At 70.9% G+C, this 42,673-nt stretch carries 41 protein-coding genes and 2 pseudogenes; 31 read left to right on the forward strand and 12 right to left on the reverse strand.

The annotated features are described in order from the left end of the window. Positions 1-357: 357 nt before the first annotated feature. Positions 358-897 carry a GNAT family N-acetyltransferase gene (locus AOQ53_RS11920; RefSeq protein ID WP_059416991.1) on the forward strand — a complete coding sequence of 180 codons (540 nt, stop codon included), beginning with the start codon at positions 358-360 and terminating at the stop codon, positions 895-897. Between the two features lie 27 nt (positions 898-924). Here the strand turns inward: AOQ53_RS11920 and AOQ53_RS11925 are convergent, their stop codons facing one another. Further along, positions 925-1,608, reverse strand: coding sequence for a glycerophosphodiester phosphodiesterase (locus tag AOQ53_RS11925; protein WP_059416992.1), 684 nt, complete (start codon positions 1,606-1,608; stop codon positions 925-927). A gap of 249 nt (positions 1,609-1,857) precedes the next feature. Between AOQ53_RS11925 and AOQ53_RS11930 the strand changes: the two genes are divergently transcribed. From AOQ53_RS11930 to AOQ53_RS11940, 3 genes are read left to right on the forward strand one after another with little or no spacing between them, the layout of a single operon-like run. After that, positions 1,858-3,255 (forward strand): DUF6421 family protein, encoded by a 1,398-nt coding sequence (locus AOQ53_RS11930; RefSeq protein ID WP_059416993.1) that lies wholly within the window; start codon positions 1,858-1,860, stop codon positions 3,253-3,255. A 41-nt stretch (positions 3,256-3,296) separates the two neighbouring features. After that, complete coding sequence (locus AOQ53_RS11935) at positions 3,297-4,046, forward strand: SDR family oxidoreductase (RefSeq protein WP_059416994.1); 750 nt, start codon at positions 3,297-3,299, stop codon at positions 4,044-4,046. Further along, a complete protein-coding gene (locus AOQ53_RS11940) occupies positions 4,043-5,113 on the forward strand; it encodes a threonine aldolase family protein (protein ID WP_059416995.1) in 1,071 nt (356 codons plus the stop codon). Before AOQ53_RS11935 ends, AOQ53_RS11940 begins: the two co-directional genes overlap by 4 nt. Before the next feature lie 22 nt (positions 5,114-5,135). Here AOQ53_RS11940 and AOQ53_RS11945 read toward each other — a convergent pair whose 3' ends face one another. Then, entirely contained in the window at positions 5,136-6,506 is a 1,371-nt protein-coding gene (locus AOQ53_RS11945; RefSeq protein ID WP_059416996.1) for a hypothetical protein, read from the reverse strand. Positions 6,507-6,678: 172 nt separating this feature from the next. On the opposite strand from AOQ53_RS11945, the pseudogene AOQ53_RS11950 reads away from it, so the two are divergent. Beyond that, positions 6,679-7,252: pseudogene (locus AOQ53_RS11950) on the forward strand (transglutaminase domain-containing protein). Between the two features lie 35 nt (positions 7,253-7,287). On the opposite strand, the gene AOQ53_RS11955 reads toward AOQ53_RS11950, so the two are convergent. Together AOQ53_RS11955 and AOQ53_RS11960 are read right to left on the reverse strand one after the other, a co-directional pair. Further along, positions 7,288-8,016: a lysophospholipid acyltransferase family protein gene (locus AOQ53_RS11955; RefSeq protein WP_059416997.1), complete on the reverse strand. Its 729-nt coding sequence runs from the start codon at positions 8,014-8,016 to the stop codon at positions 7,288-7,290. Positions 8,017-8,201: 185 nt separating this feature from the next. Then, positions 8,202-8,618, reverse strand: coding sequence for a DUF4395 domain-containing protein (locus AOQ53_RS11960; RefSeq protein WP_059416998.1), 417 nt, complete (start codon positions 8,616-8,618; stop codon positions 8,202-8,204). A 78-nt stretch (positions 8,619-8,696) separates the two neighbouring features. Between AOQ53_RS11960 and AOQ53_RS11965 the strand changes: the two genes are divergently transcribed. The 4 genes from AOQ53_RS11965 to AOQ53_RS11980 all read left to right on the forward strand — a co-directional run bounded on the left by AOQ53_RS11965 (position 8,697) and on the right by AOQ53_RS11980 (position 11,711). Continuing rightward, the gene (locus tag AOQ53_RS11965) at positions 8,697-9,110 is read left to right on the forward strand and encodes a thioredoxin family protein (protein WP_059416999.1); all 414 of its coding nucleotides are present in this window, start codon (positions 8,697-8,699) and stop codon (positions 9,108-9,110) included. Positions 9,111-9,193: 83 nt separating this feature from the next. Further along, complete coding sequence (locus AOQ53_RS11970) at positions 9,194-9,685, forward strand: flavin reductase family protein (RefSeq protein WP_059417000.1); 492 nt, start codon at positions 9,194-9,196, stop codon at positions 9,683-9,685. Positions 9,686-9,904: 219 nt separating this feature from the next. Then, positions 9,905-10,693, forward strand: coding sequence for an electron transfer flavoprotein subunit beta/FixA family protein (locus tag AOQ53_RS11975; protein WP_059417001.1), 789 nt, complete (start codon positions 9,905-9,907; stop codon positions 10,691-10,693). Positions 10,694-10,748: 55 nt separating this feature from the next. Next, positions 10,749-11,711: an electron transfer flavoprotein subunit alpha/FixB family protein gene (locus AOQ53_RS11980; RefSeq protein ID WP_059417002.1), complete on the forward strand. Its 963-nt coding sequence runs from the start codon at positions 10,749-10,751 to the stop codon at positions 11,709-11,711. Between the two features lie 82 nt (positions 11,712-11,793). On the opposite strand, the gene AOQ53_RS11985 is transcribed toward AOQ53_RS11980, so the two are convergent. Beyond that, on the reverse strand, positions 11,794-12,696 hold the full coding sequence (locus tag AOQ53_RS11985; protein ID WP_059417003.1) for an endonuclease/exonuclease/phosphatase family protein: 903 nt from the start codon (positions 12,694-12,696) through the stop codon (positions 11,794-11,796). A gap of 215 nt (positions 12,697-12,911) precedes the next feature. Here AOQ53_RS11985 and AOQ53_RS11990 point away from each other — a divergent pair, with 215 nt between their 5' ends. Together AOQ53_RS11990 and AOQ53_RS11995 are read left to right on the forward strand one after the other, a co-directional pair. Next, the gene (locus tag AOQ53_RS11990) at positions 12,912-14,213 is read left to right on the forward strand and encodes a DUF6986 family protein (RefSeq protein WP_059417004.1); all 1,302 of its coding nucleotides are present in this window, start codon (positions 12,912-12,914) and stop codon (positions 14,211-14,213) included. Positions 14,214-14,358: 145 nt separating this feature from the next. Beyond that, a complete protein-coding gene (locus tag AOQ53_RS11995) occupies positions 14,359-16,431 on the forward strand; it encodes a serine/threonine-protein kinase (protein ID WP_059417005.1) in 2,073 nt (690 codons plus the stop codon). Here AOQ53_RS11995 and AOQ53_RS12000 read toward each other — a convergent pair. Together AOQ53_RS12000 and AOQ53_RS12005 are read right to left on the reverse strand one after the other, a co-directional pair. Beyond that, entirely contained in the window at positions 16,377-17,192 is an 816-nt protein-coding gene (locus AOQ53_RS12000; RefSeq protein ID WP_099054584.1) for a hypothetical protein, read from the reverse strand. The two genes, AOQ53_RS11995 and AOQ53_RS12000, sit on opposite strands and share 55 nt — an antisense overlap. A 34-nt stretch (positions 17,193-17,226) precedes the next feature. Next, positions 17,227-18,291, reverse strand: a complete 1,065-nt coding sequence (locus AOQ53_RS12005) for a LacI family DNA-binding transcriptional regulator (protein WP_078945277.1) — start codon at positions 18,289-18,291, stop codon at positions 17,227-17,229. Positions 18,292-18,451: 160 nt separating this feature from the next. Between AOQ53_RS12005 and AOQ53_RS12010 the strand changes: the two genes are divergently transcribed. The 14 genes from AOQ53_RS12010 to AOQ53_RS12075 all read left to right on the forward strand — a co-directional run bounded on the left by AOQ53_RS12010 (position 18,452) and on the right by AOQ53_RS12075 (position 32,093). Then, positions 18,452-19,405 carry an ROK family protein gene (locus tag AOQ53_RS12010; RefSeq protein ID WP_059417008.1) on the forward strand — a complete coding sequence of 318 codons (954 nt, stop codon included), beginning with the start codon at positions 18,452-18,454 and terminating at the stop codon, positions 19,403-19,405. Between the two features lie 156 nt (positions 19,406-19,561). After that, positions 19,562-20,017, forward strand: a complete 456-nt coding sequence (locus AOQ53_RS12015) for a hypothetical protein (protein ID WP_059417028.1) — start codon at positions 19,562-19,564, stop codon at positions 20,015-20,017. Positions 20,018-20,082: 65 nt separating this feature from the next. Further along, complete coding sequence (locus AOQ53_RS12020; RefSeq protein ID WP_078945278.1) at positions 20,083-20,556, forward strand: helix-turn-helix transcriptional regulator; 474 nt, start codon at positions 20,083-20,085, stop codon at positions 20,554-20,556. Positions 20,557-20,566: 10 nt separating this feature from the next. After that, entirely contained in the window at positions 20,567-20,980 is a 414-nt protein-coding gene (locus AOQ53_RS12025) for a VOC family protein (protein ID WP_059417030.1), read from the forward strand. A gap of 120 nt (positions 20,981-21,100) precedes the next feature. Further along, the gene (locus AOQ53_RS12030; protein WP_059417009.1) at positions 21,101-23,494 is read left to right on the forward strand and encodes an ATP-binding cassette domain-containing protein; all 2,394 of its coding nucleotides are present in this window, start codon (positions 21,101-21,103) and stop codon (positions 23,492-23,494) included. A gap of 161 nt (positions 23,495-23,655) precedes the next feature. After that, on the forward strand, positions 23,656-23,931 hold the full coding sequence (locus AOQ53_RS12035; RefSeq protein WP_059417010.1) for a hypothetical protein: 276 nt from the start codon (positions 23,656-23,658) through the stop codon (positions 23,929-23,931). 50 nt (positions 23,932-23,981) lie between these two features. Further along, entirely contained in the window at positions 23,982-24,218 is a 237-nt protein-coding gene (locus AOQ53_RS12040) for a hypothetical protein (RefSeq protein WP_059417011.1), read from the forward strand. A gap of 67 nt (positions 24,219-24,285) precedes the next feature. Beyond that, the gene (locus AOQ53_RS12045; protein ID WP_059417012.1) at positions 24,286-24,486 is read left to right on the forward strand and encodes a hypothetical protein; all 201 of its coding nucleotides are present in this window, start codon (positions 24,286-24,288) and stop codon (positions 24,484-24,486) included. A 143-nt stretch (positions 24,487-24,629) separates the two neighbouring features. Next, positions 24,630-25,673, forward strand: a complete 1,044-nt coding sequence (locus tag AOQ53_RS12050) for an NUDIX hydrolase (protein WP_059417013.1) — start codon at positions 24,630-24,632, stop codon at positions 25,671-25,673. Between the two features lie 306 nt (positions 25,674-25,979). Then, positions 25,980-27,011, forward strand: a complete 1,032-nt coding sequence (locus AOQ53_RS12055) for an ABC transporter permease (RefSeq protein ID WP_059417014.1) — start codon at positions 25,980-25,982, stop codon at positions 27,009-27,011. Positions 27,012-27,088: 77 nt separating this feature from the next. Beyond that, positions 27,089-28,765, forward strand: a complete 1,677-nt coding sequence (locus AOQ53_RS12060) for an ABC transporter substrate-binding protein (RefSeq protein ID WP_059417015.1) — start codon at positions 27,089-27,091, stop codon at positions 28,763-28,765. 77 nt (positions 28,766-28,842) lie between these two features. Further along, positions 28,843-29,835, forward strand: coding sequence for an ABC transporter permease (locus AOQ53_RS12065; protein WP_059417016.1), 993 nt, complete (start codon positions 28,843-28,845; stop codon positions 29,833-29,835). A 27-nt stretch (positions 29,836-29,862) separates the two neighbouring features. Further along, positions 29,863-30,963 (forward strand): ABC transporter ATP-binding protein, encoded by a 1,101-nt coding sequence (locus tag AOQ53_RS12070; protein WP_059417017.1) that lies wholly within the window; start codon positions 29,863-29,865, stop codon positions 30,961-30,963. A 26-nt stretch (positions 30,964-30,989) separates the two neighbouring features. Then, positions 30,990-32,093: an ABC transporter ATP-binding protein gene (locus tag AOQ53_RS12075; RefSeq protein ID WP_059417018.1), complete on the forward strand. Its 1,104-nt coding sequence runs from the start codon at positions 30,990-30,992 to the stop codon at positions 32,091-32,093. 6 nt (positions 32,094-32,099) lie between these two features. On the opposite strand, the pseudogene AOQ53_RS12080 reads toward AOQ53_RS12075, so the two are convergent. After that, positions 32,100-32,803: pseudogene (locus AOQ53_RS12080) on the reverse strand (MBL fold metallo-hydrolase). Between the two features lie 60 nt (positions 32,804-32,863). Then, on the reverse strand, positions 32,864-34,219 hold the full coding sequence (locus AOQ53_RS12085) for a dipeptidase (protein WP_059417019.1): 1,356 nt from the start codon (positions 34,217-34,219) through the stop codon (positions 32,864-32,866). 134 nt (positions 34,220-34,353) lie between these two features. On the opposite strand from AOQ53_RS12085, the gene AOQ53_RS12090 reads away from it, so the two are divergent. Further along, a complete protein-coding gene (locus AOQ53_RS12090; protein ID WP_059417020.1) occupies positions 34,354-35,598 on the forward strand; it encodes a geranylgeranyl reductase family protein in 1,245 nt (414 codons plus the stop codon). On the opposite strand, the gene AOQ53_RS12095 is transcribed toward AOQ53_RS12090, so the two are convergent. Next, positions 35,582-36,031: a nitroreductase family deazaflavin-dependent oxidoreductase gene (locus AOQ53_RS12095; protein WP_059417021.1), complete on the reverse strand. Its 450-nt coding sequence runs from the start codon at positions 36,029-36,031 to the stop codon at positions 35,582-35,584. The two genes, AOQ53_RS12090 and AOQ53_RS12095, sit on opposite strands and share 17 nt — an antisense overlap. Positions 36,032-36,220: 189 nt before the next feature. On the opposite strand from AOQ53_RS12095, the gene AOQ53_RS12100 reads away from it, so the two are divergent. Together AOQ53_RS12100 and AOQ53_RS12105 are read left to right on the forward strand one after the other, a co-directional pair. Beyond that, entirely contained in the window at positions 36,221-36,934 is a 714-nt protein-coding gene (locus AOQ53_RS12100) for a TetR/AcrR family transcriptional regulator (protein WP_059417022.1), read from the forward strand. A 9-nt stretch (positions 36,935-36,943) separates the two neighbouring features. Next, complete coding sequence (locus AOQ53_RS12105; protein WP_408055156.1) at positions 36,944-37,156, forward strand: hypothetical protein; 213 nt, start codon at positions 36,944-36,946, stop codon at positions 37,154-37,156. A gap of 103 nt (positions 37,157-37,259) precedes the next feature. Here the strand turns inward: AOQ53_RS12105 and AOQ53_RS12110 are convergent, their stop codons facing one another. Continuing rightward, on the reverse strand, positions 37,260-38,054 hold the full coding sequence (locus AOQ53_RS12110; protein ID WP_059417023.1) for an AfsR/SARP family transcriptional regulator: 795 nt from the start codon (positions 38,052-38,054) through the stop codon (positions 37,260-37,262). A gap of 129 nt (positions 38,055-38,183) precedes the next feature. On the opposite strand from AOQ53_RS12110, the gene AOQ53_RS12115 reads away from it, so the two are divergent. The 3 genes from AOQ53_RS12115 to AOQ53_RS12125 are packed head-to-tail and all read left to right on the forward strand — an operon-like array spanning position 38,184 to position 42,306. Then, positions 38,184-40,355: an MMPL family transporter gene (locus AOQ53_RS12115; RefSeq protein WP_059417024.1), complete on the forward strand. Its 2,172-nt coding sequence runs from the start codon at positions 38,184-38,186 to the stop codon at positions 40,353-40,355. A 53-nt stretch (positions 40,356-40,408) separates the two neighbouring features. After that, a complete protein-coding gene (locus AOQ53_RS12120) occupies positions 40,409-41,644 on the forward strand; it encodes a sensor histidine kinase (protein ID WP_099054583.1) in 1,236 nt (411 codons plus the stop codon). After that, entirely contained in the window at positions 41,641-42,306 is a 666-nt protein-coding gene (locus tag AOQ53_RS12125) for a response regulator transcription factor (protein ID WP_059417026.1), read from the forward strand. The genes AOQ53_RS12120 and AOQ53_RS12125 overlap by 4 nt, the downstream gene beginning before the upstream one ends. Here the strand turns inward: AOQ53_RS12125 and AOQ53_RS12130 are convergent. Further along, positions 42,267-42,551 carry a DUF6332 family protein gene (locus tag AOQ53_RS12130; protein ID WP_059417027.1) on the reverse strand — a complete coding sequence of 95 codons (285 nt, stop codon included), beginning with the start codon at positions 42,549-42,551 and terminating at the stop codon, positions 42,267-42,269. The two genes, AOQ53_RS12125 and AOQ53_RS12130, sit on opposite strands and share 40 nt — an antisense overlap. Positions 42,552-42,673: the final 122 nt, after the last annotated feature.

Here is a 42,673-nt window from a genome sequence, read left to right on the forward strand (position 1 = left end):
CAGTTACCGACACGAGTGATCAAGTACGACGAGCCGTTCGAGGCCCGAGGTTAAAGATCAAGCTAGGGGGTGTCCGCAAAGTCCCGCCTGCCCCGCGGCGCCCGGCACGCTTCCCCAAGCTCTTCGAGAGCAGGGGGACCCCACTCGCCGCACCGGTTGAACACCCGCGTACAACCGGTACGCGGCCGTCCGCCCGGCACTCCCTCAAGCTCTTCGAGAAGGGGGGTACCCCCAGAGCACGCACCGAACGCCGCGGGGCCCGCCCTCCGGGCGGACGACGGGACTTGCGGACACCCCCCAGTGGTGGAGTTACTCTCATCCCTGCCCGAGCGCGCCACGAAAGGGAGACGTACGCCCATGGACACCGCCGCCACCGGACTGACCTTCCGCGATGCCACGGACGCCGACGTGGACGAGCTGGTCGCGCTGATCGAGTCGGCGTACCGGGGGGACGCGAGCCGGGCCGGGTGGACCACCGAGGCGGACATCCTCCAGGGGCAGCGGACCGATCCGGAGGGTGTGCTGGCCGTCATCAAGGCGCCCGACGGCCGACTGCTGACGGTGGAGCGGGAGGAGCGGATCGTCGCCTGCTGCCAGCTCGAGCACCGGGGGGAGCACGCCTACTTCGGCATGTTCGCGGTCAGCCCCCGGCTCCAGGGCGAGGGCCTCGGCAAGGTGATCATCACGGAGGCGGAGCGGCTGGCCCGTGAGACGTGGGGCGTGACGGAGATGCACATGACCGTGATCTCCGTACGCGACGACCTCATCGCCTGGTACGAGCGGCGCGGCTACCGCCGAACGGGACGGATGACCCCGTTCCCGTACGGCGACGAGCGCTTCGGGGTTCCGCAGCGCGACGACCTGCAGTTCGAGCTGCTGGTCAAGGAGCTGGCCTAGTCACCAGGGCCTGTCCCGCAACAGGCCCTACGCCGTGAAACGGCCCGTGCGCTTGATGTCCGGGTGGTCGGTGGTCGCGCCGTCCAGACCGAAGGCGCGGACGAGACGCAGGTGGTCCTGCGTGTTCACCACCCAGCCGATGATCCTCAGGTCGGCCTTGCGGGCGCGCTCCACGATCTCCAGGGTGAGCCGCCTGATGTTCAGGCAGACGGTCTCGGCACCGGCTGCGACGGCGCGGTCCACGATGTCGGTGCCGTAGCGGCTGGCGATCAGCGCGGTGCGCACACCCGGCACCAGTGGCTTGATCTCGGCGATCGCCTCGTCGTGGAACGAGGACACCTCCACCCGGCCCGCCAGCCCGCGCCGGTTCATCACCTCGGCCAGGGCCCGCGCCGCCTGGACGTCCTTGATCTCCGCCTGGAGCGGCGTCGATACGGCGTCCAGGACCTCCTCGAAGACCGGCACCCGCTCGCCCCGGCCCGCGTCCAGGGCCCGCAGCTCGGCGAGGGTCTTCTCGGCGATCGCCCCGGTGCCGTCGGTCGTGCGGTCCACGTCCGTGTCGTGCATGACGACGAGCGCGCCGTCCTTGCTCAGATGCAGATCGAGTTCGATGACGTCGAGGCCGGCCTCCTGCGCGGCGACGAAGGACCGGAGGGTGTTCTCGGGTTCCACACCCATGACTCCGCGGTGACCGATGGTGAGGAAGTTCAAGACGCGACTCTCTTCCGTCGACAGGCGGCACTGGGGGCCTGACGGCCCACCTGACCGTATCGCCTGCACCCGCCCTGTGCAGAGGGCGAGGGCATGGTCGGCGTGCGCGCGGGCAGAAGCATGGTCGACAGGAAAAAGTGCGGTGAAGGGCAGGGTAAGGCAGGATATTTTCCCGAGGTGGCCCTTGCTCGGAGGAACCTTGTGTGTATACGGTCGGTGTACGCGAGATTCTCCCGTGGAAGGTGTGACATGACGGAAATTCTTGTGCAGGTGGGTTCGGAGGAATGGGTTCCTCCCGTGACCAGGGTGGTGGAGCACCCGGCATGGCCCGTGCTCAAGGATGCCGTGGAGCGGATCCGGCCATGGCAGTCCAAGGACGGGTCGATCGACTTCGACGCCGAGGGCGCGCCCGACCCGGCCGACGCCGAGCTCGCCGTCCGCCAGGTCACGGACGCGGTCCTGGAGCTCTCCCCGCTGCTCCCGCACGACCGCGCCTACCACGAGGCCCTGGCCAAGGACCTGACCCGGTGGGCCGACGGCGGCTTCCAGGTGCCCGACTTCCTCGACTCGCTGCTGGCCTTCCAGCCCGCCGCCAACCGCGCGGACGGCCTCCAGCACCTGGTCGTCTTCCCGATGTACACGCAGAACGGCAACCCGGACCGCAACCTCGAAGCGGTCGTGCTGCGCATGGTCTGGCCGGACTGGCTGGCCGAACTGGAGCGCACCCGCTACGACAACCCGCTGTTCTGCGGCATCAAGTTCGAGGACTTCACGGCCGGCTACGACACCAACTCCGCGGTGCTCTTCCCCGAGACCATCGCCGTGCGCGAAGCCCCCGAGCGGTTCAGCTGGGGCGGCATCTTCTGCGACCGCGAGGCCGCCCGCTTCCGCCGCGTCACCGACGCCGCCGTCGACATCCTCGGCCTGGAGCTGCCCGAGGACGTCGCCGCGATGGTCCACGACCAGAAGCGCTGCGAGGAGGCGTTCGTCCTGTGGGACATGGTCCACGACCGCACCCACAGCCACGGCGACCTGCCGTTCGACCCGTTCATGATCAAGCAGCGCCAGCCGTTCTGGATGTACGGGCTGGAGGAGCTGCGCTGCGACCTCACCGCCTTCAGGGAGGCCGTGAAGCTCGCGCAGGACGGCGTACCGCAGGCGCGTGACGTGCAGGTCGCGGTGCTCTTCGACCGTATGTTCCGCTTCCCGGTCACCGGCGAGCGCGTGCGCAACTACGACGGCCTCGGCGGCCAGCTCCTCTTCGCCTACCTGCACAGGCACGACGTCGTCCGCTGGACCGACAACAAGCTCTCCATCGACTGGGAGCGGGCCCCGCAGGTCACCAACCAGCTGTGCGCCGAGATCGAGCAGCTGTACCGCGACGGCATCGACCGCCCCAAGCTCGTCCACTGGTTCGCCGGGTACGAGCTCGTCTCCACCTACCTCTCCCCGCACCCGGGATCGAAGTGGGCCAAGGGCCCGGACGCCCTGGATCTGACGCAGCCGCCGCGGAAACTCGTCGATGACGTGCTTCCGGACGAGTTTCCGCTGAGCATGTTCTATGAGGCACTGTCCAAGAAGCTGAAGAACGTGATCGCCTCCACCAAGGGCATCACCGCGGACGGCGCCGAGCGGATCGCCGCGTGAGCGATCGGCGAAGCGAGAACACTGCTCAGGAGGCGAAGACCATGGCGGGGAACGGGGCGCTCAGCGGCGCGGTGATCGCGGTGGCCGGAGCGGGAGGGCCCGCGGGCCGGGCCGCACTGCTCAGGCTGGCCGAGGCGGGGGCCACCGTCATCGGCTCGGACAACGACCCGGAGCGGCTGGCGGAGGCGGTGGACGCGGCGAGCTACGCAACCGGCGGCGCCACCGTCACCGGTGACACGGTCGACCTGCTCGACCTGCGGGCCACTCGCGACTGGGCCACCCGCATCGAGAAGGACTTCGGCCGCGTCGACGGGCTGGTCCATCTCGTCGGCGGCTGGCGCGGCAGCGAGACCTTCACCCGGACCAGCCTCGACGACTGGGACTTCCTGGAGATGCTGCTCGTTCGCACCGTGCAGCACACGTCCCTCGCCTTCCACGAGGCGCTCCAGCGCAGCGACCGCGGCCGGTACGTGCTGATCAGCGCGGCGGGCGCCAGCAAGCCCACCGCGGGCAACGCCGCGTACGCCGCAGGCAAGGCGGCGGCCGAGGCGTGGACGCTGGCCATGGCCGACTACTTCCGCAAGGCCGGGGGTCCCGAGGGCCCGACCTCGGCGGCTGCCATCCTGGTGGTGAAGGCACTGGTGCACGACGCGATGCGCGCCGAGCGACCCAACGCGAAGTTCGCGGGCTTCACGGACGTCAAGGACCTGGCCGAGGCCATCACCGGGGTCTGGGAGAAGCCCGCCGCCGAAGTGAACGGAAACCGTCTGTGGCTTACCGAGAAGCCGTGAACCCGCCGAAGACCGACGCCCGTCGCCATCACGACCCCGAGGTCCGCGGTTTCGCCAGCGACAACTACGCCGGCGTCCACCCGGAGGTCCTCGCCGCCCTGGCCCTGGCCAACGGCGGACACCAGGTCGCGTACGGCGAGGACGCGTACACCGAGAACCTCCAGAGCGTCGTCCGCAGCCACTTCGGGGCCACGGCCGAGGCCTTCCCGGTCTTCAACGGCACCGGCGCCAACGTCGTCGCCCTCCAGGCGGTCACCGACCGCTGGGGCGCGGTGATCTGCGCGGAGAGCGCGCACATCAACGTCGACGAGTGCGGGGCGCCCGAGCGGGTAGGCGGCCTGAAGCTGCTCACCGTGCCCACGCCCGACGGCAAGCTCACACCCGAGCTGATCGACCGGCAGGCGTACGGCTGGGACGACGAGCACCGCGCGATGCCGCAGGTCGTCTCCATCGCCCAGGCCACCGAGCTGGGCACGGTCTACACGCCGGACGAGATACGCGCCCTGTGCGAGCACGCCCACGCGCACGGCATGAAGGTGCACCTGGACGGCTCCCGGCTGGCCAACGCCGCCGCCACGCTGAACGTCCCGATGCGGACGCTCGCGAACGCGGCCGGCGTGGACATCCTCTCCCTGGGCGGCACGAAGAACGGCGCCCTGTTCGGCGAGGCGGTCGTGGTGATCAACCAGGACGCCGTCAGCCACATGAAGCACCTGCGCAAGCTGTCCATGCAGCTCCCCTCCAAAATGCGCTTCGTGTCGGTGCAGCTGGAGGCCCTGCTCGCCCGGGACCTATGGCTGCGCAACGCCCGCCACTCCAACGAGATGGCCCAGCGCCTCGCCGAAGGCGTACGCGCCGTGCACGGCGTGGAGATCCTCTACGCGGTGCAGGCCAACGCGGTGTTCGCCCGCCTGCCGCACGACGTGAGCGAGCGCCTCCAGAAGCGGTTCCGCTTCTACTTCTGGGATGAGGCCGCGGGCGTCGTCCGCTGGATGTGTGCCTTCGACACGACCGAGGAGGACGTGGACGCGTTCGTGGCGGCACTGAAGGAGGAGATGGCCCGCTGAGGCCATCTCCTGGTGGACGCCGTCAGTTGACGACGATCCGCGCGCTGTTGTTGCGCAGGTTCGGGTCGAACTTCCGGATGCTCAGCTCGGGATCGTCGTTGACGGTGGCGACGGTGGTGCGTGCGCCGCGCACCACACGGTCGATCCGCAAGGGGATCTCGAAGGTGTACGACGCCTTTTCATGCAGGTAGATCGGCGTCTTGCAGTAGTGGGTCGTGGGGGACGCGCCGTCCTGCGAGGTCCAGCAGTCCTCCTCCGGCAGCCTCATCACCGTGGTGCCCTCCGGCGCCTGGAACCGCACCGTCGCCACGGCGGCGCCCGCACCCAGCGACGCCACCCAGGCCGGACCGCGGTTGTGCACGGTGACCCGGGCGGTCACGGTGTCACCGGCCGCCCCGCTCACCCTGCTGCCGGTGAGCCTCAGGTCAGCGGTGTTCCGGGCGTTGAGGATGACGGTCCGATAGTTGTCCTGCGGGTCGATGTCGGGGTCCGCTGCCGCGGCCCCGGCGGCGGCCACGGGGTGCAGATCCAGCTCGGCGCCCGTGCCCCGGGTCCACGTCCAGTCGCCGCGCATCTCCTCCAGCGCCTCGTCGGAGTACGGATGGACGGAGTGGTCGAACCGCTCGTACAGCGCCTTCCGGCCCACGCCCAGACCGGTGTTCAGCGCGTACTGCTGCCCGGGTGCCACCGCCTCGTCCAGCACGCACAGGGCGGACGTACCGGTGGGGTGCTCCCGGTACTCGCAGTTGGCGTGCCGCTCCTCGAAACGCAGCCCGTACGAGGCGTTGAGCCACAGCAGTGTGCGCTCCGCGGTGCGGTTTCCGCTGTTGGACAGCGTCGTCCGCACGCTTGTCTCCGAGCCCGGCCGGAGGTCGTGCTGGTCGTCGGCCTGACTGAGGCCGAGGTCCGGCCCGTTGCCCACGCCGATCCGGGTCTCGGCCGGGTGGGCCGTCGCCTCTCCGGCGACGGCCGAGTAGCGCACGTACCCCGAGGCGCCGGCGTCCGCTCCGGGCAGCGCGCGCAGCCCGAACGTGGCGGCCGGCACGCTCTCCGTCCCGGCAGGCATCCCGGGGAAGTCGCAGACCGCCCTGACCTCCGACTCGGGCTCGCAGTTCGCGGGCCACGACACTCGCGCGAAAGAGGCGATCTCGCTGATGTCGACGGTCAGTCGCCCCGTCGGCACACTGCCGTCGGCGACATCGCGGCTGACCTGCACGGCCAGACTGCGCTCACGCGCGCCGCCGCCCGGGTCCGCGCCCGGCAGCACCGTCTCGTACGGCGCGCTGATCCACAGCTGGTTCTCCTGGGCGTGCGCGGGCCCGGCCCCGACTCCGGCCGCCGCCAGGGCGCAGCTCACGAGCGCGGCGCCGAGCAGGCGGTGTGGGTGCTTCATGTCTTCCCCCTTGTCACGGATCTGCAGGCCGAGACTGGTGGCGCGGGGGAAGGGTTGTGGCCGGGCGGGGGGTTGCGGCGGTGTCCAGCCGTTCCTCCCATCGATGCATAGATATGCGATTCGCCGAAAATAAATTGACCTGGGAGTGGTCTCGTCCCTACGCTCTGCCTGTATGCAGCTGATCCAGGAAACCCCCGACCTCTCCGCCTACTTGGTCGCTGACGAGGCGGTAGACCATCACCATCCGCTCGTTCGCGAGACAGCCGTCAAGCTGGCCAGGGGTGTGGCGAACTCGTATGAATATGCGCAGGCGGCGTTCGAGTTCGTGCGCGACACCATTCCGCACTCGCAGGATTCGGGCGATCTCCGTGTCACCTGGCGCGCCTCCGATGTCCTGGAACAGCGCACCGGCATCTGCTACGCCAAGGCCCACGCGCTCGCGGCGCTGCTGCGGGCCGAGGACATCCCGACCGCGTTGTGCTACCAGAGGCTCGACGTGGTGCACGGTCTGGTCGCCGTGCGGTTCGACGGCGCATGGCACCGGCAGGACCCCCCGGGGCAACAAGCCGGGTGTGGACGCGCAGTTCTCCCTCGACGGCGAGCGGCTCGCCTTCACGCCCGACCCGGTGTCGGGTGAGACGGACTGTCCGGTCCTGTATGCCGCGCCTCACCCGGTCGTACTCGACACCCTGAAATCAGCCGACGACCGGCCCCACTTGTGGGAGACACTCCCCACCGCACTCTGAGGCGGGACCCGAGCCCGGGCCGGCCATCCCCGGTGTCAGTGCGCCTCGGCCTCCCGCACCTGCTCCGGCGTCGGAGCAGTGCCGCCGAGGTGGGCCGGCATCCACCAGGTGTCGTCCGGGCCCTTCGGGCGTACGGGATAGGCGCGCTGGGCGGCCTCGAGGAGTTCCTGGACGCGCTCGCGCAGCTGACGGGTGATCGCGCCCGCGTACTTGTCGCGGGAGGCCTCGATCGCCTCGCCGACCCGGATCGTGATGGGGATGTGGCTGCGCTTGAAGTTGCGGGGGTGGCCCTTGGTCCACAGCCGCTGCGTGCCCCACACCGCCATCGGGATCAGCGGGACACCTGCCTCCTGGGCCATGCGCGCGGCACCCGACTTGAAGCTCTTCAGCGTGAACGACTGCGAGATGGTCGCCTCCGGGAAGACCCCGACGATCTCGCCCGACCGCAGTGAGTCCAGGGCGTGCGCGTAGGCCGCCTCGCCCTGCTTGCGGTCCACGGGGATGTGCTTCATCCCGCGCATCAGCGGGCCCGAGATCCTGTGGCGGAAGACGGACTCCTTCGCCATGAAGCGCACGAGACGTTTCTGCGGCAGTGCCGCCAGGCCGTTGAAGACGAAGTCCAGGTAGCTGATGTGGTTGCTCACCAGCACGGCGCCGCCCGAGCGCGGGATGTTCTCCGAACCCTGACAGTCGATCTTGAGGTCCCACGCCTTGAACAGCGTGCGGGCGAAACCGACGACGGGACGGTAGACGAGCTCTGCCATGGGCGGGTCGGACCCTTCCTGCTCTGCCTGGGAAGGGATTCCCAGTGGAAAGTTACGCAGCCGTAGGTTTACGGCTTGTCGAGATCGTGCCCGAAGAACGGCCGGGTAGCCAGTCCCCGTGCCCGGCCATGGAGAGATTCTCGTCACGTCGCCGCCGGACCCCACCTCGTGCTTTTACGTCCGTATTACTTCAGGCCTACCGTCATCCGCCGTACGAGCAGGTACATCTCGCACCCCAGGCAGTACCCGAACACGGCGTTCAGGAAGGCGGCCGCGAGCGCGGCGCCGGTCGCCGCGAGACCCAGCCAGCCGGGCCCCAGGGTGTAGCCGACGAGCCCCAGCCCGGCGAAAACGAGCCCCACCGCCTGGGCGAAACGTGGGGGTTCGGGCGCCTCGAACCCGGTCGGCGGCCCGAGCCGCGGCCGGACGGCCTTCCGGAACAGCAGGCCGTAGGGCGACCGGGTCATCCCACCGGCCGCGCCCAGCAGGAACGCCAGCGTCTGCCACGCCAGCAGCCACGCACTCCCCGTGACCAGAACGGCCGCCAGGACGACGGTCGTCACGGCAGCGCCGAAACGCGGCCCTCTCACATCGATGTCCATGGGAAGCAAGCATTCCGCAGCACGGGTCCGTGGCGGGGGCGGGAATCTTTGCGGTCTCGTGAACGCTTGCAGCAGGTGATGACCGGACTGGTGGTGTGCGTGCTGGTGCTCGCGCTGGCGAGCGCCTACGGAGTGCTGCAACGGCGGCGGAGCGGGAGAGTGCGGGTGCGCGGGCGGGACGACGGCAAGCGGCTGGACGCGGCCGAACTGGGTGCGGAGCTCGGTGAGCGGGCCACACTCGTGCAGTTCTCCAGCGCGTTCTGCGCGCCCTGCCGGGCGACCCGGCGGGTCCTCGGCGAGGTCGCCGGCATGGTCCCGGGCGTGACACACGTCGAGATCGACGCCGAGGCCCACCTGGACCTCGTACGACGGCTGGACATCCTCAAGACCCCGACCGTGCTGGTTCTCGACGCCGATGGCCGGGTGGTGCGGCGGGCCGCCGGCCAGCCGCGCAAGGCCGATGTGATCGCCGCGCTGGGGGAGGCGGTGTGAGGGACGCGACGCGGTCAGTGAGCCAGCTCCCACATCAGGGAACGAACTTGACTGCGCCGACCATTTATCGTCAGCCTGACCCCATGCCTGCGGACCTTCTCGCCACGCCCGACCTCCTGCGCTCGGTCTTCCGGCGGCACGCGGCGGGGGTCGCCGTGATCACCGCCCGTGGCGACGCCGGTCCGGTCGGCTTCACCGCCACCTCCCTCGCCTCCGTCTCCGCCGAGCCGCCCCTGCTCTCCTTCGGGGTCGGCGCCGGCTCCTCCAGCTGGCCCGCGATCGCGGAGGCCGGCCATGTCGGCGTTCACATCCTCGGCGAGCATCAGCAGGAGCTGGCCGCCACCTTCGCCCGCAGCGGAGCCGACCGTTTCGCGCCGCCCACCGCCTGGCATGAGGGGCCTGAGGGAGTCCCCGTGCTCGACGGCGTGCTGGCCTGGCTGGTGGGCCGGGTCGTCACGCGCGTGCCCGCCGGGGACCACCGGATCGTGATCGCGGAGGTCGTGCTCGGCGACCCCACGGGCACCGGTCGGCCGCTCCTCTACCACCAGGGACGTTTCAACCGCCTGCGCGACTGATCCACGTGTCCCCTGGGCTGCGGGACCGTCGAGTTCCGGTTACGCTGCGTTGCGAAGGTCACAGTTCAAAGCGCTTGCTTAGCGGGAACGAACTAGGTGTACTGGCGAGTAATATTTCGCTCGGAGCGTGGGTCGCCCCGACCGGGATCGGCCGCTTGAGGCGCCTATGCTGCCTGCAAGTAGGCAGCATGGAAATGACGATGCAGTAGGAGAGCCGGCGTGAGCTTGAGGATCGTTGTCACTGTGAAGTACGTGCCCGACGCCACTGGCGACCGGCACTTCGCCGATGACCTGACCGTCGACCGGGACGACGTGGACGGTCTGCTCTCCGAGCTCGACGAGTACGCGGTCGAGCAGGCGCTGCAGATCTCCGAGAACTCCGACGACGACGTGGAGATCACCGTCCTGACGGTGGGCCCCGAGGACGCCAAGGATGCCCTGCGCAAGGCGCTGTCCATGGGCGCCGACAAGGCGATCCACGTCGAGGACGACGACATCCACGGCACCGACGCCATCGGCACCTCCCTGATCCTGGCCAAGGCCGTCGAGAAGGCCGGCTACGACCTGGTGATCTCCGGCATGGCCTCCACCGACGGCACCATGGGCGTCGTCCCCGCGCTGCTCGCCGAGCGTCTGGGCGTGCCGCAGGTGACCCTGCTCTCCGAGGTGTCGGTCGAGGACGGCACGGTCACGGGCCGCCGCGACGGCGACGCCGCTTCCGAGAACCTTCAGGCCTCCCTGCCGGCGGTCGTGTCGGTCACCGACCAGTCGGGCGAGGCGCGTTACCCGTCCTTCAAGGGCATCATGGCGGCCAAGAAGAAGCCGGTTCAGTCCTGGGACCTGTCCGACCTCGACATCGAGGCCGAGGAGGTCGGCCTGGAGGGCGCCTACACCACGGTCGAGAACGTGGCCGAGCGCCCGGCCCGTACCGCGGGCACGATCGTCAAGGACGAGGGCGAGGGCGGCAAGCAGCTCGCTGAGTTCCTCGCGGGCCAGAAGTTCATCTGAGCCCGGCATTCGCTGACCGCCCCTCATCTTTCGCAAGCAGGAGAGAAGAAGTCCCATGGCTGAAGTTCTCGTCTACGTCGACCACGTGGACGGTGCCGTCCGCAAGCCCACCCTGGAGCTGCTGACCCTGGCCCGCCGCATCGGCGAGCCGGTCGCCGTCGCGCTGGGCAACGGCGCCGCCGGCACCGCCGCCGCGCTCGCCGAGCACGGCGCGGTGAAGGTCCTCACGCACGAGGCCGCCGAGTACGCCGACTACCTGGTCGTACCGAAGGTGGACGCCCTCCAGGCCGCGGTTGCCGAGGTGTCCCCGGCGGCCGTGCTGGTCCCCTCCTCCGCCGAGGGCAAGGAGATCGCCGCCCGTCTGGCGCTGCGGCTGGGCTCCGGCATCATCACCGACGCCGTCGACCTGGAGGCCGGCGACGAGGGCCCGGTGGCCACGCAGTCGGTGTTCGCCGCGTCCTTCACCACCAAGTCCCGTGTCTCCAAGGGCACCCCGGTCATCACGGTGAAGCCGAACAGCGCGGCCGTCGAGGCCGCCCCGGCCGCCGGTGCGGTCGAGGCGCTGTCCGTGACCTTCTCCGACCAGGCCACCGGCACGAAGGTCACCGGTCGCACGCCGCGTGAGTCGACGGGCCGGCCGGAGCTGACCGAGGCCGCGATCGTGGTCTCCGGTGGCCGTGGCGTCAACGGCGCGGAGAACTTCGCGATCATCGAGGCGCTCGCCGACTCGCTCGGCGCGGCCGTCGGTGCCTCGCGCGCCGCGGTGGACGCCGGCTGGTACCCGCACACCAACCAGGTCGGCCAGACCGGCAAGTCCGTCTCGCCGCAGCTGTACATCGCCTCGGGCATCTCCGGCGCGATCCAGCACCGTGCCGGTATGCAGACCTCGAAGACGATCGTGGCGATCAACAAGGACGCCGAGGCCCCGATCTTCGACCTCGTCGACTACGGTGTCGTGGGCGACCTCTTCGACGTCGTCCCGCAGCTCACCGACGAGATCAAGACCCGCAAGGGCTGATCGCCTCCCGGCCGCAGCAGGCCCCCGTGACCACGCCGGTCACGGGGGCCTCGTCGTCACCTCGGCTGTGTCACCTCGGCCGTCACATCAGCCGGAGCGAGGCCTGCACCGGCAGATGGTCGCTCGGGTACTGCCCGTTCAGCGCGAACGTGTTGATCGCCGCGCGGTGCACCGTGACGCCCGGCGTGGCCAGGATCCAGTCGATGCGGGCGCCGCCGGGCACCAGCGGCTTGTACCCGTGGAAGGTCCCGTAGAGCTCGCCGCGCTCGGCCGCCGCGTCCCAGGTGTCCACGAGCCCGGCGCCCAGCATCGTGTCGTAGACCGGATTCCCGTGCGCCGCGACGTTGAAGTCGCCCGTCACGATCACCGGGAGCGAGCGGTCCAGCCCGGTTATCCGCTGCGCCGTGAGGGACGCGGCACGCTCGCGTGCGTACTGGCTCGCGTTGTCCAGATGCGTGTCGAGGACGTAGAACTCCGGGCCGCCGTCGCGCAGATCGCGGAAGCGCACCCAGGTGACCATGCGGATCGAGGCGTTGCCCCAGGTGTTGGAGGCGATCACGTTCGGGGTGTCGGAGAGCCAGAAGTGGTCGTACTCGACCGCGGCGAGCCGGCGGGTGTCGTAGAAGATCGCCATGAACTCGTCGCGGCTGCCGCCGGCGCGTCCGGTGCCGATCCACTCGTAGTGCGCTCCGAGGTCGGCCTCGATGTCCTGTAACTGCTGGTAGAGGCCCTCCTGGGTGCCGATGACATGCGGGCGCTCGCGGCGCAGCAGGGCGCGCATCACCGGTCTGCGGGCGGCCCAGCTGTTGGGTTCGGCCGTACTGGCGAAGCGGAGGTTGAACGACATGACCTCCAGGCGGCCGTCCGCGCGCCCCTCGGCCGTGGCGGACACGGAGGAGACTGCTGTACTGGAGAGCGGCAGGGCGACCGCGCCGGCCAGCGCGGTCTTCAGGCCCAGGCGGCGCGTGACTCGGAAGTGCGGCACAGGGGCTCCTTCTGTGGCGGCTCACGGGCGAGTCGGGCGTACGGAGGTGTGGAGATGGTGCGGTTCCGAGGTAAACGGTGCCAGATGGACGTGAACATGCCGAGATGGCGGAGTGGATCGGCACGTAAGACGGTGTTGACCAGCGTGAAGGTCGGCCGATAACTTCGCTTTACGGATTGTTGATTCCGTACAGCGGAAAACAGGAGGGTCTCGGAATGGGTCAGGGGCAGCAGGAGAAGGTGGCGACGAGCCTGGCGGGCGCCGTCAGCGAGGAGATCAGCGCCTCCCTCGCCCCGGTCGACGCCGAGCTGGAGCGCCGCTACCCCGGAGACCCCGGCACCCGCCAGCCCGTCCACACCGTCTACGTCCCCGGCGACGTCTTCGCCGCCGACACGATCCGCTCCTGGGGCGACCGTGCCCTGGCCGCCCTCGACGAACACGCCCCCGACGCCGCGTCCTTCGCAGCCGTCCTCGGCCTGGCCGACGAACTCGCCGAGCCCGTGCACGCGCGCGTGCGCGCCAAGCTGGAGCGCGAGCCGATCGAGGACCTGCGTGTCGACTTCGAGGACGGCTACGGCAACCGCCCCGACGCCGAGGAGGACGAGGCCGCCGCCCGCGCCGCCCGGCTGATCGCCGAGGCGTACGAGGACGGCACCGCGGCCCCCTGCATGGGCATCCGCATGAAGTGCATGGAGGCGCCCGTACGCGCCCGGGGCATCCGCACCCTCGACATCTTCCTCACCGGCCTGATGGAGGCCGGAGGCCTGCCCGGCGGGCTGGTCCTCACCCTGCCGAAGGTGACCTACGCCGAGCAGGTCACCGCCATGGCGCGGCTGCTGGACGCCTTCGAGAAGACGCACGGGCTGGAGCCCGGCCGGATCGGCTTCGAGATACAGATCGAGACCAGCCAGTCCATCCTCGCCGCCGACGGCACCGCCACCGTCGCCCGCATGATCCAGGCCGCCGAGGGCCGCGCCACCGGCCTGCACTACGGCACCTTCGACTACAGCGCCTGCCTCGGCGTCTCCGCCGCCCACCAGGCCAGCGACCACCCGGCCGCCGACCACGCCAAGGCCGTCATGCAGGTCGCCGCGGCCGGCACCGGCGTCCGCGTCTCGGACGGCTCCACCAACGTCCTGCCCATCGGCCCGACCGAGAAGGTGCACGCCGCCTGGCGCCTGCACTACGGCCTCACCCGCCGCGCCCTGGCCCGCGCCTACTACCAGGGCTGGGACATGCACCCGGGCCACATCCCCACCCGCTACGCGGCCGTCTTCGCCTTCTACCGCGAGGGCTTCGAGCAAGCCGCCGCCCGTCTCGCCCGCTACGCGGGCCGCACCGGCGGTGACGTCATGGACGAACCCGCCACCGCCAAGGCCCTCAGCGGCTACCTGCTGCGCGGCCTGGACTGCGGCGCCCTGGACATCGGGGAGGTCGCCCGGCTGACCGGCCTGACCCGCGCCGACCTGGAGACCTTCGCGGTGCCCCGGCGGGGGGAACTGACGGCGTCCGCCTGACGGCTTCTTCCCTCGGTCCGGCCCGCACGTACCGGCACTGTCACAGCCGTCACCACCGGCTGTCGCTGTCACCGCCGCCCCGTAGTCTGTACGCCACGCACGGACGTGTCGGTGGATCCGGTGGGGTCAGAGGAACGGGGCAGCGGTGTCAACGGGGGAGTACGGGCAGGCGGAGGGGGCCGGCCGGCTGCTGGCAGGCCGTTATCGCGTCACCGCCCAGCTGGGGCGCGGCGGCATGGGCGTCGTCTGGAAGGCCGTCGACGAGGTCCTCGGCCGTGAGGTGGCCGTCAAGGAACTGCGCACCTACACCGACGCGGCCGGCCCCGAACTGGCCGGTCTGCGCGTGCGGATGCAGCGCGAGGCGCGTGCGGCGGCCCGGGTGCGCCACACCGGAGTCATCGCCGTGCACGACATCGCCGAGGTCGACGGCCGCCCCCTCATCGTCATGGAGCTGGTCGACGGGCCGTCCCTGGACGACGTACTGCGCGAGCGCGGCCCACTGGACGCGCGCGAGGCGGCCGGGATCGGCGCGAAGGTCATGGACGCCCTGGCCGCCGCCCACCGCGCGGGCGTCCTGCACCGCGACGTGAAGCCCGGCAACATCCTGCTCGACCGCTCGGGCCGGGTCGTCCTCACCGACTTCGGCATCGCCACCATGGACGACCCGGGCGACGGTTCGGCCACGCACCTCACCCGCAGCGGCGAACTCGTCGGCTCCCTCGACTACCTGGCCCCCGAGCGGGCCCAGGGCGCCGACCCGGGCCCGGCCTCCGACATCTGGGCCCTGGGCGCCACGCTGTACGCGGCCGTCGAGGGCACCTCGCCGTTCCGCCGTACGTCCACGTTCTCGACGCTCACCGCGATCGTCTCCGAGCCGCTGCCCGAGCCCCGGCGCGCCGGTCCTCTCGGCTCCATCCTCCAGCAGCTGCTGGACAAGCGCCCCGAGGGCCGTCCGGAGGCCGACCAGGCCCACGAGATGCTCCAGAGGGTGGCGGACACGGGCGGCACGGACACGCCGACGTCCGCATTGCGAGGCCCTGCGGCTTCGCCCCGGCCCCCGCGCCCGGAGACGGAACGCAGTGTCCCGTCGGTACCGCCGGGCTTCGGACCACCACAGCACATGCGGCCGGGCGCCACCGGACCCCAGGATGCCCCGGGCACACCGGGCTCCGGCACGGCTGCCGCCCTCGGAACCACCGGCACCCCAGGAGCGACGGCCTCCGACGCGGCAGGACAGCCCGGCGCGGGCTCGGGGCTCGGCTCGGATGGCTCGGCGGCCGGTTCGCAGGGCTCGGGGTCCGGCTCGGATGGCTCGGGGCACAGTCCACACGACACAGGGCCGGGCTCGCACGGCCCGAGACACGGCCGGCAGGGTTCAGGGGCCCCCTCGCACGGCTCGGGCGCTGGTCCGCACACCGCAGGGCCCGGCCCGCACGGCTTCGGGCCGGCCGGCCCGGGCAGCCCCGCCCCCGGTGCCTCCGCTGCCACAGGTCCGATGAACTCCCGCGCCACGCCTCGCCGGAAGGCCCGTGTCCTCCTCGCGGCCGCGGCCGCCACCGTCGTCCTCGCGGCGGCGGGTACCACGGTCGCCCTGCTCATCGACTCCGACGGCAAGGACACGGGCGCGCGGACCGACGCCGCCCGTGCGGATGCCGCTGCCTCGGCGGGCGGGTCCGGTCGTACCGATGACGGTTCGAACGCCCCCAGGCCCGAGGGACAGGGCGACGAGAGGGGCAAGGCCCCGTCGGAGAAGCCCGGGGACGAGAAGAAGCCGGAGCCCACCGGCCGGGCGACCACCTCGGCCCCCGCCAAGTCCTCCGGCGGCACCACCGGCGACACGACCGGAGGGACGTCGGGCGGCACCTCCGCAGGCGGCGGCACCGGCGGCGGTTCCGGCGACGGCGGTACGACAGGCGGCGGAACCACCACCGAGGCACCCGTCTGCCACGCCATCGGCGGCGGCAAGTACAACTGCACGGTCTGGAAGACCGCGGACTCCTACACCGCCTCCGGCACCAAGGCCGGCGTCCTCAAGGCCGGCACCAACTACTTCTACTGCCAGCAGAACCTGGGCCGGCGGGAGACCGACGGCCAGTGGACCAACATCTGGTGGGCCAAGACGGACGACGACAGCGGCAACACGGACGTCTGGGTCAGCGACGTCTACATCAAGGGCGGTGACAACGACGCGCCCGTACCCGGGCTCCCGGTCTGCTGAGCGCGCAGCGACACCGCCGCGTACCGCTCCAGCCCCGACGCCGTCACCAGCTTCTCCTCGACGAACAGCCGCGTGCCCCGCTCGCACAGCCGCCGGTCGGAGCGGGCCCGCGCGGAGAACTCCTCGGGCACGACGCCGAACAGCTCCCGCAAGCGCGGCAGGCCGACGAGCAGTTCGGTGAGCAGCACCCGCTGGCCCGGGTGGGTGCGCGGCACACCGGTGCCGTCGTGCAGGACGCCGTGCCGGTTGACGTACGCGTACGCACCGGCCAGGCGGGTGCCGTCCGCGAGGTCGACGCGCACGTCGGGCGAGGGCAGCCAGGCACGGTCGTAGTTGCCGGCCGGCAGCGGCACGCCCTCGCTCGCGTCGATCACGGCGAGCTGCTCGGCGTCGAGCCAGATGACGAACAACTCCCGCACGGTGTCGGGCGCGCTGACCGGCGAGGCCGACACGTACCCCATGCGGCTCACATGCGCCGACACACCCGCGTCGACGCCCGTCACCCGGGCCTTCACCATCGGGATCGGCGACATGATCCCGAACTCCGCCATCTTGTGCCGCAGTTGCCCTGGGCAGGCGTTCGAGCCGATGGCGAGAACCGGCGTGCGGTCCTCGTGCACCAGCCGGTCCAGCGGCAGGAAGCGGTCCCCGTCGAGGAGCCCGGAATCGGCGGGCCACGCGCCCGGGTAGAGCAGGGGGTGCTCGCGCGGCGCATCGGCCAGACCGAGTGCTCGCAGTGTGCGATCGGTGACGTGCTCCATGCGCTCCATGTGCTCCGTATGTTCCATGGGCCGCTCAGTCCGCCGGGGGCAGCTCGCCCGAGCCGCGGGTGATCAGCCGGGTCGGCAGCTCGATGCGTTCGGGGGTGACGAGGGTGCCGTCCAGCTGCCGGAAGAGGCGTTCCGCGGCGGTACGGCCGATGGCCGCCGCGTCCTGGGCGACGACGGTGACGCCCGGCTGGAGCAGGTCGGCGAGCTCGATGTCGTCGAAGCCGACCAGGGCGACCCGGCGGGTCTGCTCGGCGAGCACGCGGATCACGGTGACCGTCACCCGGTTGTTGGCCGCGAAGACCGCGGTGACCGGGCCCGGGCCGGACAGCATCTCCTCGGCCGCCCTGCGCACCCGCTCGGGGTCGGTGACACCGAGGGACATCCAGGAGTCCGCCACCGGTATGCCGGCGTCCTCCATCGCGGCCCGGTAGCCGCGCAGCCGCTCCGCGGCGGTGTGGATGCGGGGCATGTCGCCGATGAAGCCGATCCGGCGGTGCCCGTGCGCGATGAGGTGGGCGACGCCGTCCCGGGCACCGCCGAAGTTGTCCGACAGGACCACATCGGCGTCGATGTGCCCGGCCGGCCGGTCCACGAACACCGTGGCGACACCCGCCCTGAGCTCCGGCTCCAGATACCGGTGGTCGTCACCGGCCGGGATCACCACCAGCCCGTCCACCCGCCGCGCGCACAGGGCCAGCACCAGCTCCTGCTCGCGGTCCGGGTCCTCCGCGCTGGAGCCGTTGATCAGCAGGGCGCCGTGCGCGCGGGCCACCTCCTCGACCGACCGGCTCAGCGGCCCGTAGAACGGGTCCGCGAGGTCCTCCAGGACCAGACCGATGCTCGCCGTACGGCCCTTGCGCAGCACCCGCGCGCTGTCGTTGCGGCGGAAACCGAGCGCGTCGATCGCCTCCTGGACACGCCGCTCCGTCTCCGGGGTCACGCCCGGCTCCCCGTTCACGACGCGGGAGACCGTCTTGAGTCCGACCCCGGCCCGTGCCGCGACGTCCTTCATGGTCGGCCGGGTGCCGTAGCGCGTGGCGGATCGGAGGTTGGTCTGGGGCACGGTGCGGTGTCCTGTCCTGTCGTCCACGGGGGTGCGGCGGTCCTGGATTTGTATGAGGATGTGGCGTCGAGCATAGAGCCTGGACAACGTTGTCAGGCTCGGGGGAGACTGTCCACCGCAATCTCCGGACCGTGCTCCGCTGCTGGCCGGCCAGTCCTTTCACCGTTGACGGGGAGTTCCGACACTGATGCACACCGACCTCGTGGCCGCGCTCGACATCGGCGGTACCAAGATCGCCGGCGCTCTGGTGGACGGTCAGGGACGGATCCTGGTCCGCGCCCAGCGGCCGACGCCCGCCCGGGAGGACGGCGACACCGTGATGCGGGCCGTGGAGGAGGTGCTCGGCGAACTCACCGGGTCGCCGCTCTGGGAGCGGGCCACGGCCGTGGGGATCGGCAGCGCCGGTCCGGTGGACAGGCCGGCGGGCACGGTCAGTCCGGTGAACGTGCCCGGCTGGCGCGACTACCCGCTCGTCGGGCGCGTCCGGGCCGTGGCCGGGGGCCTCCCCGTCGAACTGATCGGCGACGGGGTGGCGATCACGGCGGCCGAACACTGGCAGGGCGCCGCCCGCGGCCACGACAACGCGCTGTGCATGGTCGTCTCCACGGGCGTCGGCGGCGGCCTGGTGCTCGGCGGCCGACTGCACCCCGGGCCCACGGGCAACGCGGGCCACATCGGCCACATCAGCGTGGACCTCGACGGCGATCTGTGCCCGTGCGGCTCGCACGGCTGTGTGGAGCGCATCGCCAGCGGCCCCAACATCGCCCGGCGCGCCCTGGAGAACGGCTGGCGGCCCGGCCCCGACGGCGACACGTCCGCCGCCGCGGTGGCCGCCGCCGCCCGGGCCGGTGACCCGGTCGCCGTCGCCTCCTTCGAGCGGGCCGCCCAGGCCCTGGCCGCCGGGATCGCGGCGACCGCGACCCTCGTGGAGATCGACATCGCCGTGATCGGCGGGGGAGTGGGCAAGGCGGGCGACGTCCTGTTCGTCCCCCTGCGCAAGGCCCTGAGCACCTACGCGACGCTGTCCTTCGTCCGGCGCCTGACCGTGGTCCCGGCCCAGATGGGCACCGACGCCGGGCTGGTGGGCGCGGCGGCGGCAGCACTGGAGAGGCGGACGGACACGGCCGCGGCGGGAGTGTGAGACGGAGCAGGAACGTTCAGGCGGGACATCTCCGGCGCGTGGTCCGTTCCTGAGCGCGGCGCGTTCCCGGCCTGCGCGTTCCTGAGCCCGGCCCGTTCGTGATGCGGAAGGAACCACTCCGACGCCGGCGCCATCTGGTCCGGCGTGGGTGTCGGGATGTTGTTCTTCGGGCTCGCCTTCATGGGCGGATGGGCGGCGGCGGCCGGCGCGCTGGTGTACGCCGTCGTCACGCTCGTCCGCATCCGGTCGGAGGACTGGATGCGGCGCCACGGACACCCCCTGGCGCGGCTGCTGGCGCCGACGCCCGCGTTCCTGCGCTTCGATGTGACCCTCGCCGTGACGGCCCTGCTGGCCGACCTGTGGCTCGTGTCGACGGCCATCGTGTTCGGGGCGGACGGCGTCTTCATCGAGGACTGGATGGGCTACCCCGGCATGATGGACCTCACCGGGCGGGGCTACCAGGCCGCAGTGGTGAGCGCGCTGCACACCACGGCGTGGTGGACCTGCGGGATCGCGGTCCTCGGCCGGTGCTGGATCACGGCCGGCGTGCAGGTGTGCCTCCTGCCGCCCGCCGCGTGGTGGATCGGAACGTTCGACACGTACTACACGTGACGGGCACCGGCACACCTGACGGACACTGGTCCGGGAAGCCGGGTCCTCCCTCGAAAAGCGCCCGAATGTCCGTGCGATGTGACACGATCGCGCATGTGAGCAGCAGACCCGCCCCGGCGCAGCGCCTGCGCGACCTCGCCCTCCTGCGCCGGGTAAAGGACCGGATCGACCGGGAGTACGCACGGCCGCTGGACGTCGAGGCGCTGGCCCGGGGGGTGCACATGTCGGCCGGGCATCTCAGCCGCGAGTTCAAGCGCGCCTACGGCGAGTCGCCGTACAGCTACCTCATGACGCGCCGCATCGAGCGCGCCATGGCGCTGCTGCGCCGGGGGGACCTCAGCGTCACCGAGGTGTGTTTCGAGGTCGGCTGCTCGTCGCTGGGCACTTTCAGCACCCGCTTCACGGAACTGGTCGGCATGCCGCCCAGCGCTTTCCGTCGCCAGGCGGTCCTCGCCACCGCGGGAATTCCGTCGTGCGTGGCGAAACAGGTGATCAGACCGGTCAGGAATCGAGAAGCGCCCGCCCCGAGCCGAAACTAGCGTGATGGCCATGGACCTCACCGTTCACGCCAGTTTCCTTCCGCACGACGACCCGGACGCCGCCCTGGCGTTCTACCGCGACACCCTCGGCTTCGAAGTCCGGGGCGACGTCGGATACGAGGGCATGCGCTGGATCACGGTCGGCCCTGTCGGCCAGCCCGGCACGAACATCGTGCTGCATCCGCCGGCCGCCGACCCCGGCGTCACCGAGGACGAGCGCAGGACCATCGCCGAGATGATGGCCAAGGGCACCTACGCCGGCATCGTCCTGGCCACCCCCGACGTCGACGCCGCCTTCGAGCGGGTGCAGGCGGGCGACGCCGAGGTGGTCCAGGAGCCCGTGGACCAGCCCTACGGCGTTCGCGACTGCGCCTTCCGCGACCCCGCGGGCAACATGGTCCGCATCCAGCAGCTCAAGCCGTGACGGCGCGGTAGCAGCCGGCCCACAGACCCACACGCAACACCCCCGCGCCGCACCTCCCGGCCGGCGCGGGGAGCACCAGATCGCCCGACCGCGGCAGCCCCGCCCGACAGATGGAGACCGATGAGCATGGCCACGAGGACGGACAGACAGTCGTCCGGGCCGCACGTTGCCGACAGCCACGATGTGATCCGCGTGCACGGCGCGCGCGAGAACAACCTCAAGGACGTCAGCATCGAGATCCCCAAGCGCCGGCTGACGGTGTTCACGGGCGTTTCCGGCTCGGGCAAGAGCTCGCTCGTGTTCGACACCATCGCCGCGGAGTCGCAGCGGCTGATCAACGAGACCTACAGCGCCTTCCTCCAGGGCTTCATGCCGAACCGGGCCCGCCCCGAGGTCGACGTGCTCGACGGGCTGACGACCGCGATCGCCGTGGACCAGCAGCGGATGGGCGGTGACCCCCGCTCCACGGTCGGCACCGCCACCGACGCCAACGCGATGCTGCGCATCCTCTTCAGCCGGCTGGGCAAGCCGCACATCGGCCCGCCCAGCGCGTACTCCTTCAACACCGCCTCGGTCCGGGCGAGCGGCGCGATCACCGTCGAGCGCGGCGCCAAGACCAAGGCCCAGAAGGCGACATTCGAGCGCACCGGCGGCATGTGCAACCGCTGCGAGGGCCGCGGCAAGGTCTCCGACATCGACCTCACCCAGCTCTACGACGACTCCAAGTCGCTGTCCGAGGGCGCGTTCACCATCCCCGGCTGGAAGTCGGACAGCCAGTGGACCGTGCAGCTGTACGCCCAGTCGGGGTTCGTCGACCCGGACAAGCCGATCCGCGAGTACTCCAAGAAGGAGATGCACGCCTTCCTCTACGGGGAACCGGTCAAGATCAAGGTCAACGGCATCAACCTCACCTACGAGGGGCTGATCCCCAAGATCCAGAAGTCGTTCCTGTCCAAGGACAAGGAGGCGATGCAGCCGCACATCCGGGCGTTCGTGGAGCGGGCGGTCACCTTCACCGTCTGTCCCGAGTGCGACGGCACGCGGCTGAGCGAGGGCGCCAGATCCTCGAAGATCGACAAGATCAGCATCGCCGACGCCTGCGCCGTGGAGATCAGGGACCTGGCCGAGTGGGTCCGGGGGCTCTCGGAACCGTCCGTCGCGCCGCTGCTCACCGCGTTGCAGGGAACGCTCGACTCGTTCGTGGAGATCGGCCTGGGCTATCTCTCGCTCGACCGGCCGGCGGGCACGCTGTCGGGCGGCGAGGCGCAGCGCGTGAAGATGATCCGCCACCTCGGCTCCTCCCTCACGGACGTCACCTACGTCTTCGACGAGCCGACCATCGGCCTGCACCCGCACGACATCCAGCGGATGAACGACCTGCTGCTGCGGCTGCGGGACAAGGGCAACACGGTGCTCGTCGTGGAGCACAAGCCGGAGATGATCGCGATCGCCGACCACGTAGTCGACCTCGGCCCCGGCGCCGGCACGGCGGGCGGCACCGTCTGCTTCGAGGGCACGGTCGAGGGGCTGCGGGCCGCGGACACCGTCACCGGCCGTCATCTCGACGACCGGGCCACCCTCAAGGAGACGGTGCGCAAGGCCACCGGCGCGCTGGAGATCCGGGGCGCGTCGGCGAACAACCTCCGAGATGTCGACGCCGACATCCCGCTCGGGGTGCTCACCGTCGTCACCGGTGTCGCCGGCTCCGGCAAGAGCTCCCTGCTGCACGGGTCGATCCCCGCCGACGCGGGGGTGGTCTCGGTGGACCAGAGCCCGATCAAGGGCTCCCGGCGCAGCAACCCCGCGACCTACACCGGGTTGCTCGACCCGATCCGCAAGGCCTTCGCGAAGGTCAACGGCGTGAAGCCGGCCTTGTTCAGCGCCAACTCCGAGGGCGCCTGCCCGACCTGCAACGGCGCCGGAGTCATCTACCTCGACCTGGGCATGATGGCCGGCGTCGACACCCCCTGCGAGGACTGCGAGGGGAAGCGGTTCCAGGCCTCGGTGCTGGAGTACCACCTCGGCGGCCGTGACATCAGCGAGGTGCTCGCGATGTCGGTGGCCGAGGCCGAGGAGTTCTTCGGCAGCGGCGAGGCCCGCACCCCGGCCGCGCACAAGATCCTGGAGCGGCTCGCCGACGTCGGGCTCGGCTACCTCACCCTCGGCCAGCCGCTCACCACCCTCTCCGGTGGCGAGCGGCAGCGCCTGAAGCTGGCCACGCACATGGCGGAAAAGGGCGGCGTCTACGTCCTGGACGAGCCGACCACCGGTCTCCACCTCGCGGACGTGGAGCAGCTGCTCGGCCTGCTCGACCGGCTCGTCGACTCCGGCAAGTCGGTCGTCGTCATCGAGCACCACCAGGCGGTCATGGCGCACGCCGACTGGATCATCGACCTCGGCCCCGGCGCGGGCCACGACGGCGGCCGGATCGTCTTCGAGGGGACACCGGCCGATCTCGTCGCGGCCCGCTCCACCCTGACCGGGGAGCACCTCGCGGCCTACGTCGGCGCCTGACGCGAGTCCTCGGGAACGGTCGTGAGGCGAGCGCGCCACGGAGTCACTCGCCTCACGATCGTCACGAACAGCCCAGTTTGCACATAAGCCTCAAATCGGGTGAATAACGGCACGCTCCGAGGGCACTCCGTCTCCGGAACCCCCACAGAACGGAGCCGCTGATGATCATCAAGAAGATGCACGAGATGGGCGTCCGCAGCGAGCACGCCTACCTGGCCGCCATGGCGTCCGTCGGCCTCAGCGTCGTCGCCTGGATGGGCTCGCTGAAGATGGAACCCGGCACCGGCCTCGCCCGTGCCGACCGCTGGGGCATCTTCGTGGGCGAATGGGCACCGACCTTCTTCGGTCTGGGCCTCGCCCTGTCCCACTACGAGCAGCACGACGGCACCCTCACCGCCGACGTCCACGAATTCCGGCAGACGCAGAAGGCGGGCTGAACGGCCTACTCCGGCGAGCGCCCGGCGCCGTCCCCACGCACCCTGGTGCCATGGCGTCCGTGAAACCCGTCGTGGTCTACCCGCCTGCCACGGACGGTGGCCGGCGGGTACGCGTGGACGACCAGTTCCTCGGGATCGCGTACGGGCTGCTGGACGTCGCCGAGTTCCTGCGGCGGGCGGGGATCGAGGACGCGGACGAGGCGTACGTGGCGGCGTCCGGGCTGATCGAGTGGCGCGGCGGCGGCCCCGGCGCCTGGGGCACGGAGCCGGACGACGACCTGGCGTGAAGCCCCTGCTTGGCCCGGTCGGGTCCGGGTGCGTGACCCCGTGGCGGGTCCGGCAGTTGAGCCGGGCATGAAGAAGCGCAGCATGCTCGCCATCGCCTCCCTCGCCACCGGCTTCGTCGTCGCGGCGGTCACCCCGTCGCACGCCCTCGGGGAGAGCCTCGGCACCCCCAACGTGGACGAGACCCTCCGCACCCTCCCCGAGACCGTCGCCCAGGACAGCCTGTCCCTGGGCAAGGAGGACGGCGCGCAGGAGAAGCAGAAGGGCTGACGGTCCGCCCGTCCCCGGCCCACGGCGCCGGCGCTCCCGATCGAGGGGCGTCGGCGCCGTCGTCATGCGCCCTCAACTGCCGCTGGTTTCCGTGGCAGGGTGGAGCGGGCAAGCCTCAGGGGGCCAACAGCAGAGGGGGACCTGTGACCGTCGTCTGGATCAACGGCGCGTTCGGTGCGGGGAAGACCACCACCGCACAGGAACTGATCGAACTGATCCCGAACAGCACGCTCTTCGACCCCGAGGTCATCGGCGGAGCACTCCGGTATCTGCTGCCGCCCAAACACCTCGCCGAGGTCGGCGACTTCCAGGACCTGCCGATCTGGCGCCGGCTCGTGATCGACACGGTGGCCGCGATGCTCGCCGAACTCGGCGGGACCCTGGTGGTCCCCATGACCCTGCTGCGCCAGGAGTACCGCGACGAGATCTTCGGCGGCCTGGCCGCCCGCAGGATTCCGGTCAGTCACATCCTGCTCGCTCCGGCCGAAACGATACTGCGTGAGCGGATAGCGGGCCGCGAGGTTCCGCGGGACCTATCCGACGGCGAGATACGAATACGCCAGTGGTCCTTCGACCACATCGAGCCGTACCGGGCCGCACTGGCCTCCTGGCTCACTGCCGACGCCCACCCGGTCGACACCAGCGACCTCACACCGCACGAGACCGCCGCCCGGATCGCCGAGGCCGTCAACAGCGGCTCCGTGCCCGTCTGCGACATCGTGCAGACGCCCGAGCCCACCGCCGAGACACTCGCCGCCGGTGTGCTCCTCTTCGACGAGCAGGACCGGGTCCTGCTCGTCGACCCCACTTACAAGGCCGGCTGGGAGTTCCCCGGCGGGGTCGTCGAACCCGGTGAGGCCCCCGCACGCGCCGGTGTGCGGGAGGTCGCCGAGGAGACCGGCATCCACCTCGACGAAATGCCGAGCCTGCTCGTCGTCGACTGGGAGCGCCCCTCGCCCCCCGGGTTCGGCGGACTGCGGCTCCTCTTCGACGGCGGCACCCTCGACTCCACGGAGGCCGGGCGGGTGCTGCTGCCCGGGCCGGAGCTGCGCGACTGGCGGTTCGTCACCGAGGAGGAGGCCGCCGGACTGCTGCCACCGGTGCGCTACGAGCGGCTGCGCTGGGCCTTGAGGGCGCGCGAACGCGGAGCGGCGTTCTATCTGGAGGCCGGAGTGCCGGTCGGCTGACGCCGAGCTCTCCGTTCCCGCCCTTTACCCGGCGCGGGGGATTCCGAGGGAAAAGCAAAAGGAAACGTCCAAGGACCCAGTGCTATGTGCTGCCCAAGGAATCTCCCGCACTCGTTCACGCAGGGGGTAATCACATTCCCTGCTCTCGTCAACACTTTTCCATGACCGCAAACAATCCCTTTTCTGGCCCCTGCTCGGCTTGACCGGACTCGCACAGCGTTGCGAAAGTCCGCAGAGTCTCACGGCGGCGCTGACGACCGCCACTCAATTTCCTTGCCTCAGGGGCAGATCCGGGATGTCCGTACGATGACCACGCAACACCAGCCGGCCGACACCGGCGGCAGCACCGCGCTGCTGACCGAGCCGCCGACGCAGGACCCCAGACCCGGCGGCACGGTCGTCGCCGGCCGCTCACCGGCACGCATGGCCTGGAAGCGGATCAGGCGGGACAAGGTCACCACGGCCGCCCTGCTGGCCACCCTCCTGTTCATCGCGATCGCACTGCTCGCGCCGGTCCTCACCGCGCTGACCAGCTGGGGACCGATCACACCCGACAACAAGGCGATCAACCCCGACACGGGTAACTTCCCCTACGGATCGCTGGGCGGCATCAGCGCCCAGCACCTCCTCGGCGTCGAACCGGGCACCGGCTACGACCTGTTCGCCCGCATCGTCTACGGCCTGCGCACCTCGCTCTACGTGGGTTTCGCCTCGGCCGTGCTGTCCACCGTGGTCGGTGTCGTGGCAGGGCTCGCGGCCGGTTACTTCGGCGGCTGGGTCGACTCCCTGCTGTCCCGGGTCATGGACGTGATGCTGGCGTTCCCGCAGCTGCTGTTCATCATCGCGCTCACCCCGGTGATCCAGAACGCGCTGCAGACCAACAGCCACGGCGGCACCGACGAGAACCTCCGGCTGCTCGTCCTGGTCCTCAACATCGCCGTCTTCGCCTGGGCGTACACCGCCCGTCTGGTGCGCGGACAGGTGCTGTCCCTGCGCGAGCGGGAGTTCGTCGACGCCGCGCGGCTGATGAGCGCCGGACGGAGGCACATCCTCTTCCGACAGCTGCTGCCCAACCTCTGGGCTCCGATCCTGATCTCCTTCGCCCTCGCCGTCCCGCAGAACATCACCACCGAGGCGGCTCTGTCGTACCTGGGCGTCGGCGTCATCCCGCCCAACCCCGACTGGGGAGCCCTGCTGTCGGACGCCTCCCAGTTCTTCCTCCAGGACCCGATGTACCTCTTCGTGCCCGGTGTCCTGCTCTTCCTGCTGGTCCTGGCGCTCAACCTCCTCGGGGACGGCGTCCGGGACGCCCTGGATCCCCGCGCCCGGCGCGGCTGACAAGCCACCCCCCGAGTGTCGGCCCGGCGGCCCCACGAACGGCCGCCGAGCCCGTAGCAAGAAACGGAGTTTCCTCAATGACGCGCAGCACGCGCAGATCGCGCACGGTCGCTCTCACGGCCTCCGCCGTGATGATCGCCATGGGGGCCACCGCATGCGGAGGTTCCTCCGGCGGCAGCGGCAGTGGCACGCCCGGCAAGGGCGGCACCTTGACCGTCCTGAACAAGGCGGACTTCGACCACCTCGACCCCCAGCGCGTGTACACGACCGAGGGCTCGAGCATGGACGAGGAAATCGTCCGGACCCTCACGGGCTGGGACGAGACGGGCTCGGCCCCGAAGCTGGTCGGCGACCTCGCCACCGACACCGGAACGCCGTCCAAGGGCGCCACCGTCTGGACCTTCCACCTGCGGCACGGGGTCAAGTACCAGGACGGCACCGAGGTCACCGCACCCGACGTCAAATACGGCGTCGAGCGGTTCTTCTCCTCCGACATCAACGGCGGCCCGCCCTACGCGTCCCAGTGGCTCGTCGGCGGCGCCGACTACAAGGGCCCCTACCAGGGCAAGGAGCTCGGTTCCGTCCAGACGCCGGACAAGTACACGATCGTCTTCCATCTGAACCAGCCGGTGGCCGACTTCAACGAGACCACCGCCATGCCCGGCTGGTCCGCCGTACCCAAGGCCCACGACACCGGCTCGACCTATGACACCAAGGTCTGGTCCGACGGCCCGTACATGATCAAGTCGTACGCCAAGAACAAGGAACTCGTCCTCACCCGGAACAAGTACTGGTCGCAGTCGACCGACCCGATCCGGCAGCAGAACGTCGACGAGATGGACGTGAAGTTCGGCCAGGACGAGGCCGCCATCGACCAGCAGATCAAGGCCGATGCCGGCACCGCTCAGACATCGATCCAGCAGTGGCCGATCGCGGGCTCCGACCTGGCGCAGCTTGCCAACGACCCGGCTCTGAAGGGTCGTTACTACAAGATCCCGGCACCCGGCATCAACTACCTGGCGATCAACACCACCCGCGTCAAGGACCTCCGGGTCCGCCAGGCGATCGAGTACGCCATCGACAAGACCACGGTTCGCGGCGCCTTCGGCGGTTCCGCGTACGGCGACTACGCCACCACCATGCTGAGCCCCGGCATCGGCGGCTACAAGAAGTTCAACCTGTACAGCGCCAACCCCTCGGGCAACCTCGCCAAGGCCAAGGCACTGATGAAGCAGGCGGGCGCCCCGAAGCCGACCATGTCGATCGCGGTGGAGAACACCCCCACTCAGGAGCACTTCGCCGACGCGGTGAAGACCGCGCTGGAACGCATCGGTATCCACGTCAACATCTCACCGATCGACGCGGCGAACTACTTCAGCACCGTCAACAACACGAAGAACCAGTACGACCTGACCTGGGGCGACTGGATCGCCGACTGGCCCAACGCCTCCACGGTGCTGCCCACCCTCTTCGACGGCCGGCTGATCAAGAAGAACCCGCAGGCCAACCAGGACCTGTCCTATCTGAACGACCCGAAGGTCAACACGCTGATCGACAAGGCCGCCACGATGACCGACGTCAAGCAGCGCAACGCGACCTACGGTCAGATGGACGAGCAGATCATGAAGGACGCCGCCGTGGTCCCGCTGACGTACATGAACTTCAGCGACATGTCCGGCTCCAAGGTCGGCGGGGTCATCCCCGACACGATCCTGGCCGAGCCGAGCCTGGTCCACGTCTACGTCAAGCACTGACGGCGGCAACCCTCTCGACCCCGCCGGCGGCCTGGGCCGCCGGCGGGCACCCCACTCACGTCAGGTCCCGGCATCCCATGTTTCGTTACCTCATCAGACGCCTGCTGGCAGCGGCCGTGATCATGCTGGTGATCACCACGATCACCTTCTTCATCTTCTTCGCGCTGCCGTCGAACCCCGCACTCCTGGCCTGCGGAAAGACCTGCTCCCCGTCCCGCCTTGCGGAGATCAAGCACTCGCTGGGCCTGGACCAGAGCTACCTGACTCAGTACTGGGAGTTCGTCAAGGGGCTGTTCGTCGGTCGTGACTTCGGCGACCAGAGCGTGCGCATCCACTGCGGCGCGCCCTGCCTCGGCATCTCCTTCCAGACCGACACCCCCGTCCTGACCACCCTGCTGTCGGACTTCCCGGCGGACCTCTCCCTCGGTCTCGGCGCCGCGGTGGCGTTCCTCGTCCTGGGCGTCGGCCTCGGCACCGTCGCCGCGGTCCGCAGGGGCAGGGCCGCCGACAAGGCGGCGGTCGGACTGGCCCTGTTCGGCGTCTCTGTGCAGATCTACTTCATCGGTCTGCTCCTGCTGTACCTCTTCGTCGACAAGTTCCAGATCCTGCCGACCTCCGGCTACACCCCGATCACAGAGGACCCGGCCGGCTGGTTCAAGGGCCTGATCCTGCCGTGGGCCACCCTGGTCATCGTCTACCTCGCGATGTACACCCGGCTCACCCGCTCCTCCATGCTGGAGGTCTTCGCCGAGGACTACATGCGCACCGCCCGCGCCAAAGGACTGCCGGCCGCCACCGTCGTCCTCAAGCACGGACTGCGCGCCGCCGTCACCCCGATCATCACCATCTTCGGCATGGACGTCGGCTCCCTGATCGGCGGCTCCGCGGTCATCACCGAGTCGGTGTTCGGCATCAACGGCATCGGCAAGCTCGCGGTCGACTCCGTCCAGAACTCCGACCTGCCCGTCATCCTCGGCACCACGCTCTTCGCCGCGACGTTCGTCGTCCTCGCCAACGTGGTCGTCGACCTGGTGTACGGCCTCGTCGACCCGCGCGTGCGCCTCGCCTGAGCCCTTCTTTCGTCCTTAGGAACACCCGTGTCCGTTCAGACCTCACCGCAGCCCGCGGACGTCACGCCCGCGCCCGCATCCTTCCTCGACGTACGCGACCTGAGGGTGCACTTCCCGACCGAGGACGGCCTCGTCAAGTCCGTCGACGGCGTCTCCTTCACCCTGGAGAAGGGCAGCACCCTCGGCATCGTCGGCGAGTCCGGCTCCGGCAAGTCGGTGACCTCGCTGGCCCTGCTCGGACTGCACAAGGGCACCCGCGCCCGGGTCTCCGGCGAGATCTGGCTGGAGGGCCGGGAACTCGTCGCCCTGCCCGAGGCCGACATGCGCGAGTTGCGCGGCCGTACGGTCTCCATGATCTTCCAGGACCCGCTCTCCGCGCTGCACCCCTTCTTCACCGTCGGCGCCCAGATCGCCGAGGCTTACCGCGTCCACCACAAGGTCTCCAAGAAGGAGGCCAGGGACCGCGCGGTCGAGATGCTCAAGCGGGTCGGCATCCCGCAGCCCGAACGCCGGGTCAGGGACTATCCACACCAGTTCTCCGGCGGCATGCGCCAGCGCGCGATGATCGCCATGTCGCTCGTCTGCGACCCCGCCCTGCTCATCGCCGACGAGCCCACCACCGCCCTCGACGTCACCGTCCAGGCGCAGATCCTGGACCTGATCCGCGATCTCCAGGAGGAGTTCGGCTCCGCCGTCGTCATCATCACCCACGACCTCGGCGTGGTCTCCGACGTCGCCGACGACATCCTGGTCATGTACGGCGGCCGCCGGATCGAGTACGGCACCACCCGCGACGTCCTCAAGCAGCCCCAGCACCCCTACACCTGGGGCCTGTTGCAGTCGATGCCGCACCTCACCGGCGACGTCGGCGAACGGCTCAACCCGATCCCCGGCACCCCGCCGAGCCTGATCAACCTGCCGGACGGCTGCTCCTTCCACCCGCGCTGTGCCTACAAGGGCTGGGTCCCTCAGGGGCGTTGCACCGTGGAACGTCCCGAGCTGCGCCTCGTCCCCGGTACCGGAGGGCACCTCGCCGCGTGCCATCTCACCGACGAGGCCAAGCACGAGATCCGCGTCGGGACCGGCCCCGACGACCGCGGTGCCGCAGCCGCACGGGCCGCGCAGTGACGGCGGCGGACGAAAGGGAGCACGACGTGAGCACCACCCAGTCCCTCACCGGGCAGACCACCGACCGCCCCACCGGCGAGAACCTCCTCGAAGTGCGCGGTCTCCAGAAGCACTTCCCCCTCCGGCAGGGCATCATCTTCCAGCGGCAGATCGGGGCCGTGCGAGCCGTCGACGGCATCGACTTCTCGGTCGGGCCCGCCGAGTCGCTGGGCCTGGTCGGCGAGTCCGGCTGTGGCAAGTCGACCACCGGCCGCCTGATCACCCGGCTGCTCGAACCCACCGGCGGCTCCGTCGTGTTCGACGGCGAGGACATCACCCACCGGCCTCCCGGACGGATGCTTCAGGCCCGCCGCAACCTCCAGATGATCTTCCAGGACCCGTACTCCTCCTTGAACCCGCGGCACACCGTCGGCACCATCATCGAGACGCCGATGCGGCTCAACGGCATCAACCCGCCCCAGGGCCACAAGCGGCGCGCCCAGGAACTCCTGGAGACGGTGGGCCTCAACCCCGAGCACTACAACCGCTACCCGAACGAGTTCTCCGGCGGCCAGCGCCAGCGCATCGGAATCGCCCGCGCCCTCGCCCTGCGGCCGAAGCTGATCGTGGCCGACGAACCCGTCTCCGCGCTGGACGTCTCCATCCAGGCGCAGGTGGTCAACCTGCTCCAGGACCTCCAGCGGGAGTTCGGCATCGCCTTCGTCTTCATCGCCCACGACCTCGCCGTCGTCCGGCACTTCTCCGAACGGGTCGCCGTGATGTACCTCGGCAAGATCGTAGAGGTCGCCGACCGGGAGTCGCTCTACACCCGGCCACGGCACCCCTACACGCACGCGCTGCTGTCCGCCGTGCCCGAGGCCGACCCGGATGCCACCGAGCGGCGCGAGCGCATCCGGCTGGCCGGGGACGTGCCCTCACCGATCGATCCGCCCTCCGGCTGCCGCTTCCGCACCCGCTGCTGGAAGGCGCAGGACAAGTGCGCCACCGAGGAACCGCAACTGGTCAGCGTCGAGGGCAGCCCCGCGGGCCATCTCACCGCCTGCCACTTCCCCGAGGAACCCACGGTCGCGGCGCGCGAGGAGGACATCGTCCTCGACCCGGCGCTCGCGGAGCTGAAGGGGACTTCCTGACGGGGCTCACGTCAAGGTCCGCAGCACCTCAGCCGCCCGCCGCGTCACCGGATCCCCGTGACCGAAACAGGCGACGTCCGGATCGAGCTCCGCCAGCCGCCGGCAGGCGGCGAGGACCTTTGCGTGTTCGAGGTTCAGGACACCCGGCATCACCGTGCCGTCCACGGGGGACGCCGCGACCGTGTCACCCGTGAACAGCACCCCGTGCTCCGGGAGATGGAGCGCGATGCTGCCGTGCGTGTGCCCAGGTACGTGGACGACGTGCGCCCCGCCGCCCCAGTCCAGGACCTCGCCCCCGGCCAGCTCCGTGACCTGCGCCGGCCGGACGAAGTCACCCTCGGGCAGGAGCTTCGCGGCCTGCTCGTACAGCGGCTGCTCCCAGTCCTCGATCACCGGTGGCGGGCCCGGGACTTCACCGCGTACGACGGGCGCGTCCAGCCGGTGGACCAGCACCTCGGCACCGCCTAACGCGGCGAACTCGCCCGCCCCGCCCACGTGGTCCTCGTGGAAGTGGGTGAGCACGATCCGCCGTACGTCCCGCGGATCCCGGCCGAGCGCGGTCACCGCCTCGGCGATCGGGGCACCGGAGCCCCCGGGCCGGCGTCGATCAGTGTCAGCTCGCCGCGGTCGTCGCCGTCGCGCCACAGGTAGGCCTGGCCGACGGGGAAGCGGAGTAAGTGGAGGCGGGGTTGGAGCTCGATGACGTCCATGGGACGACCGTAGGCAAGGCCCCCGTCCGCGGACGAGGGCCTTAGCTGTGGGCAGAGCGGTCAGCTCGCCGCGTAGTTGCGCAGGAACAGCGCCTCCGCCACCGACAGCCGCTCCAGTTCCTCGGGGGACACGCTCTCGTTCACGGCGTGGATCTGGGCCTCCGGCTCGCTCAGCCCGATGAGCAGGATCTCCGCACGCGGGTAGAGGACGGCGAGGGTGTTGCACAGCGGGATGGAGCCGCCCTGGCCGGCGTACTGCATCTCCTGTCCCGGGTACGCCACGGCCATCGCGTCCGCCATGGCCTGGTACGCGGGGCTCGTCGTGTCGGCGCGGAAGGCCTGGCCCTGGCCGATCTGCTCGGTGCTCACCCGCGCACCCCACGGCGTGTGCGCCTCCAGGTGCGCCTGGAGCAGCTTGGTCGCCTCGGCGGCGTCCACGCCCGGCGGCACCCGCAGGCTGATCAGCGCCCGGGCGCTCGCCTGCACGGACGGGGTGGCGCCGACGACGGGCGGGCAGTCGATGCCGAGGACCGTCACGGCCGGGCGCGCCCAGATGCGGTCGGCGACCGTCCCGGAGCCGATCAGCCCGACGCCGTCCAGCACCTTGGCGTCCTGCCGGAACCGCTCCTCCTCGTACTGGAGCCCCTCCCAGGCCGTGTCCCCGGTGAGCCCGTCGACGGTCGTCGAACCGTCCTCGGCGCGCAGCGAGTCCAGGACCCGGATCAGGGCGGCCAGCGCGTCGGGCGCGGCGCCGCCGAACTGGCCCGAGTGCAGGTTGCCGGCGAGCGTGTCGATCCGGACGCGGACGAGAGTCATACCGCGCAGGGTGGAGGTGACCGTCGGCAGTCCGACCCGGAAGTTGCCCGCGTCGCCGATGACGATCGTGTCGGCCTCCAGCAGGCCCGGGTGCTCCTCCGCGTACCGCTCCAGGCCACCCGTGCCCTGCTCCTCCGAGCCCTCCGCGATCACCTTCACGTGGACCGGGACGCCGCCGTTCGCCTTCAGCGCGCGCAGTGCCAGCAGGTGCATGATGACACCGCCCTTGCAGTCGGCGGCCCCGCGCCCGTACCAGCGCCCGTCCCGCTCGGTCAGTTCGAACGGCGGGGTCGTCCAGCCTGACTCGTCCAGCGGCGGCTGCACGTCGTAGTGGGCGTACAGCAGGACGGTCTTCGCGCCCTTGGGGCCGGGCAGGTAGCCGTAGACCGACTGCGTGCCGTCGGGGGTGTCGAGCAGGGCCACGTCCTGGAAACCCTCGGCGGCGAGCGCGCCCGCGACCCAGCGGGCGGCGCCCTCGCTCTCGCTCCTCGGGAACTGGTCGAAGTCCGCCACCGACCGGAAGGCCACCAGCTCGGTGAGCTCTTCCTTCGCCCTGGGCATCAGCGAGGCGACGGTCTCGGCGACCGGATTCGACGGCATGGGCACGCTCCTTGTGGGTGCGACGTTGCAGCGGTGAGTGCCGTAGATCCTCCCACAGCGGCCTTCGGCCAGGTCCGCCGTAGGATGCGGGAGACAGCAGGGGCAGGCGGCTTGATCGGGAGCAGTAGACCATCGTGAGCAGCGAGAACTCTTCGGCGGACGACGTGCAGCGGGTGTGGGACGTCGTCGTGGTGGGCGCGGGACCCGCGGGCGCTTCGGCCGCGTACGCGGCGGCGGTCGCCGGCAGACGCGTGCTGTTGCTGGAGAAGGCGGAGCTGCCGCGGTACAAGACGTGCGGCGGTGGCATCATCGGCCCCTCGCGCGACGCGCTCCCGCCCGGCTTCGAGCTGCCGCTCAGGGACCGCGTGTACGCGGTGACGTTCTCGAACAACGGGCGCTTCACGCGCACCCGCCGGTCCAAGCAGATGCTGTTCGGGCTGATCAACCGGCCAGAGTTCGACCAGCAGCTCGTCGAGCACGCGCAGAAGGCGGGCGCCGAGCTGCGTACGGGTGTCACGGTCCAGCGGGTCGAGCAGCACGGCTCGGCGGTGCCCGACCGGCGTACGGTCGCTGTGATCCTCCAGGGCGGCGAGGTCCTGCTCGCGCGGGCCGTGGTCGGCGCGGACGGCAGCGCCAGCCGCATAGGGGCGCACGTCGGGGTCAAGGTCGGCCAGGTGGACCTCGGCCTGGAGGTGGAGATCCCGGTGCCGGAGACCGTCGCCGAGGACTGGAAGGGCCGGGTGCTCCTCGACTGGGGCCCGATGCCTGGCAGTTACGGCTGGGTCTTCCCCAAGGGCGACACCCTGACGGTCGGGGTGATCTCGGCGCGGGGCGAAGGCGCCGCGACGAAGCGGTACTTGGAGGAGTTCGTCGGGCGGCTGGGTCTCGCCGGCTTCGAACCGAGCATCTCCTCCGGGCACTTGACCCGCTGCCGGGCCGACGACTCGCCGCTCTCGCGCGGGCGGGTGCTGGTGTGCGGCGACGCGGCGGGGCTGCTGGAGCCGTGGACCCGCGAGGGCATCTCCTTCGCGTTGCGGTCCGGGCGGCTCGCGGGGGAGTGGGCGGTGCGGATCGCCGAGGCGCACGACGCGGTGGACACCCGCCGGCAGGCCCTCAATTACGCCTTCGCGGTCAAGGCCGGGCTCGGTGTGGAGATGAGCGTCGGCAAGCGGCTGCTGACCGTGTTCGAGCGCCGCCCCGGCTTGTTCCACGCGGCGCTGACGAGTTTCCGCCCGGCCTGGAGGGCGTTCAAGGAGATCACGCAGGGCTCGACGTCGCTGGGCGAGATCGTCCGCACGTATCCGGTGGCACAGCGGGCCCTGACCGCGCTGGACCGCCGTCCCGCCGCGACGGGCGACGAGGTCAGCCCGTCACAGTGATCTCGAAGACCGGGTGGTCGGGGGCGATACGGCGCAGCTGGTCGTCCGGGGAGTCGGGTCCGACTCCGTTGAAGAAGACCCCGACCTCCGCCTTCCAGCGCTTGAGGTAGGCGCGCAGGACCGGGGTCTTGTCGTCGTCGGCCACCTCGGTCGCGGTGAAGCTGTCCACGCGCTCGCCGAGGTGCAGTTCGCCGCCGCCCGCCGCGCGCATGTTGTGCGTCCACTGGACGTGGCCGCGCGGTGCGACCAGGTACTGCCGGCCGTCCAGGGTCAGCACGTTGACCGGGGTGGTGCGCCACTGACCGCTCTTGCGGCCGCGGACGGCGAGGACGCGGGAGCCCCAGACGCTGATGCCGCGGCGGGTCAGCCAGGCGACGAGCCGGTTGAAGACGTTGATGGTGAGCCAGCCGGGCTTGCGGACATGCGTGGACATGAGGTTCCCCCTGTTGGATATGGAGCAGTGCTCTGATATGTGAGCACCGCTCTCGCTCGGTGCTGCCAGTCTGCCCGAGACCGGTGCTCCAAAGCAAGAGCGCTGCTCTCTCATTTGGATACCGCTCTCGCTTGTGTGCGTCGATCTCGTTTGTGTGCACTGCTCTGTTTCCATGGCACACTGCCCCGCATGAGCACCGCACACGGCGCCCGTGCCCGGGCCAGGATCGAAGTGACCGCGGCCATCAAGGACGAGGCCCGCAGACAGCTCGCCGCCGAGGGCGCCGCCAGGCTCTCGCTGCGGGCCGTCGCCCGCGAGCTCGGCATGGTCTCCTCCGCGCTGTACCGCTACTTCCCCAGCCGTGACGACCTGCTGACCGCCCTCATCATCGACGCCTACGACTCCCTCGGCGAGGCCGCCGAAACCGCCCACGACGCAGCCGCCGGCTCCGGCCCCCTGCAACGCTGGATCGCGGTGTGCGAGGCGGTGCGGCACTGGGCGCTCGACCATCCCCACGAGTACGCCCTCATCTACGGATCGCCCGTGCCGGGATACACCGCCCCCGACACCACCGTCCCGCCCGCCGCCCGCGTCGGTCTGCTGCTCTTCGGCATCGTCCGCGACGCCTACCGAGGCCTCGGCCTGGCCAAGCCCTCGCTGCCGGCCGACCTGCGCCCGGAGGCCGAGCGGATGGCCGCCGACCTCGCGCCGGACCTCCCGCCCGAGACGGTGACGGCCCTCGTCGCGGCCTGGGCTCAGCTGTTCGGCCTGGTCGGCTTCGAGCTGTTCGGGCAGTTCAACCGGGTGGTGAAGGACCGGGAGACGTTCTTCCGGCACACGGCGGGGCAACTCGCCCACGGGGTGGGGCTGGTGTATCCGCAGCAGGGGTCTGCCTCCAATTAGTCTGTGACCATGGAAAACAGGGTCGAGACCGCTCGCCGGATCTGCGGTCTGGACGATGGCGACGTGCTCTTCGATGAGCACGGCGTTCCTCAGCACGTCATCTGTGAGTGCTGCTACAACGAGTCCGGTATCGGCGACGACACCCTGACGCAAGTTCGCGAGCTTCGGGGCTACTGGGTCGGCCACGGTGCTCAGTGGCGACCCGGAGCGGAGACCAGCTGACTGGGAATTGCTGAAGCAGATCGCCAACATTCCCCCCGAGTGGCGCTGATCGCAGGACTGGCGACGGTCTTCCGGGGGCGGGCCGGAGAACCGCTCGGGCCTCTCAGGCCACAGGAACCGGAGGCCCCGGCAGCAGCGCCGGATCCTGGCGCAGGACCTGGGCGTGCAGGGCTCGCAGGCCGGGCCCCGGGTCCGCGCCCATCGTGTCGGCGAGCCGCCGCCGTGCCTCCTCGTACACGGTGAGGGCGTCCGCCGGGCGGCCGGTTCGGCACAGGGCGAGCATCAGAAGCTCGGCGAGGCGTTCGCGCAGCGGGTGGGCCGCGACGAGCCGGACGAGTTCGTGGACGTACTCGAAGGAGCGGCCAAGTTCGATCTCGCCCTCCAGCCGCGCTTCGAGGACCGTGAGCCGCTTCTCGGTCCAGCGCAGCCGTTCCGCGGTGAGGTACGGCGCGTGCAGGCCCTCGGCGAAGTCGCCGCGCCACAGCTCCTCGGCGCGGTGGGCCAGTTCGACCGCACGCCGCACCTCGCCGGCCCGCCGTGCCGCGAGCGCCTCGTCCACCAGCAGCCGGCGCTCCGCCAGATCGTCGACGCGCACGCCGGTCAGCCGGTAACCGGTGCCGGTCCAGGACAGCTCAGGCCCGTCCCCGAGTGCCCGGCGCAGCCCGGAGACGTACTTCTGCACGAGGTTGCGCACATGCACCGGCGGCGCGCCGCCCCACACGGCCTCGACCAGACCGTCGTACGACAGCGGGCGGCCCTCCTGGAGCAGCAGGACGGCGAACACCGCCCGCTGCTTGGGCGGGCCGAGCGGGATCTCGGCGCCGTCGCGCAACGCGCGCAGCGGGCCGAGCAGTTCGATGCGCACGGCGTGCGAGGTCCCGGATGTCTGCTCAGCCATGCGTCGAGCGTATCCCGAGGCCCGCGTTCCAGTGGATCTTCCAGTGGGCCTTCCAGCGGCCGGACCGACGGTGTTCACAGCCACCGAAGTCCCTTCGACTTCCCCGGACTCGCTGCGAAAGGCCACCTCATGCTCACCCGGCTCGGCCGTCGGTCCGCGCGGTACAGCCGTGCCGTGCTGCTCGGCTTCCTCCTGCTCTTCCTCGGCCTCGGCGGCTACGGCGCAGGCGCCCAGGGCGACCTCGACCTCTCGCGCTGGAGCTCTCCCGGCACGGAGTCGGTGCGTGCCGCCGACGAACTGCGCGACGGCTTCCGCACCGGCAACCCCAACCTCGCCCTCCTGGTCACGGCGCGCGACGGCGACGTGGACAGCCCGCGCACCGAGCGAGCGGCGAGACAACTCACCGACGAGGTCGAGCGGTTGCCCCTCGTCACGGACGTCACCGCCTACTGGGACGCCGACAGTCCCGCCCTGCGCGGCAAGGACGGCCGACGGGCCCTGATCCTCGTCCACCTGGAGGGCACCGCCACCGAGACACGTGAGGAACTCGCCTCCCTCTCACCCCGGCTGGCCCGCACCACCGCCGACATCGAAGTCCGCGTGGGTGGCCAGGAGGAGATCTCCCGGCAGGTCGGCCAGCAGGCCCGCGCCGACTTCCTGCGCGCGGAGGCGTTCGCGCTGCCCGTCGTGCTGCTCCTGCTGATCCTCGTCTACCGGCGCACGGTCGCCGCCCTGCTGACCGTGGCGGTCGGGCTGTTCTCCGTCGTCGGCACGCTCGCCGGGCTGCGGGTGATCGCGCAGTTCACGGAGGTGTCGACGTTCGCCGCCAACCTCGCGCTCGTCCTCGGACTGGGACTGGGCATCGACTACAGCCTGTTCATGATCAGCCGGTACCGCGAGGAGCGGGCCGCCGGGCACGACCAGCGGGCAGCCGTGCCCCGCGCCACCGCCGCGGCGGGACGCACGGTCCTCTTCAGCGGTGTCACCGTCGCGGTGTCGCTGTGCGCGCTGCTGGTCTTCCCGTTCTTCTTCCTCAGTTCCTTCGCGTACGCGGGTGTGCTCGTGGTGGTGACGGCGGTCGCAGGCGCGGTGCTGTTCCTGCCCGCCGCTCTCGCCCGCTGGGGGCACCGGGTGGAGCGTGCCGCCGCGCCCCCCTCCGGCTTCTGGCACCGCGCCGCGCTCACCGCCATGCGCCGCCCGTTCCTCGCCGGCGCCGGAGTGCTGACCGTCCTGCTCGTCACCGCCTCGCCCCTGCTCGGACTGCGGTTCGGCCTGCCCGACGAGCGCACGCTGCCCGAGGGCACCTCCTCGCGCACCACCTCGGAGATCGTGCACCGGGAGTTCGCCGCCGAACCCACGGACATCGTCCAGGTCGTCCTCGGCGCACCCGCGGCCGAACCGGCCGGCACGCGCGCGTACGCCGCCGAACTCTCCCGACTGCCCGGCGTGTTCCAGGTCGACGCGCCCGAAGGCGCCTACCAGGACGGCAGGCGCACCGGCCCGCCCGGCCAGGACCGGCTGACGGCGTCCGACGGACGGGTGCGCCTGGCCGTCGTACCCACCCAGCGGGCCCTGTACGGCGACGTCCCCGCGTTCGTCGAACGCGTCCGGCAGATCCCGGCTCCGGTGCCCGTCCTGGTCGGGGGCTATCCCGGCGAGACCACCGACTTCCGCTCCACGCTCCTGGGCCGGCTCCCGTACGCCGTCGGGATCGTACTGGTGGCGACGTACGTGATCCTCTTCCTGATGACGAACAGCGTGCTGCTGCCTGCGAAGGCGACCGTGCTGAACCTGCTCAGCCTGTCGGTGATGTTCGGCTGCCTGGTGTGGGTCTTCCAGGACGGGCACCTGTCCGGACTGCTCGGCTTCACCCCCACCGGGTCGATCGAGCCGAGCATCCCGGTGCTGATGTTCTGCGTGGCCTACGGGCTGTCGATGGACTACGAGGTGTTCCTGCTGGCGCGCATCAAGGAGGAGCACGACCGCACCGGCGACACCCGGCGCGCGGTCGGCGAGGGCATCCGGCGTAGCGCCCCGCTGATCACGGCCGCGGCCGGGATCCTGGCGCTGTCCTTCCTGTCGTACGCCACCGGAGGGGTCGTCTTCCTCAAGGAACTCGGCATCGGCACGGCCCTGACGATTCTCGTCGACGCCACCCTGATCCGGGTCGTGCTGCTGCCGGTGACCATGCGGCTGGCCGGGCGGGCGAACTGGTGGGCGCCGCGGCGGCTGCGCCGGCTGCGGATCAGGGAGGGCGAGGCGGCCCCGGCGGACGACGTACTCCGCGGGGAGTACGTGTGATCACCGCGCCTGGGTGACGCCGCCGCGGGCGGGCGGCGTCTAGCGTGGCCGCCATGGACGAGCAGCGTGTGCGGGGCGGTCCGCCGCAGTGGTGGCGGCACGGGCCTGTGTGGTGGGACCGGTGGGGGGAAGGGGAGCGTGCGCCCCGTCTGCCCTGGCGGTCCACCGTCGTCGTCACCGTTTTCGTCCTGGTCGGCTCCCACTTCGCCGCTCATGGTCAGGAGGGCGAGCGGGCGGCCCTGGACCCCTTCGCGCGGGTGCTCCTGCTGGTGGCGGGGGCGCTGCTGCTGTGGCGCAAGCGGTATCCGGTGGCCGTGGTCTTCGGCACGGCGGGTGCCGTCATGCTCTACCTGGGGGCCGGGTATCCGTACGGGCCGGTGCTCCTCACCGTCGCCCTGGCGTGCTTCAGCGCGATCGTCGCCGGGCACCGCTGGGCGGCCTGGGCGGCGATGGGAACGCTCTGGGCGGGGCACGCCCTGGTGGCGCACTGGCTCTACCGGTGGCTGCCGCCGTCGGAGGACTCCGCCGCTTCCTGGGGCGAGGAACTGGTGGTCGCCACCTGGGTGGTGGCGATCGCGGCGGTGTCGGAGCTGTTCCGGATCCGGCGCGAGCAGTGGGTCCGCGAGCGGGCCGAGCGTGCCGAGGCCGCGCGGCGACGGGCCGACGAGGAGCGGCTGCGGATCGCGCAGGAGCTGCACGACGTCCTCGCCCACAGCATCTCCGTGATCAACGTGCAGGCGGGGGTCGGCCTCGCGCTCCTCGACTCCGATCCCGAGCAGGCCCGTACGGCGCTCACCACGATCAAGGCCAAGAGCAAAGAGGCGCTCGGCGAGGTGCGCCAGGTGCTCGACACGCTGCGGGCACCCGGTGACGCGCCCCGAGCACCCGCGCCCGGGCTGGACCGGCTGCCCGAGCTGGTGGAGCAGGCGGCGAGCGCGGGCCTGACCGTCGAGGTCGAGGGTGAGCCGCCGCGCCTCGCGCCCGGCACGGACCTCGCAGCCTTCCGGATCGTCCAGGAGGCCCTGACCAACGTCGTACGGCACTCGGGTGCGCGGCACGCGCGCGTGCATCTCGCGCACGACTCGGACCTGCTGCGGCTGCGCGTCGACGACGACGGGCCGGCGACCGGTGCCGATGCCGGTGGCAGCGGCAACGGACTGGCGGGGATGAGGGAGCGGGCCGCCGCGCTGGGTGGCACCATCGAGGCGGGGCCCCGTCCGGACGGCGGTTTCCGGGTGCTCGCCGTACTGCCGCTGACGGCTTCCGCCGAGGTCGAGGAGGACCGGTGATCCGCGTACTGCTCGCCGACGACCAGTCACTGGTCCGGGCCGGGTTCCGGGCGCTGCTCGACGCGCAACCCGACATCGAGGTGGTCGCGGAGGCCGCCGACGGGGAGGAGGCCGTGCGCAGGATCCGCGAACTGCGGCCCGACGTCGTCCTGATGGACATCCGCATGCCCGCGCTCGACGGCCTGGCCGCGACCCGCCGGGTCACCGAGGACCCAGGCCTCGGGGACGTCAAGGTGGTCATGCTCACCACCTTCGAACTCGACGAGTACGTCTTCGAGGCGATCCGTTCGGGCGCCTCCGGCTTCCTGGTCAAGGACACCGAGCCGGACGAACTCCTGCGCGCCGTAAGGGCGGTGGTGGCGGGCGACGCGCTGCTCTCGCCGGGGGTGACGCGCCGCCTGATCGCCGAGTTCGCGGCCCGCGCCAAGGAACCGGCGGCCGCCGACGCGCTGGCCCGGCTCACCGAGCGGGAGCGGGAGGTGATGGCCCTGGTCGGCATCGGCCTGTCCAACGAGGAGATCGCCCGCCGCCTGGTCGTCAGTCCGCTCACCGCGAAGACCCATGTCAGCCGCACGATGGTGAAGCTGGGCGCCCGCGACCGGGCCCAACTGGTCGTGCTCGCCTACGAGTCGGGGCTGGTGCGGCCGGGCTGGCTGGGCTGACCCGCCGAGCGGAACCGGATCAGCACACTGACGACCCGGGCGGCGAAGAGGACGGGCGCGAGCACCAGCCCGGTGTGCAGCAGCAGGCTCTCCGGAGTGTCCGGGAGGTCGAAGAGCAGCGCGGGACCGGCCACGGCCCCGAAGACGACCGCCGCGGCGAAGGCCGCACTGCACAGCGCGTACCCGATCTCGACGGTGATCGCGTCCCGTTCGGCCTGCGTGCGCCGTCCCCCGTGACTGGTCATACAGCGAGTCAAACAGGAGGGCGCCCGGTGGGCAAGCGTCCCGCCGGACAGCCCCTAGGGGCTGTCTTTAGTTGCGATCAAGCCCGGGGTGGGGTGTCGGTCCGATAGGACTGTGGTGTGAC

Source organism: Streptomyces azureus, assembly GCF_001270025.1.
Lineage (GTDB): Bacteria > Actinomycetota > Actinomycetes > Streptomycetales > Streptomycetaceae > Streptomyces > Streptomyces azureus.

What these genes read in the sequence shown, in the direction of transcription:
- AOQ53_RS11960 (WP_059416998.1), bottom strand. Translation starts at nt 8,618, where the DNA reads ATGGACATCGATGTGAGAGGGCCGCGTTTCGGCGCTGCCGTGACGACC.
- AOQ53_RS12110 (WP_059417023.1), bottom strand. Translation starts at nt 38,054, where the DNA reads ATGGCTGAGCAGACATCCGGGACCTCGCACGCCGTGCGCATCGAACTG.
- AOQ53_RS12055 (WP_059417014.1), top strand. Translation starts at nt 25,980, where the DNA reads ATGACCACGCAACACCAGCCGGCCGACACCGGCGGCAGCACCGCGCTG.
- AOQ53_RS12030 (WP_059417009.1), top strand. Translation starts at nt 21,101, where the DNA reads ATGAGCATGGCCACGAGGACGGACAGACAGTCGTCCGGGCCGCACGTT.
- AOQ53_RS12035 (WP_059417010.1), top strand. Translation starts at nt 23,656, where the DNA reads ATGATCATCAAGAAGATGCACGAGATGGGCGTCCGCAGCGAGCACGCC.
- AOQ53_RS11990 (WP_059417004.1), top strand. Translation starts at nt 12,912, where the DNA reads ATGGGTCAGGGGCAGCAGGAGAAGGTGGCGACGAGCCTGGCGGGCGCC.
- AOQ53_RS12020 (WP_078945278.1), top strand. Translation starts at nt 20,083, where the DNA reads ATGTCCGTGCGATGTGACACGATCGCGCATGTGAGCAGCAGACCCGCC.
- AOQ53_RS11920 (WP_059416991.1), top strand. Translation starts at nt 358, where the DNA reads ATGGACACCGCCGCCACCGGACTGACCTTCCGCGATGCCACGGACGCC.
- AOQ53_RS12130 (WP_059417027.1), bottom strand. Translation starts at nt 42,551, where the DNA reads ATGACCAGTCACGGGGGACGGCGCACGCAGGCCGAACGGGACGCGATC.
- AOQ53_RS11970 (WP_059417000.1), top strand. Translation starts at nt 9,194, where the DNA reads ATGCCTGCGGACCTTCTCGCCACGCCCGACCTCCTGCGCTCGGTCTTC.
- AOQ53_RS12095 (WP_059417021.1), bottom strand. Translation starts at nt 36,031, where the DNA reads ATGTCCACGCATGTCCGCAAGCCCGGCTGGCTCACCATCAACGTCTTC.
- AOQ53_RS12100 (WP_059417022.1), top strand. Translation starts at nt 36,221, where the DNA reads ATGAGCACCGCACACGGCGCCCGTGCCCGGGCCAGGATCGAAGTGACC.
- AOQ53_RS11935 (WP_059416994.1), top strand. Translation starts at nt 3,297, where the DNA reads ATGGCGGGGAACGGGGCGCTCAGCGGCGCGGTGATCGCGGTGGCCGGA.
- AOQ53_RS12015 (WP_059417028.1), top strand. Translation starts at nt 19,562, where the DNA reads ATGTTGTTCTTCGGGCTCGCCTTCATGGGCGGATGGGCGGCGGCGGCC.
- AOQ53_RS12060 (WP_059417015.1), top strand. Translation starts at nt 27,089, where the DNA reads ATGACGCGCAGCACGCGCAGATCGCGCACGGTCGCTCTCACGGCCTCC.
- AOQ53_RS12010 (WP_059417008.1), top strand. Translation starts at nt 18,452, where the DNA reads ATGCACACCGACCTCGTGGCCGCGCTCGACATCGGCGGTACCAAGATC.
- AOQ53_RS11980 (WP_059417002.1), top strand. Translation starts at nt 10,749, where the DNA reads ATGGCTGAAGTTCTCGTCTACGTCGACCACGTGGACGGTGCCGTCCGC.
- AOQ53_RS12040 (WP_059417011.1), top strand. Translation starts at nt 23,982, where the DNA reads ATGGCGTCCGTGAAACCCGTCGTGGTCTACCCGCCTGCCACGGACGGT.
- AOQ53_RS12105 (WP_408055156.1), top strand. Translation starts at nt 36,944, where the DNA reads ATGGAAAACAGGGTCGAGACCGCTCGCCGGATCTGCGGTCTGGACGAT.
- AOQ53_RS12085 (WP_059417019.1), bottom strand. Translation starts at nt 34,219, where the DNA reads ATGCCGTCGAATCCGGTCGCCGAGACCGTCGCCTCGCTGATGCCCAGG.
- AOQ53_RS11955 (WP_059416997.1), bottom strand. Translation starts at nt 8,016, where the DNA reads ATGGCAGAGCTCGTCTACCGTCCCGTCGTCGGTTTCGCCCGCACGCTG.
- AOQ53_RS11930 (WP_059416993.1), top strand. Translation starts at nt 1,858, where the DNA reads ATGACGGAAATTCTTGTGCAGGTGGGTTCGGAGGAATGGGTTCCTCCC.
- AOQ53_RS12000 (WP_099054584.1), bottom strand. Translation starts at nt 17,192, where the DNA reads ATGGAGCACGTCACCGATCGCACACTGCGAGCACTCGGTCTGGCCGAT.
- AOQ53_RS12120 (WP_099054583.1), top strand. Translation starts at nt 40,409, where the DNA reads ATGGACGAGCAGCGTGTGCGGGGCGGTCCGCCGCAGTGGTGGCGGCAC.
- AOQ53_RS11965 (WP_059416999.1), top strand. Translation starts at nt 8,697, where the DNA reads ATGACCGGACTGGTGGTGTGCGTGCTGGTGCTCGCGCTGGCGAGCGCC.
- AOQ53_RS11945 (WP_059416996.1), bottom strand. Translation starts at nt 6,506, where the DNA reads ATGAAGCACCCACACCGCCTGCTCGGCGCCGCGCTCGTGAGCTGCGCC.
- AOQ53_RS12045 (WP_059417012.1), top strand. Translation starts at nt 24,286, where the DNA reads ATGAAGAAGCGCAGCATGCTCGCCATCGCCTCCCTCGCCACCGGCTTC.
- AOQ53_RS12025 (WP_059417030.1), top strand. Translation starts at nt 20,567, where the DNA reads ATGGACCTCACCGTTCACGCCAGTTTCCTTCCGCACGACGACCCGGAC.
- AOQ53_RS12115 (WP_059417024.1), top strand. Translation starts at nt 38,184, where the DNA reads ATGCTCACCCGGCTCGGCCGTCGGTCCGCGCGGTACAGCCGTGCCGTG.
- AOQ53_RS12065 (WP_059417016.1), top strand. Translation starts at nt 28,843, where the DNA reads ATGTTTCGTTACCTCATCAGACGCCTGCTGGCAGCGGCCGTGATCATG.